50 protein-coding genes (1 of these 50 running past the window's edge) are annotated in these 57671 nt (G+C 69.1%); 26 read left to right on the top strand and 24 right to left on the bottom strand.

The features are described 5' to 3' along the window. Nucleotides 1-243: 243 nt before the first annotated feature. The gene (locus tag GV790_RS20065) at nucleotides 244-3048 is read right to left on the bottom strand and encodes an aconitate hydratase (protein WP_163814852.1); all 2805 of its coding nucleotides are present in this window, start codon (nucleotides 3046-3048) and stop codon (nucleotides 244-246) included. A gap of 297 nt (nucleotides 3049-3345) precedes the next feature. Here GV790_RS20065 and GV790_RS20070 point away from each other — a divergent pair, with 297 nt between their 5' ends. The 8 genes from GV790_RS20070 (at nucleotide 3346) to GV790_RS20105 (ending at nucleotide 12128) form a co-directional block, all read left to right on the top strand. Next, nucleotides 3346-3927, top strand: a complete 582-nt coding sequence (locus GV790_RS20070) for an Rv1476 family membrane protein (protein WP_256673408.1) — start codon at nucleotides 3346-3348, stop codon at nucleotides 3925-3927. Between the two features lie 281 nt (nucleotides 3928-4208). Beyond that, nucleotides 4209-5684: an NlpC/P60 family protein gene (locus tag GV790_RS20075; RefSeq protein WP_163814854.1), complete on the top strand. Its 1476-nt coding sequence runs from the start codon at nucleotides 4209-4211 to the stop codon at nucleotides 5682-5684. A gap of 153 nt (nucleotides 5685-5837) precedes the next feature. Next, nucleotides 5838-7040: a chaperone MoxR1 gene (gene moxR1 / locus GV790_RS20080; protein ID WP_163814855.1), complete on the top strand. Its 1203-nt coding sequence runs from the start codon at nucleotides 5838-5840 to the stop codon at nucleotides 7038-7040. 32 nt (nucleotides 7041-7072) lie between these two features. Continuing rightward, complete coding sequence (locus tag GV790_RS20085) at nucleotides 7073-8023, top strand: DUF58 domain-containing protein (protein WP_138448339.1); 951 nt, start codon at nucleotides 7073-7075, stop codon at nucleotides 8021-8023. Next, nucleotides 8020-9024 carry a VWA domain-containing protein gene (locus GV790_RS20090; RefSeq protein ID WP_163814856.1) on the top strand — a complete coding sequence of 335 codons (1005 nt, stop codon included), beginning with the start codon at nucleotides 8020-8022 and terminating at the stop codon, nucleotides 9022-9024. The genes GV790_RS20085 and GV790_RS20090 overlap by 4 nt, the downstream gene beginning before the upstream one ends. A gap of 311 nt (nucleotides 9025-9335) precedes the next feature. Further along, on the top strand, nucleotides 9336-10094 hold the full coding sequence (gene fabG1 / locus GV790_RS20095) for a 3-oxoacyl-ACP reductase FabG1 (RefSeq protein WP_051016579.1): 759 nt from the start codon (nucleotides 9336-9338) through the stop codon (nucleotides 10092-10094). Between the two features lie 114 nt (nucleotides 10095-10208). After that, complete coding sequence (gene inhA, locus GV790_RS20100; protein ID WP_130916394.1) at nucleotides 10209-11045, top strand: NADH-dependent enoyl-ACP reductase InhA; 837 nt, start codon at nucleotides 10209-10211, stop codon at nucleotides 11043-11045. Nucleotides 11046-11072: 27 nt separating this feature from the next. Continuing rightward, a complete protein-coding gene (locus tag GV790_RS20105; protein ID WP_163814857.1) occupies nucleotides 11073-12128 on the top strand; it encodes a ferrochelatase in 1056 nt (351 codons plus the stop codon). A gap of 182 nt (nucleotides 12129-12310) precedes the next feature. On the opposite strand, the gene GV790_RS20110 is transcribed toward GV790_RS20105, so the two are convergent. The 3 genes from GV790_RS20110 to GV790_RS20120 all read right to left on the bottom strand — a co-directional run bounded on the left by GV790_RS20110 (nucleotide 12311) and on the right by GV790_RS20120 (nucleotide 14337). After that, complete coding sequence (locus GV790_RS20110) at nucleotides 12311-13120, bottom strand: hypothetical protein (RefSeq protein WP_163814858.1); 810 nt, start codon at nucleotides 13118-13120, stop codon at nucleotides 12311-12313. Nucleotides 13121-13216: 96 nt separating this feature from the next. After that, nucleotides 13217-13435 carry a hypothetical protein gene (locus GV790_RS20115; RefSeq protein ID WP_163814859.1) on the bottom strand — a complete coding sequence of 73 codons (219 nt, stop codon included), beginning with the start codon at nucleotides 13433-13435 and terminating at the stop codon, nucleotides 13217-13219. 89 nt (nucleotides 13436-13524) lie between these two features. After that, nucleotides 13525-14337 carry a DUF3097 domain-containing protein gene (locus GV790_RS20120; RefSeq protein WP_163814937.1) on the bottom strand — a complete coding sequence of 271 codons (813 nt, stop codon included), beginning with the start codon at nucleotides 14335-14337 and terminating at the stop codon, nucleotides 13525-13527. A 173-nt stretch (nucleotides 14338-14510) separates the two neighbouring features. On the opposite strand from GV790_RS20120, the gene GV790_RS20125 reads away from it, so the two are divergent. The 4 genes from GV790_RS20125 to GV790_RS20140 all read left to right on the top strand — a co-directional run bounded on the left by GV790_RS20125 (nucleotide 14511) and on the right by GV790_RS20140 (nucleotide 18825). After that, the gene (locus tag GV790_RS20125) at nucleotides 14511-14942 is read left to right on the top strand and encodes an NfeD family protein (protein ID WP_163814860.1); all 432 of its coding nucleotides are present in this window, start codon (nucleotides 14511-14513) and stop codon (nucleotides 14940-14942) included. Beyond that, nucleotides 14942-16189: an SPFH domain-containing protein gene (locus tag GV790_RS20130; protein ID WP_163814861.1), complete on the top strand. Its 1248-nt coding sequence runs from the start codon at nucleotides 14942-14944 to the stop codon at nucleotides 16187-16189. The genes GV790_RS20125 and GV790_RS20130 overlap by 1 nt, the downstream gene beginning before the upstream one ends. 149 nt (nucleotides 16190-16338) lie before the next feature. Continuing rightward, nucleotides 16339-17628 carry an SGNH/GDSL hydrolase family protein gene (locus GV790_RS20135; protein WP_163814862.1) on the top strand — a complete coding sequence of 430 codons (1290 nt, stop codon included), beginning with the start codon at nucleotides 16339-16341 and terminating at the stop codon, nucleotides 17626-17628. Nucleotides 17629-17922: 294 nt separating this feature from the next. Beyond that, nucleotides 17923-18825, top strand: coding sequence for a S1C family serine protease (locus GV790_RS20140; RefSeq protein WP_175585955.1), 903 nt, complete (start codon nucleotides 17923-17925; stop codon nucleotides 18823-18825). Between the two features lie 39 nt (nucleotides 18826-18864). Here the strand turns inward: GV790_RS20140 and GV790_RS20145 are convergent, their stop codons facing one another. Then, nucleotides 18865-19545, bottom strand: a complete 681-nt coding sequence (locus GV790_RS20145) for a TVP38/TMEM64 family protein (protein ID WP_163814863.1) — start codon at nucleotides 19543-19545, stop codon at nucleotides 18865-18867. A gap of 181 nt (nucleotides 19546-19726) precedes the next feature. Between GV790_RS20145 and GV790_RS20150 the strand changes: the two genes are divergently transcribed. From GV790_RS20150 to meaB, 3 genes are read left to right on the top strand one after another with little or no spacing between them, the layout of a single operon-like run. After that, entirely contained in the window at nucleotides 19727-21568 is a 1842-nt protein-coding gene (locus tag GV790_RS20150; RefSeq protein WP_163814864.1) for a methylmalonyl-CoA mutase family protein, read from the top strand. Continuing rightward, nucleotides 21568-23829 (top strand): methylmalonyl-CoA mutase, encoded by a 2262-nt coding sequence (scpA, locus tag GV790_RS20155; RefSeq protein ID WP_163814865.1) that lies wholly within the window; start codon nucleotides 21568-21570, stop codon nucleotides 23827-23829. Before GV790_RS20150 ends, scpA begins: the two co-directional genes overlap by 1 nt. Further along, nucleotides 23826-24878: a methylmalonyl Co-A mutase-associated GTPase MeaB gene (meaB, locus tag GV790_RS20160; protein ID WP_375139409.1), complete on the top strand. Its 1053-nt coding sequence runs from the start codon at nucleotides 23826-23828 to the stop codon at nucleotides 24876-24878. The genes scpA and meaB overlap by 4 nt, the downstream gene beginning before the upstream one ends. A gap of 11 nt (nucleotides 24879-24889) precedes the next feature. On the opposite strand, the gene GV790_RS20165 is transcribed toward meaB, so the two are convergent. From GV790_RS20165 to GV790_RS20200, 8 genes are all read right to left on the bottom strand, one after another. Further along, on the bottom strand, nucleotides 24890-25807 hold the full coding sequence (locus GV790_RS20165; RefSeq protein WP_163814866.1) for an amidohydrolase family protein: 918 nt from the start codon (nucleotides 25805-25807) through the stop codon (nucleotides 24890-24892). Further along, nucleotides 25804-26877, bottom strand: a complete 1074-nt coding sequence (locus GV790_RS20170) for a nucleoside hydrolase (RefSeq protein WP_163814867.1) — start codon at nucleotides 26875-26877, stop codon at nucleotides 25804-25806. The genes GV790_RS20165 and GV790_RS20170 overlap by 4 nt, the downstream gene beginning before the upstream one ends. Nucleotides 26878-26925: 48 nt before the next feature. Beyond that, a complete protein-coding gene (locus GV790_RS20175) occupies nucleotides 26926-28278 on the bottom strand; it encodes a CoA transferase (RefSeq protein ID WP_163814868.1) in 1353 nt (450 codons plus the stop codon). An 86-nt stretch (nucleotides 28279-28364) separates the two neighbouring features. Next, complete coding sequence (locus GV790_RS20180; RefSeq protein WP_163814869.1) at nucleotides 28365-29795, bottom strand: SDR family oxidoreductase; 1431 nt, start codon at nucleotides 29793-29795, stop codon at nucleotides 28365-28367. Nucleotides 29796-29906: 111 nt separating this feature from the next. After that, entirely contained in the window at nucleotides 29907-31331 is a 1425-nt protein-coding gene (locus GV790_RS20185; RefSeq protein ID WP_163814870.1) for a hypothetical protein, read from the bottom strand. Between the two features lie 71 nt (nucleotides 31332-31402). Next, nucleotides 31403-32587, bottom strand: a complete 1185-nt coding sequence (locus tag GV790_RS20190) for a hypothetical protein (protein WP_175585956.1) — start codon at nucleotides 32585-32587, stop codon at nucleotides 31403-31405. Beyond that, entirely contained in the window at nucleotides 32584-32799 is a 216-nt protein-coding gene (locus tag GV790_RS20195) for a hypothetical protein (protein ID WP_163814871.1), read from the bottom strand. Before GV790_RS20195 ends, GV790_RS20190 begins: the two co-directional genes overlap by 4 nt. Before the next feature lie 48 nt (nucleotides 32800-32847). Then, the gene (locus GV790_RS20200) at nucleotides 32848-33942 is read right to left on the bottom strand and encodes an alpha/beta fold hydrolase (protein WP_163814872.1); all 1095 of its coding nucleotides are present in this window, start codon (nucleotides 33940-33942) and stop codon (nucleotides 32848-32850) included. 252 nt (nucleotides 33943-34194) lie between these two features. Here GV790_RS20200 and GV790_RS20205 point away from each other — a divergent pair, with 252 nt between their 5' ends. From GV790_RS20205 to GV790_RS20230, 6 genes are all read left to right on the top strand, one after another. After that, nucleotides 34195-34884 (top strand): TetR/AcrR family transcriptional regulator, encoded by a 690-nt coding sequence (locus tag GV790_RS20205; RefSeq protein ID WP_163814873.1) that lies wholly within the window; start codon nucleotides 34195-34197, stop codon nucleotides 34882-34884. Between the two features lie 118 nt (nucleotides 34885-35002). Then, a complete protein-coding gene (locus tag GV790_RS20210; protein WP_163814874.1) occupies nucleotides 35003-36148 on the top strand; it encodes an acyl-CoA dehydrogenase family protein in 1146 nt (381 codons plus the stop codon). Then, a complete protein-coding gene (locus GV790_RS20215; protein WP_163814875.1) occupies nucleotides 36132-36779 on the top strand; it encodes a TetR/AcrR family transcriptional regulator in 648 nt (215 codons plus the stop codon). Before GV790_RS20210 ends, GV790_RS20215 begins: the two co-directional genes overlap by 17 nt. Before the next feature lie 111 nt (nucleotides 36780-36890). After that, nucleotides 36891-37673, top strand: coding sequence for a hypothetical protein (locus GV790_RS20220; RefSeq protein WP_163814876.1), 783 nt, complete (start codon nucleotides 36891-36893; stop codon nucleotides 37671-37673). A gap of 86 nt (nucleotides 37674-37759) precedes the next feature. Further along, entirely contained in the window at nucleotides 37760-38752 is a 993-nt protein-coding gene (locus GV790_RS31785; RefSeq protein WP_163814877.1) for a GlxA family transcriptional regulator, read from the top strand. 83 nt (nucleotides 38753-38835) lie between these two features. Next, nucleotides 38836-39453 (top strand): cysteine hydrolase family protein, encoded by a 618-nt coding sequence (locus GV790_RS20230; RefSeq protein ID WP_163814878.1) that lies wholly within the window; start codon nucleotides 38836-38838, stop codon nucleotides 39451-39453. A 3-nt stretch (nucleotides 39454-39456) separates the two neighbouring features. Here GV790_RS20230 and ligD read toward each other — a convergent pair whose 3' ends face one another. The 6 genes from ligD to GV790_RS20260 all read right to left on the bottom strand — a co-directional run bounded on the left by ligD (nucleotide 39457) and on the right by GV790_RS20260 (nucleotide 44304). After that, nucleotides 39457-40458 carry a non-homologous end-joining DNA ligase gene (ligD, locus tag GV790_RS20235; protein WP_163814879.1) on the bottom strand — a complete coding sequence of 334 codons (1002 nt, stop codon included), beginning with the start codon at nucleotides 40456-40458 and terminating at the stop codon, nucleotides 39457-39459. Next, complete coding sequence (locus GV790_RS20240; RefSeq protein ID WP_280211481.1) at nucleotides 40455-41540, bottom strand: ATP-dependent DNA ligase; 1086 nt, start codon at nucleotides 41538-41540, stop codon at nucleotides 40455-40457. Before GV790_RS20240 ends, ligD begins: the two co-directional genes overlap by 4 nt. A 169-nt stretch (nucleotides 41541-41709) precedes the next feature. Next, entirely contained in the window at nucleotides 41710-42108 is a 399-nt protein-coding gene (locus tag GV790_RS20245) for a cold shock domain-containing protein (protein ID WP_163814880.1), read from the bottom strand. 34 nt (nucleotides 42109-42142) lie between these two features. After that, the gene (locus tag GV790_RS20250) at nucleotides 42143-43243 is read right to left on the bottom strand and encodes an SPFH domain-containing protein (protein ID WP_163814881.1); all 1101 of its coding nucleotides are present in this window, start codon (nucleotides 43241-43243) and stop codon (nucleotides 42143-42145) included. A 27-nt stretch (nucleotides 43244-43270) separates the two neighbouring features. Further along, a complete protein-coding gene (locus GV790_RS20255) occupies nucleotides 43271-43480 on the bottom strand; it encodes a hypothetical protein (protein WP_309139016.1) in 210 nt (69 codons plus the stop codon). 179 nt (nucleotides 43481-43659) lie between these two features. Continuing rightward, entirely contained in the window at nucleotides 43660-44304 is a 645-nt protein-coding gene (locus tag GV790_RS20260; protein WP_163814883.1) for a TetR/AcrR family transcriptional regulator, read from the bottom strand. 143 nt (nucleotides 44305-44447) lie between these two features. On the opposite strand from GV790_RS20260, the gene GV790_RS20265 reads away from it, so the two are divergent. The 4 genes from GV790_RS20265 to GV790_RS20280 all read left to right on the top strand — a co-directional run bounded on the left by GV790_RS20265 (nucleotide 44448) and on the right by GV790_RS20280 (nucleotide 50970). After that, complete coding sequence (locus GV790_RS20265) at nucleotides 44448-45932, top strand: condensation domain-containing protein (protein ID WP_280211477.1); 1485 nt, start codon at nucleotides 44448-44450, stop codon at nucleotides 45930-45932. A 202-nt stretch (nucleotides 45933-46134) separates the two neighbouring features. Further along, the gene (locus GV790_RS20270; RefSeq protein WP_163814884.1) at nucleotides 46135-48327 is read left to right on the top strand and encodes an MMPL family transporter; all 2193 of its coding nucleotides are present in this window, start codon (nucleotides 46135-46137) and stop codon (nucleotides 48325-48327) included. A 309-nt stretch (nucleotides 48328-48636) separates the two neighbouring features. Continuing rightward, nucleotides 48637-50016, top strand: a complete 1380-nt coding sequence (locus GV790_RS20275) for a bifunctional phosphatase PAP2/diacylglycerol kinase family protein (protein ID WP_178128155.1) — start codon at nucleotides 48637-48639, stop codon at nucleotides 50014-50016. A gap of 147 nt (nucleotides 50017-50163) precedes the next feature. After that, nucleotides 50164-50970: a phosphatase PAP2 family protein gene (locus GV790_RS20280; protein ID WP_163814886.1), complete on the top strand. Its 807-nt coding sequence runs from the start codon at nucleotides 50164-50166 to the stop codon at nucleotides 50968-50970. 11 nt (nucleotides 50971-50981) lie between these two features. Here the strand turns inward: GV790_RS20280 and GV790_RS20285 are convergent, their stop codons facing one another. Beyond that, nucleotides 50982-51869, bottom strand: a complete 888-nt coding sequence (locus tag GV790_RS20285) for a MerR family transcriptional regulator (protein WP_163814887.1) — start codon at nucleotides 51867-51869, stop codon at nucleotides 50982-50984. A 99-nt stretch (nucleotides 51870-51968) separates the two neighbouring features. Here GV790_RS20285 and GV790_RS20290 point away from each other — a divergent pair, with 99 nt between their 5' ends. After that, complete coding sequence (locus tag GV790_RS20290; protein ID WP_163814889.1) at nucleotides 51969-52589, top strand: maleylpyruvate isomerase family mycothiol-dependent enzyme; 621 nt, start codon at nucleotides 51969-51971, stop codon at nucleotides 52587-52589. A gap of 87 nt (nucleotides 52590-52676) precedes the next feature. On the opposite strand, the gene GV790_RS20295 is transcribed toward GV790_RS20290, so the two are convergent. The 4 genes in view from GV790_RS20295 to GV790_RS20310 are tightly spaced (each overlapping or abutting the next) and all read right to left on the bottom strand, a layout consistent with a single transcriptional unit that may run on beyond the window. Continuing rightward, the gene (locus GV790_RS20295; RefSeq protein WP_163814891.1) at nucleotides 52677-53996 is read right to left on the bottom strand and encodes a pyridoxal-phosphate dependent enzyme; all 1320 of its coding nucleotides are present in this window, start codon (nucleotides 53994-53996) and stop codon (nucleotides 52677-52679) included. Beyond that, the gene (locus GV790_RS20300) at nucleotides 53996-55438 is read right to left on the bottom strand and encodes an alanine racemase (protein WP_163814894.1); all 1443 of its coding nucleotides are present in this window, start codon (nucleotides 55436-55438) and stop codon (nucleotides 53996-53998) included. The genes GV790_RS20295 and GV790_RS20300 overlap by 1 nt, the downstream gene beginning before the upstream one ends. Further along, entirely contained in the window at nucleotides 55435-56745 is a 1311-nt protein-coding gene (locus GV790_RS20305; protein WP_163814896.1) for a heavy-metal-associated domain-containing protein, read from the bottom strand. The genes GV790_RS20300 and GV790_RS20305 overlap by 4 nt, the downstream gene beginning before the upstream one ends. Next, on the bottom strand, nucleotides 56742-57671 hold the 3' portion of the coding sequence (locus tag GV790_RS20310; protein ID WP_280211468.1) for an aminotransferase class V-fold PLP-dependent enzyme. Its footprint extends 363 nt past the window's final position; only the last 930 of its 1293 coding nucleotides appear in the window; its start codon lies off the right edge, out of view; its stop codon occupies nucleotides 56742-56744. Before GV790_RS20310 ends, GV790_RS20305 begins: the two co-directional genes overlap by 4 nt.

Genomic DNA, 57671 nt, shown 5'->3' on the forward strand with positions numbered 1-57671 from the left:
GTGCACCGCTTCGGCATAGCGGGCGGCATTGGCCAGCGGGTCGGCCAGCAGGAAGCGCAGCAGTTCGGCGAAGATCAGCGGCGCCGCGTTGCCGAACCTGGCGCCCTCGACGAACGAGAAATGTCGAATCGAAGGAATGCGCGAAGGTCCGCGCACCGCGGGCACGGTGCGCGGACCTCACTCTGCGCGACGACCGGAACCGGTCGCGAGGGTCATTCCCGCGTGCGCGGAGACCTGGCCTGATCAGCCACGAATCATGTTGCGCAGCACGTACTGCAGGATACCGCCGTTGCGGTAGTAGTCCGCCTCACCGGGGGTGTCGATGCGGACCACCGCGTCGAAGACGATCTTCTCGCCGTCTTCCTTGGTGGCGGTGACCTTCAGCGTCCGGGGAGTGACACCCTCGTTGAGCTGGGTGATGCCCTCGATGTCGAAGGTCTCGGTGCCGGTCAGGCCGAGGGTCGCGGCCGACTCGCCCGCCGGGAACTGCAGCGGGATGACGCCCATACCGATCAGGTTCGAGCGGTGGATGCGCTCGAAGGACTCGGTGATGACGGCCTTGACGCCCAGCAGGCGGGTGCCCTTGGCGGCCCAGTCACGCGAGGAGCCCGAACCGTACTCCTTACCACCGAGCACGACCAGCGGGATGCCGGCCTTCTGGTAGTTCTGCGAGGCGTCGTAGATGAACGCCTGCGGGCCACCCTCCTGGGTGAAGTCACGGGTGTAACCACCGGAGACGTCGTCGAGCAGCTGGTTGCGCAGCCGGATGTTGGCGAAGGTGCCGCGGATCATCACCTCGTGGTTACCACGACGCGAGCCGAGGGAGTTGTAATCCTTGCGCTGCACACCGTGCGCGTCCAGGTACTGCGCGGCCGGGGTGCCCGGCTTGATCGGACCGGCAGGGCTGATGTGGTCGGTGGTGACCGAGTCGCCCAGCAGTGCGAGCACGCGCGCACCCTTGATGTCCTCGACCGGCGAGGGCTCGAGCTGCATGCCGTCGAAGTACGGCGCCTTGCGCACGTAGGTCGAGTTCTCGTCCCATGCGAAGGTGTCGCCGGACGGGGTGGACAGGTTCTGCCAGCGCTCGTCGCCCTTGAAGACGTCGGCGTAGGACTTGCGGAACATGTCCTGGCTGATCGCCGACTTGATGGTGTCGTCGATCTCCTGCGGGGAGGGCCAGATGTCGCGCAGGAACACGTCGTTGCCGTCGGTGTCCTGGCCCAGCGGGTCGGTCTCGAAGTCGAAGTCCATGGTGCCCGCGAGCGCGTAGGCGATGACCAGCGGCGGCGAGGCCAGGTAGTTCATCTTCACGTCGGGGGAGATGCGGCCTTCGAAGTTGCGGTTACCCGAGAGCACCGCGGTGACCGACAGGTCGTTGTCGTTGACCGCCTTGGAGATCTCCTCCGGCAGCGGACCGGTGTTACCGATGCAGGTGGTGCAGCCGAAACCACCCAGGTAGAAGCCCAGCTTCTCCAGGTACGGCCACAGGCCGGCCTTCTCGTAGTAGTCGGAGACGACCTGCGAGCCCGGCGCCATGTTGGTCTTCACCCACGGCTTGGACGACAGGCCCTTCTCGACCGCATTGCGGGCCAGCAGCGCGGCGCCGATCATGACCGACGGGTTGGAGGTGTTGGTGCAGGAGGTGATACCGGCGACCACGACCGCGCCGTGGTCGAGCACGAACTCACCGCGCTCCTCGGACTTGACCAGCACCGGCTTGGAGGGGCGCCCCTCGGAGCCGTTGGCCGCCGAGGTGACGTCGATCGCGCCGTCGTCGGCGAAGGACAGCTCGGCCGGATCCGACGCCGGGAAGGACTCCTCGAGCGCCTCGTCCAGCTTGCTGTGCGGGGTGGCGACGGCATCGTCGGTGTAGTTGTAGATGTCCTTGCGGAAGGCGATCTTGCTCTCCGACAGCAGGATTCGGTCCTGCGGGCGCTTCGGGCCTGCGATGGACGGGACCACGGTGTTGAGGTCGAGCTCCAGGTACTCGGAGTAGGCGGGCTCGTGGTCCGGGTCGTGCCACATACCCTGCTCCTTGGCGTACGCCTCGACGAGCGCGAGCTGCTCGTCGCTGCGGCCGGTCAGGCGCAGGTAGTTGATGGTCTCGCCGTCGATCGGGAAGATCGCCGCGGTGGAACCGAACTCGGGGCTCATGTTGCCGAGGGTGGCGCGGTTGGCCAGCGGAACCTCGGCCACACCCTTGCCGTAGAACTCGACGAACTTGCCGACCACACCGTGCTTGCGCAGCATGTCGGTGACGGTGAGCACGACGTCGGTGGCGGTGACGCCCGGCTGGATCTCACCGGTGAGCTTGAAGCCGACGACGCGCGGGATCAGCATGGAGACCGGCTGGCCGAGCATGGCGGCCTCGGCCTCGATGCCGCCGACGCCCCAGCCCAGCACACCGAGGCCGTTGACCATGGTGGTGTGCGAGTCGGTGCCGACGCAGGTGTCGGGGTAGGCCTGGCCGTTGCGGACCATCACGGTCGGGGCCAGGTACTCGATGTTGACCTGGTGCACGATGCCCATGCCCGGCGGGACGACGCGGAAGTCGTCGAAGGCGCCCTGGCCCCAGCGCAGGAACTGGTAGCGCTCGGCGTTGCGCTCGTATTCGAGGTCGACGTTGCGCTCGAGGGCGTCGGCGCGGCCGAAGACGTCCAGGATGACCGAGTGGTCGATGACCATGTCGGCGGGGGAGAGCGGGTTGACCTTGTTCGGGTCGCCGCCGAGGGTGGTGACGGCCTCACGCATGGTGGCGAGGTCGACGACACACGGCACGCCGGTGAAGTCCTGCATGATCACGCGGGCCGGGGTGAACTGGATCTCGACGTTCGGCTCGGCCGACGGGTCCCAGTTGGCGATCGCGCGGATGTGGTCGGCGGTGATGTTGGCGCCGTCCTCGGTGCGCAGCAGGTTCTCCGCGAGGACTTTCAGTGCGTAGGGGAGTTTTTCGGTACCGGGCACGGCCGAGAGCCGGAAGATCTCGTAGGAGTTGCTTCCGACCTCGAGGGTGCCTTTGGCGCCGAAAGTATCGATACTTGTCGTCACGTCAGCTCCACTCATCTGTGAGGGTTGCCGTCGGCGGGGCTGTGCCGACGGCCTACGTCTTCGGAGGGCTGCCCGCACCGCACGGTGCCGGTTCCTCGCGCCTTCGACTCTAACAGTACGCTTGTCCTATGAACGCGGCGGGGCGTCGTTGCGGCGCCGGTCGGCGTGGCGAGTGGCGCCGATGCGACACTGCGTCGCGTACTGTGCCACCGTGAGCTGTCGGGGCGGCCGGTCCGGACGGACGGCCTCTCGGCGTGCTCATCCGCAGTGTAGGAGACCCCGTCGCCTCGCGTGCCGATGCGGCTCGACAAGACCGGATGGAAGATGACCGTCTCGCACACCTGGGCTTTTTCTCTCGTCGCCACCGGGCTGCCGGAGAACACCGACCTCGGCGAGATCCGCGCGGATCTCGCCCACGACGGCGTTGCCGCACCCGAGGGCAAGGATCAGTCCGAGCTGGCCGCCCTCGTGGCTCAGGCGCGCGCCGATGGCATTCCGCTGAGCGTGGTCGTGGTGCAGGGCAATCCGTGGCACGACTCGAGCCTGCGCGATCTGGCCACTGAGGTCGGCAAGTTCCAGCACGGCACCGTCGCGGTCTTCAGTGATGACTGGATGGGCACCTACAGCGATTCGATCAGCCGGGTGCATCTGGAATGGGCCGAGGACGCCGCGAAGTGGAAGGGCGGTAAGTCCGAAGAGGCCGTGCAGATCTTCGCCGACCGGCTGCAGCAGCCGGAATCGGTGCCGTGGACCGGATTCACGAGCGTGCTGCTGGCCGGCACCGTGGCCGCCGTCGGCGGGCTCTACTGGGTCAAGCGGCGTCGTGCGGCGAGCGCTGCGGCCGGTTCCGCCGACGATTCGGCGTCGGCGTCCGCCTGAGCCTTTCACTCGGCTCGCATCTCGATCCGCGCCGCATTTCCTGACGGTCGGTTTGTTTTTCGGGGCCGAAGCCTGTGCCGCATTCGGCTAATTTCGAGCAAAGTGCAAATTACGCACCTGTGATTCCGTCGCTGTAGTTCCGCGCGTGACGCAAGTGTCGTACGGTTCGAATGATCGCTGTTGGGGAAAGAGTGTTGACAGGGCAATATGCCGACCACAGTGCTCCATGGGTCGGCTGGTGCTCGTGATGCCACGCCGCAGTCGGATCGTCTGGAGGTGCGATGCGCAACATGCGAGGGCCCAGCCGTCGTCGTCCGCTCTCGATCGCTCTCGGTTTGCTGGTCGCGGCGGCGATCGTCGTCACCGGCGCCCCGTCGACCGCCGTGCCGCCGCCCCCGCCGAACCCGAGCGACGGTGAACTCGCCGACGCCGGAGCACGCGTCGACGCAGGCATCGGCCAGGTGGGTGTGCTGATCAATCAGGTCGCCGCCGTCGACGAGCAGGTGCGTCAGCTCGACGATGCGGTCGCGCTGCGCCGCGAGCAGGTCAACAAGGCGCTGGTCGATCTGCAGAACGCTCGCGATGCCGCCGACGCCGCGGCCGACCTGGTGGCCACCACCCAGCGCGAACTCTCCGACGCGGGCACGCGAGTGGACCAGGCGCGCACCAACTTCGACGCATTCGCCACCCAGGCCTACACCCGGCCCGGCACCGGCACGATGATGACCTACCTCTCGGCCGCCGACCCCGACGCCGCCCTCGACCGTGCGCAGATCATCGGCCTGGTCACCAAGAATCAGCAGCAGGTGATGGACGGCCTGCGCCGCGCCCAGATCGATCAGGGCAACAAGAACGCCTCGGCCCGGCACGCCAAGACCGCCGCCGACGCCGCGGCCGCCGACGCCGAGCAGAAGAAGACCGCCGCCGAGGCCGCCGTGAGCGCCGCGACCGCCGAGCTGAACCAGCAGACAGCGGTGCGCGATGACCTGCTGCGCCAGCGCGCGGATGCCCAGGCGCGGCTGGACGCGGCGCGGATGAACGTCACCGGGTTGCAGAACCAGCGCGATGCCTATCAGGCCTGGGATCAGCAGCGCCGGGCCGAAGAAGCGGCGGTGCTGGCCGCGGCGGCCGCTGCGGCGGCGCGTGCGGCCGCCGATCAGGCCGCCAAGGACCGCGCGGCCCAGCTCGGCGCGGGGAAACGCCCGCACACCCAGCTCGACGACTCCCCGCGCACGACCAAGCCGACCCCGAGATCCGGGACCGACGACGATGACTCCGAATCCGAGAGCGAATCCGGATCAGAGGACGGCGATGTCCCCTCGGTCACCGGCAGCGAGGCCATCGAGATCGTCGTCGACCGGGCCATGTCCCAGCTCGGGGTCACCTACGCCTGGGGCGGCGGCGACGAGGACGGCCCCACCCTCGGCATCCGCGACGGCGGCGTCGCCGACAGCCACGGCGACTACAACAAGGTCGGGTTCGACTGCTCCGGCTTGATGATCTACGCCTTCGCCGGAATCGGTGTCTCGCTGCCGCATTACAGCGGCTACCAGTACAACGCGGGCACCCGCGTGCCGGTCGACGAGCGCGAACGCGGCGACATGCTGTTCTGGGGGCCCAACGGCAGCCAGCACGTCGCGCTGTATCTGGGCGACGGCAAGATGATCGAGGCCCCACAGTCCGGCGATGTGGTCAAGGTTTCCCCGGTGCGGGAATCGGGCATCATGCCCTACGCGGTCCGCATCGTCACCGCCTGATCGGGCGCGAGTGCACGTACGGTGGACGGCGTAACGTCGCCAGGAGCGCGGATTCCGGCGCCGAATCCCGTCATATCGGGTCCGGTTGCGGCGAATGCGGTCATTACCTGGAATAGTTGTGGCAACACGCACAAGACCAAGGCGAAAGCGGGGATGTTGGTGACTTCGACGGACGGTGTGAGCGGGGCAAGTTTGGCGAAAAAGGCGCCTGCACCCGGGTCGAGCACCCTCGAGCGTGATGTCCAGACTCTCGAGAAGGCGATCTACGAGGTCAAGCGAGTCATCGTCGGACAGGACCGGCTCGTCGAGCGGCTGCTCGTCGGCGTGCTCGCCCGCGGCCACGTGCTGCTCGAAGGTGTTCCCGGTATCGCGAAGACCCTTGCCGTGGAGACCTTCGCCAAGGTCGTCGGCGGATCGTTCTCCCGCGTCCAGTTCACCCCCGACCTGGTGCCCACCGACCTCATCGGTACCCGCATCTACCGGCAGGGCCGCGAGGAATTCGACACCGAGCTCGGCCCGGTGGTGGCGAACTTCGTGCTCGCCGACGAGATCAACCGCGCTCCCGCGAAGGTGCAGTCGGCGCTGCTAGAGGTGATGGCCGAACGGCATGTCTCGATCGGCGGCAAGACCTATCCGATGCCCGATCCGTTCCTGGTGATGGCGACCCAGAACCCGATCGAGAGCGAAGGCGTGTATCCGCTGCCCGAGGCGCAGCGCGACCGCTTCCTGTTCAAGGTCGTCGTCGACTACCCCTCGGTGGAGGAGGAGCGCGAGATCATCTACCGGATGGGCGTCAGCGCGCCGGAGGCCAAACAGATCCTGGAGCCGGCCGAACTCATCCGGTTGCAGCAGCTGGCCGCCAACACCTTCGTCCACCACGCGCTGGTCGATTACGTGGTCCGGGTGATCGCCGCGACCCGCACCCCCGCCGAATTCGGCATGAACGACGTCGCCGGTTGGATCTCCTACGGCGCCTCCCCGCGCGCCAGCCTCGGCATCATCGCCGCGGCGCGTGCGGTGGCGCTGATCCGCGGCCGCGACTATGTGGTGCCGCAGGACGTGGTCGAGGTGATCCCGGACGTGCTGCGGCACCGGCTGGTGCTGTCCTACGACGCACTCGCCGACGAGATCAGCCCCGAAGACGTCATCAAGCGGGTACTGCAGACCGTCGGCCTGCCGCAGGTCGCCCCCCAGGCCGTCGGCCAGGGTGGACCGGCCGCGCCCGCGCCGGTGCCCGCCAACGGCGCCCATCCCGGTAGCCCCGCGCCGCAGCAGCCGCAGCCGGCGCAGCAGCCGCCGGTGCCGCAGCAGGCGGGCCAGGTGCCGCAGGCCGCCGGCAACAGCCCGTCGAAGTGACCTCGACGCCGGAGCCGGTCGACCGAGTACCGATGTCATCGCACGCACCACCGTCGTTCCGATCGGGCGAGCTGACCGACCCGAAACTGTCGGCAGCCCTCAAGACCCTCGAACTCACCGTGCGCCGCCGCCTCGACGGCGTACTGCACGGTGATCACCTCGGTCTCATCCCGGGCCCCGGTTCCGAACCGGGGGAGGCCCGCGCCTACCAGCCGGGTGACGATGTGCGCCAGATGGATTGGTCGGTGACCGCGCGCACCACCCATCCGCATGTGCGGCAGATGATCGCCGACCGCGAGCTGGAGACCTGGATGGTCGTCGACCTGTCGGCCAGCCTGGATTTCGGCACCGCGGCCTGCCAGAAGCGCGATCTCGCCATCGCCGCTGCCGCCGCGATCACCCACCTGACCAGTGGCGGCGGTAACCGCATCGGCGCCGTCGTCGCCACCGGTGAGCACCTCACCCGGATTCCCGCGCGCAGCGGCCGGGTGCACGCGCAGTCGCTGCTGCGCGGCATCGCCACCACCCCGCACGCCCGTGACGGTGTGCGCGGTGATCTGCGCGGCGCCATCGAATCGTTGCGCCGCCCGCAGCGCAAACGCGGACTGGCCGTGATCATCAGCGATTTCCTCGGCGATATCGACTGGCAGCGTTCGCTGCGCGCCATCTCCGCCCGCCACGACCTGCTCGCCGTGCAAGTGCTGGATCCGCGCGATATGTCGCTGCCGGATATGGGTGATGTGGTGCTGCACGATCCGGAGACCGGCCGCACCCGCGAGTTCAGCGTCACCCCCGCACTGCGCGCCGACTACGCGGCTGCGGCCCTGCGCCACCGTCAGCAGGTGGAGCAGGCGCTGCGCAGCTGCGGCGCGCCGGTGCTCACCTTGCAGACCGACCGGGACTGGATCGCCGACGTGGTCCGGTTCGTATCCACCCGGCGCCACAGCCTCGGCGCCCCGACCGGGCGGGTGCCACGTCAGTGAGTATTTCCAACTTCACCGCGCAGATCTGGCTGGGTTTCCTCGCCGTCGTCGCGCTCATCGCCCTCGGCTATGTGCTGGTGCAGCGCCGCAAACACCGGCACATGCTGCGGTTCAGCAACATGGAGCAGCTGGAGCGGGTCGCGCCTTCGCGGCCGAGCCCGCTGCGGCATGTGCCGGTGGCCTTGATCCTGGTCGGCTTGGTCTTCTTGACCATCGCCGCGGCCGGACCCACCAAGGCGCAGAAGGAACCGCGTAACCGCGCCACGGTCGTGCTGGTCATGGATGTGTCGCTGTCGATGGAAGCGACAGATGTCGAACCGAACCGGCTCGAGGTGGCGCAGAAGGCGGCCAAGAAGTTCGCCGAGGGTCTCACCCCTGGCATCAACCTGGGGCTGGTGGCCTTCTCCGGCACCGCCTCGGTGCTGGTGTCGCCGACGACCAACCGCGAAGCCGTCAAGGCCGCGATCGACAACATCAAGCTCAGTGAGCGCACCGCGACCGGCGAGGGCATTTTCGCGGCGTTGCAGTCGATCGAGACGCTGGCCTCGGTGCTCGGTGGCGCCGAAACACCGCCGCCTGCGCGCATCGTGCTGATGTCGGACGGTAAACAGACCGTGCCCGACGATCAGGACGTCGACAATCCGCGCCACGCCTTCACCGCGGCCCGGCTGGCCGAGACCAAGAACATCCCGGTGTCGACCATTTCCTTCGGCACCGAATGGGGTGTGGTCGAGATTCCGGACGAGGACGGCGGGCGCCCGCAGCGTGTTCCCGTGCCGGTGGACGACGATTCGCTGCGTGAAATCGCCAAATTGTCCGGCGGCGATTTCTATACGGCGTCCAGCCTGGCCGAACTGACCGCTGTTTACGACACTCTCGAAGAGCAGATCGGCTACGAGATGACGATGGGCGACGCCAGCAGACCGTGGTTGCTGTTCGGCCTGGTGTTCATCTCCGCCGGTGTGGTCACCGGTCTGGTGACGCGGCAGCGGCTGCCGTAGTCGCAGGCTGTGCCGGGGACCGTGCGGTTCCCGGCACGCCGCGGGTGCGTCGGCTGCTGCCACCGCGGTGGTTTCGCCGATTCTCGTTGCGCCCGAAATGGCATCCCGCCGGCGGTCTATCGCAGCGGCTCCCGTCATGTGCGATTGGTGGGTTTCCACGGCCGGTCGATGCTCATTCTGTGAATCGCGACAGTGGCCTGTGCGATCGAACTGTGACACCGGCACCCGCCGGTTCACGAGCACAATTGTGATCGACTCCGCCGACCCGGACGTGTTTTTCGGTGGCAGGAACCATCGGCTAGATTGTCCGCATGTCGAACTCTGTCGAGGACAGTCGTAAGTCGGAATCGCAGAATGCGGAGCGGGCCTCCCGGTCGGTACTGGTGACCGGTGGTAACCGTGGCATCGGTCTCGCGGTCGCGCAGCGGCTCCTCGCCGATGGACACAAGGTCGCCGTCACCCACCGCGGCTCGGGTGTGCCGGACGGATTGTTCGGTGTGAAATGCGATGTGACCGACAGTGAATCGGTCGATCGGGCGTTCTCCGAGGTGGAGGCGCACCAGGGCCCGGTCGAGGTGCTGGTGGCCAATGCCGGTATCACCGACGACACGCTGCTGATGCGGATGACCGAGGAGCAGTTCACCCGGGTCATCGACGCCAACCTCACCGGCGCGTTCCGTTGCGCCAAGCGTGCCAACCGCGCCATGCTGCGGGCTCGCTGGGGGCGGATGATCTTCCTCGGCTCGGTGGTCGGCCTGGGCGGCGGGCCCGGCCAGATCAACTACGCCTCCTCGAAAGCCGGTGTCATCGGTCTGGCTCGCTCGGTCACCCGTGAGCTCGGTTCGCGCAATATCACCGCCAACGTGGTCGCCCCCGGTTTCATCGAAACCGATATGACCGCCGAGTTGCCGGAGGAGATGCGCGAGACCGCCAAGAAGTTCATTCCGTTGCAGCGTCTCGGCGCGCCCGAGGAGGTCGCCGCGGTGATCAGCTTCCTGGCCTCCGAGGACTCCCGCTACGTCTCCGGCGCCGTGATCCCCGTCGACGGCGGTATGGGCATGGGGCACTGACCCGACCGCTCGCCCACCGAGAATTCGAAAGCCGCGCTAACGAAATACGGCGTGCAGCCGACAGTCCTCGCGGACCGCGGCCCACATCCACACTGCAGGGAGAACCCAGAACTCATGAGCGGACTGCTCGACGGTAAGACCATCCTGGTCACCGGCATCATCACCGACGCCTCCATCGCGTTCCACGCGGCGGCCATCGCGCAGGAACAGGGCGCGAAGGTGATCATCACCGGAATCCCGGAGCGCCTGCGACTGATCGACCGGATCGCCAAGCGCCTGCCCAAGGAGGTGCCGCCGGCGATCGGCCTCGACGTCACCAATGAAGAGGACTTGGCCGCGCTGGCCGGCAAGATCGGCGAGCTCGCCCCGGAGGGTCTCGACGGTGTGCTGCACTCCATCGCGTTCGCGCCGCGCACCCTGATGGGGCCGGAAGCCAAGCCGTTCCTCGAGGGCCCGGGCCCGGATGCGGCCAAGGCGTTCGAGATCTCGGCATGGAGCTACGCCTCGCTGGCGCGGGCGGTACTGCCGGTCATGAACGAGGGCGGCTCCATCGTCGGCATGGATTTCGATCCGCGCACCGCGATGCCGTACTACAACTGGATGGGCGTGGCGAAGGCAGCGCTGGAATCGGTGAACCGCTACGTCGCGCGTGAGGTCGGCGAGGCGAAGAAGATCCGCTCCAACCTCATCGCCGCCGGTCCGATCAAGACCCTGGCCGCCAAGGCCATCGCGGGCACCGCCACCGACGACGCCGCCAAGCTGAACCAGCTCAACACCTATTGGGACGGCGCCTCGCCGATCGGCTGGGACGTCGACGATCCGACCGTGGTCGGCAAGTCCGTGGTCGCGCTGCTCTCGGATTGGCTGCCCGGCACCACCGGCTCGATCATCTACGTCGACGGCGGCGCCAGCCACAACACCTGGTTCCCGGAGAACATGCCGGTCAACTGACCCTGCACCCGCGACAGAGGAGACACTGTGGGCCGCTCGGCCGATGCGTTGCTACTGCTGTCGTTCGGCGGCCCCGAACGCCCCGAGGACGTGATGCCGTTCCTGGAGAACGTCACTCGGGGCCGGGGCGTGCCGCGGGAACGGCTCGCCGAAGTCGCCGAGCACTATATGCACTTCGGCGGGGTGTCGCCGATCAACGAACTCAACCGCCGCATCATCGCCGATGTGGAAGCCGAATTGCGCACTGCCGGAAAAGATCTGCCGGTCTATTTCGGTAATCGCAACTGGCATCCGATGGCCGAGGACACCCTCGCCCGGATGGCTGCCGACGGTGTGCGTTCGGCGCTGGTCTTCCCCACCTCGGCGTGGGGTGGCTATTCGGGGTGCTTGCAGTATCAGGAAGACATCGTCCGGTCCCGCGCTGCCGTCGGCGCGGAAGCCCCCGAGCTGATCAAGTTGCGTCAGTACTTCGATCACCCGCTGCTGATCGAATCCTTCGCCGATGCCATTCGCGCTGCCGCGCAACAGATCCCGGCCGATCGGCGCGACCGGATCCGGCTGGTGTTCACCGCGCACTCGATTCCCGTCTCGGCCGATCGCACCGCCGGACCGCCGGGCGACGGCGGCGGGCTCTACAGCCGCCAGGTCGCCGAAGCCGCCCGCTTGTGCGCGGCGGCAACGGGTTTCGGAGACTTCGACGTGGTATGGCAGTCGCGTTCGGGTCCACCGCAGGTGCCGTGGCTCGAGCCCGACATCGTCGATCACCTGGAGGAGCTGTCCGGCAAGGGCGTCGACGCCGTGGTGGTGTGCCCGGTCGGTTTCGTCTCCGACCACCTCGAGGTGATCTGGGACCTGGACAACGAGGCCGCCCAGAAGGCCGCCGAGCTCGGCATGGCCTTCGCCCGCGCGGGCACACCGGGTGCCGATCCGCGGTTCGCGCGCATGGTCGTCGAGCTGATCGGTGAGCACCTCGACGATGTGCCGCCGCGGCGGCTCGGGGCGGTGCCGGGATACGGGTGCACCGTCGATGGCGCGCCGTGTGCCGTCGATTGCTGTAAGCCGGCTACGCGGCCCGGGCGCTGACCACAGCCGGAACCGGCGCAGGTCAACCGGGCGGCGATGCCAAGGTCGCGGTAGTAGCCGGCAGCCTGGCGGTGCTGCCACGATCGACTCGGTGCCGGCGAATAATGGATCGACACGGCGTCCAGTGGGTCCGGTCGGCACGCCGCTATCAGGCGGTTGCCGCCCTGCCGGGCCGGCGGGAATCAGGCTCGGCGAGCCGAGGCGTGCACGGCGACCAGCCGCGCCGCCCGAATGGCATCCCACAGCGGCCGCAGCAGCGATTCGTGCTCGATGACGGCGCTCGCGGAGGTGGGGGAGGAGGCCGGTTCACGCTGGGCCACGGTGAGGATGGCGGCCACGTGATCGGCGCTGTCGAGGATGCGGCGCGCGCGCAGCGGAATGGATTCCGGGTAGTCGTGGCGGGAATAGTCGGCCAATTCGGCTTCGATCAGCTCACGCGGATCAGCGTCACCGGATCCGAGGCCGGTCGTGTGCAGACGCATGAGCGCGTCGGCGGCGTCGCGGACCGCCTCGCGCATGGCGAATTCGGCTTCGCCCAGCGACATGTCGACGCCAGTGGTGGCCGGGATGGGGGCGCTGTACACGGTCCATTGCAGCGTGTCCTCGCCCTCCCACTGCGGGATCAAACCGGTGCCGTCCGCGCCGGGCACACCGATCAGGATCCCCTCGCCTGCCTCGATGGCGTCGGCGGCGAACGCGGTACCGACCGGCAGCCCGCGCACATCACCGGGCACCGGAAGCACCAGCCGCAGATGCGCGCCCGGCTCGGCGAGAGCTTCCCGAATCACCTTGAGCAGCGGCATGACTCCGGTACCCGTCGTCCCACGCGAGGACCACGGCAGATCGGTGCGTGCGCCGCTGAACGGATCCCCGGCGGCGATGGTGTGCCGCGGAGCCCACGCGTGTAGCGCCTCCAGTACGTCGTCGGGCGCACTGGAACCGGCCAGCCAGGAGCCGGCCCACACCGTCAGCGTGGCACTCGGGGAGCACATAATCTTCGAGCATAAAGGTTCACCGCGACACGTGGACATCGGTGCGCCCGCTCGATCCCGGCGCCGCCGTGATCGGGCCGCCGTCGTGATCACCGATCAGGTGTTGCACCCCTGCGACGGATCGCCGGAAGCCGACGGGGGCAGCTGGATGAGGCAGACGATCAGGTCGAGCAGCGCCGGCGCCAGATCGGCCGAACCGGTCGCGACGGCGTGGCGGTGCTCGGTGCCGGGCGCGGCGCTCGCAGCCGGAGCAGCCAAGGCCGGCAGAGTCAGGGCGGCGGCTACCAGAAACGCCGACAGCGGCTTCACGGACATGTTCACCTCCGAATCCGGGCCGGCCGGGCGTTCCGGCCGGGCCGGGCGACCGCCGGTGCGCGGTCGGCGAACTCCTCGAACGCCGGACGCTACCCGGGTTCGGTGACGAAGTCGATGAGCCGCTCGACCGCGCCGATCAGCGGCGCCTCGAGATCGCGGAACGAATCGACGGCGTTGTAGACCCGGCGCCACCCTTCCTGCGGTGTGCCCCAGCCGAGGCGGCGGCACACACCCGTTTTCCAGTCTTCCCCACGCGGCACCTGCGGCCACTGCTGGATCCCGACCGCAGCCGGGCGCACCGCCTGCCAGACATCGATGAAGGGATGGCCGGTGACCAGCACATGGGGGCCGAGACCGGTGGTGAGCTGGGTTTCCTTCGAGCCGGTGACGAGATGGTCGACCAGCACCCCGACCCTCCGGCCCGGTCCCGGACCGAATTCGGCGAGTCGCGCCGCCAGATTATCCAGGCCCTCGAGATGCTCGACCACCACGCCCTCGACCCGCAGATCGTGGCCCCATACGCGCTCGACCAGCGCAGCGTCGTGCACGCCCTCGACCCAGATCCGGCTCGCCGCCGCTACCCGGGCGCGCAGGCCTTCGACTCGGGTGGAGCCCGATGCGGAGCGTGTCTCGCGCTTGGGTGCGGCGCGCGCGGGCCGCACCAGGGTCACCGGCTGTCCGTCGATCAGGAACGCGGCCTCGCGCATCGCGAACAGCCGCACCGCGCCGCGAGCGTCCTCGAGTTTGACGAACTCGCCGTCGTAGCTGCGGTCGAATCCGACGACGGCGCCGCAGAATCCGCTCGCCGCGTCCTCGACGACGAGGTCACGCTCGGCGTCCACTCGCGGGACCGCGCGCTTGGTGGCGCGGGTGTGGCCGGAAAAGATGTCACCGCCGTACATGTCACGCGAACTCACCTGCCCGAAGCTACTGCACCGGAATCGCTTCGAGGGTGCGGCGCACCGGGGCCGCGCCGTGGCGGGCCGCACAGCGGACGCGCCGGGTGCGTGCGGGTGAACGGGATGATCTTGCGCTGTAGGGCACCGGAATCGGCTCCGGCCACTACAGTGGAGACGTGGCCGCAGTTATCTGGCTGGTCGTGGGCATCCTGCTCGTGGCGGCCGAGATGTTCGTCGGTGAGCTGACCTTGCTGATGCTCGGTGGTGGGGCACTCATCACCGCCGGTATCAGTTTCGCCGCCGACACCAGTGTCGTGGCCGATGCGATCATCTTCGCGATCGTGTCCGTCGCGCTGATGCTCGGTGTGCGCCCGATGTTGTTGCGGCGCTTCGCGACTCCGCCGCCGACACTCACCAATGTCGATGCGCTGCCCGGTAAGACGGCGCTGGTGATCGATGACGTCGGTGCGCACAGCGGCCGGGTGAAACTCGGTGGTGAAGAGTGGACGGCGCGGCCGTTCGATCCGGCCGAGGAGTATCCGAAGGGAACCACGGTGTACGTGATGAAGATCGACGGCGCGACCGCCGTCGTCTGGAAAGGGCCGTAATGGCTGTATTGATCGTGGCCGCCGTCCTCGTGCTGCTGGTCGTGGTGGTGGTGTTCAAATCGATCGCGCTGGTGCCGCAGGCCGAGGCGGCGGTGATCGAGCGACTCGGCCGGTACTCGCGCACGGTGTCGGGCCAGCTGACCTTCCTCGTGCCCTTCGCCGACCGGATCCGGGCCAAGGTCGACCTGCGTGAGCGGGTGGTCTCGTTCCCGCCGCAGCCGGTGATCACCCAGGACAACCTCACCCTGCAGATCGACTCGGTGGTGTATTTCCAGGTCACCAGCCCGCAGGCGGCGGTGTACGAGATCAGCAACTACATCGCCGCGGTCGAGCAGCTCACCGTCACCACACTGCGCAACGTGGTCGGCGGTATGACCCTGGAGGACACGCTGACCTCCCGCGATCAGATCAACAGCCAGCTGCGCGGTGTACTCGACGAAGCCACCGGACGCTGGGGTCTGCGGGTGGCGCGGGTGGAGCTCAAGGCGATCGATCCGCCGCCGTCGATCCAGGAGTCGATGGAAAAGCAGATGAAGGCCGACCGCGAGAAGCGCGCCATGATCCTCACCGCCGAGGGCCAGCGCGAATCGCAGATCAAGACCGCGGAGGGCGCCAAGCAGGCCCAGATCCTGTCCGCCGAGGGCGCCAAGCAGTCGGCCATCCTGTCGGCCGAGGGTGAACGTCAGAGCCGCATTCTGCGCGCACAGGGTGAACGTGCCGCCTCCTATCTGCAAGCCCAGGGCCAGGCCAAGGCGATCGAAAAGGTCTTCGCCGCCATCAAATCCGGTAAGCCGACGCCGGAACTGCTGGCCTACCAGTACATGCAGACGCTGCCGATGGTCGCGCGCGGCGACGCCAACAAGGTGTGGCTGGTGCCGAGCGATTTCGGTAAGGCCCTGGAAGGTTTCGCCAAGAACTTCGCCACCAAGGGCGAGGACGGCGTTTTCCGCTACGAGCCGCCGGAATCCGACGGCAGCGAGAGCAAACCCGAAGACGATTCCGAGGACGTCGCCGATTGGTTCGACACCGCACCGGATCCGGCCATCGAACGCGCCGTGCGCGCGGCCGAGGCCACGGCCCGCACCCCGGTCGAAGGTTTGGTGCCCGGTGTCGACCCCTCGCCCGCGAACCTGAACAAAGCCGCACCGACGGCGCCGCAATCGCCCGCGCGGCCGGAGCCGCCACAACCGCCGAGCGCCGGGGACATCCACGGCCGGCCGTGGCAGCCGCCGGGGGCGCAGCAGTAGCTCTCCGAACGCGCTGCGGCGGCGCAGCGTTATTCCCGGCGTCGATGTCGGATTGTGCACAGCCGAGGCGGAATTGCCTCGGGCCCGCGCGAGGTTGCTCTGCTGCGACAGGTTCGCGGACAGCGGATCGCGCGAGTGAGGGAACGCAGATGATCGCGTGGAGAAAGCGGCGCACGACCGCGCAGACGAGCACGATCGGCAGGCGGCGCGGCACCGTGGTGGCCGCGCTGCTGGCCACGGCGGCACTGGTACTCGCCGGCTGCTCCGACGACGCGGATGCCGAAGCCGCGGCCTGGTCCGACAGTTGGGTGAGCGCGCAACAGCCGGCGGTCGATCTGTGGGAACCCAATTGGTCCACCGGCGGATTCGACAACCACACCGTCCGTCAGGTGATCCGCCCGACCCTCGGCGGTGACGAGGTACGGATCAAGTTCTCCAATCTCTACGGTGAGCGTCCGCTGCGCATCACGTCGGCGACCATCGCCGAGCCGGGGCAGGGTGCGCAGGTCCGGGCCGACACCGTGCGTCCGCTGCTGTTCGGCGGGGTGGCGTCCACCGAGATTCCGGTCGGCGCGGAATCGACCACCGACGCGGTCGATTTCGCCATCACCGCGCTGCGGCCGGTGACGGTGACGATCTATCTGGCCGAGGCCACCGGGCCGGCCACCTTCCATCAGACCGCCAACGCCACCAGCTATCGGGCCGGCGGTGATCACGCTGCCGACCCGACCGCCACGGCGTTCACCGAAACCACCCGATCCTGGTACTACCTCGCCGATCTCGAGGTGAACAGCACGGCCGCCGAGGGTGCGGTGGTGACCTTCGGCGATTCGATCACCGACGGCGCAGAAGCCACCGCCGACGCCGACAACCGCTACCCGGACGTGCTGGCCACCCGGCTGGCCGCCGACGGATCCGGCCGCGCGGTGCTCAACACCGGTATCAGCGGCAACCGGGTGCTCACCGACTCCGAATTCACCGGCGACAGCGCCAGGACCCGGTTCCGCCGCGACGTGCTCGACCGGGACGGGGCGAGCACCGTCATCCTGCTGGAGGGCATCAACGACATCGGCGCCAGTGAACTCGACGAGCCGTGGGTGTACCCCAACCCGGAGGTCAGCGCCGAGCAGCTCATCGCCGGATACCGCGAACTGATCGCGCTGGCGCGCGCGGACGGCCTGCGGGTGGTGGGTGCGACGCTGATTCCGTACAAGGGGGCGCCGTACTACAGCGAACGCGGTGAAGCCGTGCGCGATGCGGTGAACGCGTGGATCCGGTCCTCGGGCGAGTTCGACGCGGTCATCGATTTCGAACGCGCGGTGGTCGCCCCGGACGATCCGGACGCGATCGCTGCGGCCTTCGACAGCGGCGATCACCTGCATCCGAGCCCGGCCGGATACGCCACGATGGCGCAGGCCATCGATCTGGCCCGGCTCTGAGCCGAGGTTCGGCGCCCACCTCAGCAGACGCGGGGGTGGGGCGCCGGGTGGGAGGGTCGATCGGCGGTGCCGGACCGTGTGACGCGGCCTCGGAGGAACCGCTCAGTGGCCGCGCGCCGAGACACGGGACCGAGCGAGCTTTCCGCCGCGCACAGCGCGGTCCTGGCAATTCGAGTGTGCCCGCCGACATGACGATTGCGCTTCTGGTGAACACGCTGCGTGCGCCCACACAGCTCGGCATCCTGGAGATATCGGGGTGCGAAGCAGGCGGTGATCAACGTGGACGATGCGGCGATGGATGCGTACTCGCGCACGGTGATCGCGGTGGCGGCGTCGGTGACACCGCATGTGGCCAGTGTTCGGGCGCGGCGGGGGAGCGGATCGGCGGTGGTGGTGTCCGGGGACGGATATCTGTTGACCAACGCGCACGTCGTCGGGTCCTCGCGCGGGGGTGAGCTGGTGTTCGCCGATGGCGCCGACACCCGGTACGACGTGGTCGGGACCGATCCGCTGTCCGATCTCGCGGTGCTGCGCGCGCGGGGCGCGGCCCCCGGCGCCGTCACCCTCGGCGACGCCGACGCTCTCGTCGTCGGGCAGTTGGTGGTCGCCGTCGGCAGCCCGCTGGGGTTGGCGGGTTCGGTGACGGCCGGGGTGGTCAGCGCCCTCGGCCGGGCGGTGCCGGTGTCCTCGCGCCGCGCCGGACGGGTCATCGAAGACGTCATCCAGACCGACGCGGCGCTGAATCCGGGCAATTCCGGTGGTGCGCTCGCCGATTCGGCCGGGCGGGTGGTCGGGATCAATACCGCCGTCGCCGGCATCGGCCTCGGCCTGGCGATCCCGATCAACGCGACCACCCGCATGATCGTGCGGACCTTGCGCGCCGAGGGCCGGGTCCGCCGCGCGTATCTCGGACTGGTGGGTGTTCCGGCGCCGCTACCCGACGACGTCGCCGAACGCACCGGGCAGGACGGTGGCGTCCGCATCGTCGAAGTCATCGGCGGCGGCCCCGCCGATCGCGCGGGCCTGCGTCGTGGCGATCTGGTGCTCAGTGTCGCCCGCGCCGAGGTCAGGGACGCCCAAGGGATCCAGCGGCAGCTCTTCGCCGAGGCGATCGGGTCGCAGCTGCCGGTCACCGTGTTGCGCAACGGCGCCATGGTCGACGTGATCGCGGTGCCGATCGAACTGACCGTCGACTGATCGCCGGTGCCGCGTCAGCTGCACACCACGAGCAGCCGGTCAGTCGGTGACGGGGACCGGCTCGGCGGCGTTCTCGCGCGGCGCGGGGGTCCACCGGGCATCGAGGACCAACCCGATCACACCGATCGCCAGGCAGATTCCGGAGATGACGACCATCGCCGGATGACTGCCTCCGGTCAGCGCATCCGCGAGCACCACCGTGGCGACCGTGCCCGGCAGCGACCCGAGGACGGTAGCGATCAGGTACGGCCAGAACCGGATCGAGGACAGGCCACAGCAGTAGTTGACCACCGAGAACGGGGCGAACGCGATCAAGCGCAGCGAACCGACCGCCAGCCAGCCGCGGCGCTCGAGCCGCTCGTCGATGGCGCGCACCGACGGATGGGTCAGCCGGGACGCTACTCGATCCCGGTCGAGGGCGCGTACCAGCAGCAGGGCCAGCGCGGCGGCGACCGCCGTGGCCGTGAGCGCCACCGCGCTGCCGAGGCCGGCGCCGAACAGCACCCCGCTGCTCACAGTGAGCACCGTCCGCGGCACCGGTGCGACAGCGACCAGCGCGTATCCGAGGAGGAACAGCAGTGGGAAGATCGGGCCCACGCCCTCGGCCCAGTCCTGGATCTGCTCCGGACTCGGCAGCTCGATCAGCAACGCGACGGCGAAAAGCGCGCCGACCCCGAGGATCAGCGCGACGACGCGTCGATCACGAATCAGTCGAGTCACCCGGCAAGGTTACCGGTTGGTAGTGGTGGCCTCGCTCGAGCGCGTATTGGCGTCGGGCTAGCATCGGAGGAAACGAGTCGAATACTCGTTAACCAAAGTGTCCGCTGAGCTGGGCGGATGCACAGGTGCGGGCGTGCAGGAGTGGTGCGCCCGTACTCGAATGGAAGAGGGAAAGCAGCGTATGCCGATAGCTTCAGAGCCGGTGCCCGAGTACGCCGCCTGGCGTCAGGGCGTAGCGGGTGTGCTGGCCAAGACCCGCAGGGTCGATGCCGCGGAGCTTCCGGACGAACCCGAGAAGCTGCTCGAGGTCACCACCTATGACGGCCTCACCATCGCCCCGCTCTATACCCGTCGCGACGAGCTGCCCGAGCAGCCGTTGCCGGGGCAGTTCCCGTTCGTGCGCGGCCGCGACGCTACCCGCGATGTCCACCGCGGCTGGTTCGTCGGCGATCGGTTCACCGGAACCGATGGTGCGAGCGTCAACCAGGAGATCCTGGCGCGCCTGGAGAACGGCATCAGCGCCGTCTGGCTCAGCGCCGGCGAGCGCGGCGTGCCGGTCGCCGAGCTGCCCGCGGCGCTGTCGGGACTGCTGTTCGAGCTCGCCCCGCTGACCCTGGACGCCGGTGCCGCGGCGACCCAGGCCGCGCAGCAGGTGTTCGACGTGCTCGACGGCTACGACACTTCCGCCCGCGCCGATATCCGCGTCGGCCTCGGTTGCGCCCCGCTGACCAGCCGCTTCGCCGGGACCGATGATCTGGACCTGGCCGAGGCCGTGGCGCTGGCCGGGCAGGCGAACGGCCGGACGGAAACCGTGCGGGCTATCACCGTCGACGGCCGCGTCTTCCACGACGCCGGTGCCGCCGACGCCCAGGAGCTCGGGGCCGCGGTCGCCGCAGGTCTGGAATATCTGCGCGCACTGACCGGTGAACTCGATGTGGTCGCCGCGCTCGGCCAGCTGGAATTCCGCTTCGCCGCCACCGACGACCAGTTCGCCACCATCGCGAAATTCCGTGCCGCCCGCACGCTCTGGGCCCGCGTCGCGCACGTGTGCGGCGCGCCGGATGCCGGTGGCGCACCGCAGCACGCGGTGACCTCGGCGGCGATGATGAGCCGCCGCGATCCGTGGGTGAACATGCTGCGCACCACCCTCGCCGCGTTCGGTGCCGGTGTGGGTGGTGCCGATACGGTGACGGTCCTGCCGTTCGACGTCGCGTTGCCGCCGGGGGAGCTGGGCGTCTCACGTTCCTTCGCCGATCGGATGGCGCGCAATACCCAGCTGCTGCTGCTCGAGGAATCACATCTGGGCCATGTCCAGGATCCGGGCGCCGGCTCCTGGTACGTCGAGGATCTCACGGCGGAGCTCGCCGCCAAGGCGTGGGAGTTCATGCAGGAGATCGAGGCCGCGGGTGGTTACCTCGCGGCTCTGGAATCGGGTCTGCTGGCCGAGCGCATCGCCGCCACCAAGGCCACCCGCGACGCGGATATCGCCCATCGCAAGACCGCGGTCACCGGCGTCAACGAGTTCCCGAATCTGGCCGAGCAGCCGCTGTCGGAGGCGGCCAGGCGGATCGAGTCGACGAGCTACGGCGCGGCATTCGAGGCGCTGCGTGATCGCTCCGACGCGTACCTGGCCGCGCACGGCAAGCGCCCGACGGCGCTGCTGGTGCCGCTGGGCACGGTGGCCGAACACAATGTGCGGGTCACCTTCATCGCGAACCTGCTGGCCTCCGGCGGGATCGCATCGATCAACCCCGGCCCCCTCGATATCGACGCGATCGAGGCCGCGGCCACCGAATCCGGCGCCCCGATCGCGGTGCTGTGTGGTTCGGACGCCCGGTACGGCACCGACGCGGGCCCGGCGACCGAGCGGCTGCGGGCGGCCGGTATCGAGACAGTGCTGCTGGCGGGCCCGGACAAGGCCGTCGCCGAAGTGGACGGCGCGCAGCGCCCGGACGGATTCCTGACCGCGCGCATCGACGCCGTCGCCGCGCTGTCGGGTCTGCTGGAGAAGGTGGGAGCCTGATGACATCGCGTATCGAGCATCTGATCGGCAGTTTCGCCGACGTACCGCTCGCCGAGCGGGCGCCCGAGCCCGCCGCCGTCGACGCCGCGCAGGTCGAGCTATTCGTCCGCACGGCCGCCGCGGCCAACAACTACACCCCCGAACAGCTGGTGTGGGCCACCCCCGAGGGCATCGACGTGCCGCCGGTGTTCACCAAGGCCGATCGGGATGCGATTGCCGCGGCGGGCTTCCCGCTCGACAGCGTGCCCGGTATCGCGCCGTTCGTGCGCGGGCCGTACCCGACCATGTACGTCAACCAGCCGTGGACCATCCGCCAGTACGCGGGTTTTTCCACCGCGGCCGATTCCAACGCCTTCTACCGCCGCAACCTCCAGGCCGGTCAGAAGGGCCTGTCGGTGGCCTTCGACCTGGCCACCCACCGCGGCTACGACTCCGATCACCCGCGCGTGCAGGGCGATGTCGGTATGGCGGGTGTGGCCATCGACTCGATTCTCGACATGCGTCAGCTCTTCGATCACATTCCGCTGGACCAGGTCAGCGTCTCGATGACGATGAACGGTGCGGTGCTGCCGATCCTGGCGCTGTACGTGGTCGCCGCCGAAGAGCAGGGTGTCACCCCCGAACAGCTGGCCGGAACCATTCAGAACGACATTCTGAAGGAGTTCATGGTCCGCAATACCTACATCTATCCGCCGAAGCCGTCTATGCGGATCATCTCCGATATCTTCGCCTACACCAGCGCGAAGATGCCGAAGTTCAATTCGATCTCCATCTCCGGCTACCACATCCAGGAGGCCGGTGCGACGGCCGATCTGGAGCTGGCCTACACCCTCGCCGACGGTGTGGAGTACATCCGCGCGGGCATCGACGCGGGTATGGAGGTCGACAAGTTCGCCCCGCGGCTGTCGTTCTTCTGGGCGATCGGCATGAACTTCTTCATGGAGGTCGCCAAGCTGCGCGCGGGCAGGCTGCTGTGGAGCGAGCTGGTGGCGAAGTTCAACCCGAAGAGCGCGAAATCGCTGTCACTGCGCACTCATTCGCAGACCTCGGGCTGGTCGCTGACCGCGCAGGACGCCTACAACAACGTCGCGCGCACCTGCATCGAGGCGATGGCCGCCACCCAGGGCCACACCCAGTCGCTGCACACAAACGCCCTCGACGAGGCCCTGGCGCTGCCCACCGACTTCTCCGCCCGCATCGCCCGCAACACCCAGCTGCTGATCCAGCAGGAGTCCAACACCACTCGTCCGATCGACCCGTGGGGTGGTTCGTACTACGTGGAGTGGCTGACCCATCAGCTGGCCGAGCGCGCCCGCGCCCACATCGCCGAGGTGGAAGCGCACGGCGGTATGGCGCAGGCGATTTCGGAGGGGATACCGAAGCTGCGCATCGAGGAGGCGGCCGCACGCACCCAGGCGCGCATCGATACCGGCCAGCAGCCGGTGATCGGTGTCAACAAGTACCAGGTGGAAGAAGACCACGAGGTCGAGGTCCTCAAGGTCGAGAACTCCCGGGTGCGCGCCGAGCAGATCGAGAAGCTGCGGCAGCTGCGTGCCGAACGCGATTCCGCCGAGGTGGAGCGGGCGCTGAACGAATTGACCCGCGCCGCAGCGTCTTCCGAAGGAGGGATGGAGAACAACCTGCTGGCGCTGGCCATCAATGCCGCCCGCGCCAAAGCCACCGTCGGTGAGATCTCCGATGCGCTGGAGAAGGTGTACGGCCGCCATCAGGCCGAGATCCGTACCCTGTCGGGTGTGTACCGCGACGAGGCAGGCAAGGTCACCAACATCACCACCGCCGGTGCGCTGGTTGAGGAGTTCGCCGAGGCCGAGGGCAGGCGTCCGCGCATCCTGGTGGCCAAGATGGGCCAGGACGGCCACGACCGCGGCCAGAAGGTGATCGCCACCGCCTTCGCCGACCTCGGCTTCGACGTCGACGTGGGCCCGTTGTTCCAGACCCCCGAAGAGGTGGCGCGCCAGGCCGCCGACAACGACGTGCACGTTGTCGGTGTGTCCTCGCTGGCGGCGGGCCACCTCACGCTGGTGCCGGCCCTGCGGCAGGCACTGGCCGATGTCGGTCGCCCCGACATCATGGTCATCGTCGGCGGTGTCATCCCGCCCGGTGACTTCGAGGAGCTCTACGCCGCGGGTGCGGCGGCGATCTTCCCGCCGGGCACCGTGATCGCTGACGCCGCGATCGATCTGCTGAAGAAGCTGGCAGCCGAACTCGGGCACGAGATCGGGGGCGGCGGCGCCGAATGAGCGGTCAGCCTGGCCGCGGTCGTGCTCAGACCAGTGGTCCCCGCGTACGCGGGGGTGATCCGCGCGTCATCGATATCGATGCACTAGCCCAGGCTGTCCGCTCTAACGAGCGGGCCGCCTTGGCGCGGGCGATCACCCTGGTCGAATCGACCCGCGCCGATCATCGGGAACTGGCGCAGCAGCTGCTGTTGCGTGTGACGCCGTCGACCGGTGCGGTGACCTCGAACCGGGTCGGCATCACCGGTGTGCCCGGCGTCGGCAAATCGACCTTCATCGACACGCTCGGCATGTATCTGATCGAGCAGGGGCATCGGGTCGCGGTGCTGGCCGTCGACCCGTCCTCGACCCGGACCGGCGGCTCCATCCTCGGCGACAAGACCAGGATGGCGCGGCTGTCGGTGCGGGAGGAGGCCTTCATCCGGCCTTCGCCGACGGCGGGCACGCTCGGCGGCGTCGCCAAGGCCACCCGCGAGACGATCGTGCTGCTCGAGGCCGCGGGCTACGACGTGATCCTGGTGGAGACCGTCGGCGTCGGCCAGTCCGAGGTGACGGTCGCGAACATGGTCGACGTGTTCTGCTTCCTCACCCTGGCCCGTACCGGCGATCAGTTGCAGGGCATCAAGAAGGGCGTGCTCGAACTGGCCGATCTGGTCGCGGTCAACAAGGCCGACGGCAAACACGAGATCGAGGCGAAGAAGGCCGCCAGGGAACTGACCGGCGCTATGCGGCTGATCCATCCGCACGACGCGCTCTGGCGCCCGCCCGTACTCACCATGAGCGGGCTCGAGGGCATCGGACTGGAGAAGTTCTGGTCCACGGTGCTCGAACACCGCCGGGTGCTCACCGACGCCGGTGAGTTCGACGAGAAGCGCCGCCGCCAGCAGGTGGACTGGACCTGGACCATGGTGCACGACCACCTGTTGCGCCGCCTCGCCGACAACCCACGGGTGAAGGCGATCCGCGACGACGTGGAAAAGCAGGTCCGCGAAGGCGCCCTCACCGCCGCCCTGGCCGCCGAGGAACTGCTGCGCGCCTTCGACGAAGGCTGATCGCCGACGGGCTAGACAGCGCCGCTGTCCTTGCCGCCGGCCACGACGTCCGGCAGCTCGAATACCCGCACCGCGTTGTCGTGGCAGACGGCCCGCAACCAGTCGTCGCCCAGCTCGAGCCGTTCCAGAGCGATGATCGCCTGGTGGTACGGGTAGGGAATGTTCGGGAAATCGCTGCCGAAAAGGATGCGGTCGCCGAGATCGCGCAACCGGGGGCGGTCGGCGGCGGGGAACGGGGCCTCTTCCTCGGTGAAGTCGGTGAAGGCCATGGTGGTATCGAGGCAGACGCCGGGGTAACGGTCGGCCAGATCCATGAACTCGGCGTACTCGGGCATGCCCATGTGCGCGACGATCAGCCGCAGGGCGGGATGGCGGCGCAGCAACTCCGCGATGGGCCCGGGACCGGTGAATTCGCCGGGCGCCGGGCCGGAACCGCAGTGGATGACGATCGGGGTGCCGGATTCGGCGAGCACGCCCCACACCGGGTCGAGCAACGGATCGAGCGGCGAGTAGGCGCCGACCTGGATATGCGACTTGAATACCCGCGCCCCCTGCTCCAGCGCGGTGGTCACATAGTCGGCCGCGCCGGGCTCGGGGTAGAAGGTGGCGGTATGCAGGCAGTCGGGAACCTCGGCGGCGAACTCCGCGGTCCAGGAGTTGAGCCACGCCGCCATCAGCGGCTTGTGCGGATAGACCAGCGCCGTGAACGCGCGTACACCGAAGCCGCGCAACGTCTTCAACCGCACCGCCTGATCGTCACGGTAGGCGATCGGCCATTCACGTCCGGTGAGCGGGCCGACCGCATCGAAATAGGCCCACACCTTGCGCATCACCTGATCCGGCATGAAATGGGTGTGCACGTCGACGATGCCGGGCAGCCCGAGCCTGCCGCGGAATTCGGTGAGATAGCCGACGGTGTCATCGGTCATGGCGCCTCCTGTGCATGTGCGGGGATCAGACCGGTCCGCGCTGGGTACACCGCGGCCGCGAAGTCGCCGACGCGGCTGATCAGCCGGTCGAAGAACAGCTCGGGATCGGTGCCGACGACGATGTCGGCGTTGGGTTCACGCCCCCACATGCCCGCCCAGTCGGCCACCGTGGTGGCGCGGGTGAGGGTGCCGGTCAGCTCGACGTCGACCGTCGCGGGCCTGGTGCGCGCCAGCGCCGGGTCGAGCGCGACGGCGGCGGCGAACGGATCGTGCATATGCGCCAGGTACCCGAGGTCGTAGGAGTGGTGGAAATCGAAGTAGAAGCGCACCGCGTCGGTCAGGTGCCGGATGATCGGGTTGCTGGTGGCCGAGCGCGCACCCGGCGGGTCGCTGGGTGAAACCCGTTCGGCGGGCATACTTCCCGCGCGTTCGGCCAGCCGCGTCAGATGCTCGGGCCGCATCTCGATGGTTTCGGTGATATCGAGGGCGCAGATCAGCGGACGCCGGTCGGGTGGTGCGGCGGAGAAGGCGTCGAAGACCTCTTTGGCGGCCTCGGGATCGACATGGATGTTCCACTCGTTGGTCGGCGTGGTGTTGCCCGGATGGTTGAACGCGCCGCCCATCACGACCAGCCGGCGCAGCAGCCGCGGCAGCGCTGGTTCACGGCGCAGCGCCAGCGCCAGATTGGTCAGCGGACCCGTGCACAGCCCGATGATCTCCCCTGGATGTTCGCGGGCCGATTCCACCCACAGATCGGGGGCATTGCGGTCGGAGACCTTCCGGCTCGGCGCCGGCAGCTCCGCATAGCCGACACCCTGCGGGCCGTGCGTGTCCTCGGTCGTGCGTAAGGCGATGACCAGCGGTTCGGCGGATCCGAGCGCGACCTCGATCTCGGGCGCGCGGCACAGCTCGAGCCAGGCCAGATTATTGACCGCGACCTGTGCGGCGCCGACATTGCCGGCGGTGGACACGATGCCGAGGATCTCCGCCTCGGGACTGGCCAGCAGATATAGCAGCGCCAGCGAATCGTCCACCCCGGTATCGACGTCAACGATGATCTTCTGCCGCACGGTTCGAGCCTATCGAGCGGGGCCGGGCCGGTGCCCGCCCGGACCCGTTCACACCCGCCGCAGCGGCGCCGGATGCGACCAGGTCGGCCGGTCGCATCCGTAGCGGCGGGCGGGCGCCGGATAATCCGGATACTCGGCGAGGGCGGGGATGGCGGTGGTGACATTGCCGTGAGTGAGGGCGCAGTGCGGATCCGGTTCAGTGGCCGCGGGGTGCCGGGGCGTGCGTTCGGGCGCGGCGAGCAGCCAGGACGCGGTGCGCGCCAACGACACCCGCACATCGCGGCCGATGCCGTCGTCAGCGCGGGCGACGAGCGCGTCGATCACCCCGGCGGCGAGCAGATACCCCGAGGCGTGATCGAGTGCCTGGGCCGGCAGCGCGCTCGGCACCGACGGCGCGCCTTCGATGATGGCGATGCCGGTCGCGGCCTGCACGATGCTGTCGAATCCGCGGCGCCCGCCCCAGGGACCGAGTTCGCCCCAGGCGCTGACCCGTGCGTGCACCAGGCCCGGCCGGATCGTCAGCCCGGCGTGTTCGAGCGCACCGGGCCGGTAACCGGTCACCAGCACATCGGCGGTGTCGAGCAGGGCGTCGACTCGCGCGCGATCGTGGCGCAGATCGAGCACGGTGGTGCGTTTGCCCTGGCAGGTGTCGCGGAACTGCCACGCAATCTCGGGCAGTCCGGGCGGGTCGATCCGCAGCACGTCGGCGCCGAGTAGCGCGAGGGTGCGAGTGGCGACCGGACCGGCGATCACCCTGGTCATATCGAGGACGCGGATGCCGCGCAGCGGTTGGAACGGCGTCGCGCCGTCGGGCAGGCCGAGGCCGCGCGCGTCGGCGCGGGCGGTCGTGGCGACCAGCGGGCCGGCCGCTGCGGCCCGCGCCTGCGGGGTGGCCGCCCATTCCCGTTCGGTGCGCACCCGCACCGCGATGGCGCCGGTGGCGGCGGCCGCGTCCTCGATATCGGCGGCGCGGCTCATCGCGATCTGCGCGACGGCGAGGTCGACCGGGGCGTCGGCGGGCAGGTGCAGCGCGGCGAGCAGACGCGCGCGGTGATGGGGATAGTTGGCGTGGGTGCGGACCCAGCCGTCGAAGGTCGGGAAGAAGCCCGACAGATCGGCGAACATCGCCACCGGCGCATTGTCGATGCGCAGCAGCCGCTCGCTGGCGAAGGCGGCCGCCACCCGGCGCGGTTCGATGCGATGGTGCACCGGATCGAGTCCGCGAGCGCGCCGCAGCCGATTCGCCGCACCGATGACCGCGCCGATCGCGCCCGAGGCGAGCCCCGCCACGGGCAGCGCCGCCGCCAGCGTGGCACCGAAGTCCGGTGCGGGTGGCACGTACCGATCGTCGATCCCGATGCCATCCTGATAATCACGGACCAGCCGCTCGTGCACGCTCACCGCACCCAGCGTAATGGCCGGCGAGACGAACGGATTCCGACGTGAGCACCCCCACCGGGCCGATGCCGCGGTGGCGCGTGGCGGGTTCACCAGGGGGAGGGCCGGTAATCCTTCAGGAAGCAGCCGAACAGGTCGTTGCCCTGCTCGCCCTGCACGATCGGGTCGTAGACCCGCGCGGCACCGTCCACCAGATCCAGCGGCGCGCGGAAGCCCTCATCGGCCAGCCGCATCTTGGTGTAGTGCGGCCGTTCGTCGGTGATCCAGCCGGTGTCGACGGCGGTCATCAGAATCGAGTCGGTCTCGAACATTTCCCGGGCACTGGTGCGGGTCAACATGTTCAACGCCGCCTTGGCCATATTCGTGTGCGGATGTCCCGCACCCTTGTAGGCCCGGCTGAACTGCCCCTCCATCGCCGAGACGTTGACGATGTACTTGCGCCGCGCCTGCGCCGCCGCCATGGCCGGCCGCAGTCGCGAGACCAGGATGAACGGCGCGACCGAATTGCACAGCTGCACCTCGAGCAGCTCGGTCGGATCGACCTCGCCGACGGTTTGCACCCAGCTGTTGGTGTGCGCGAGGTCGGGCACCAGGCCACCGGCATCGATGGCGACCCCGCGGGAAATGCGTTCGGGGGTGGCCGAACCCGCCACCAGCGCCAGCTCGGCCACATCCGCGGCCGACAGCGTCGGGGTCAGCGAGGCCGTCAGCGCGCTGGGGTGGGCCTGCATCGTCTTGCCGAAGGTCACCACATCGGGCAGTTCACCGGCGGGCAGCGGCATGGATTCGGCCTCGACCAGTGCGCTGTAGGCCCCGGCCGAGCGCCGCACCGTCTGCGCGGCGTTGTTGATCAGGATGTCGAGCGGACCCTGCGCGGCGACGTCGTCGGCCAGCGCCACCACTTGCGCCGGATCACGCAGATCGATGCCGACGATGCGGACCCGGTGCAGCCAGTCGGCGCTGTCGGGCTGGGCGGCGAAACGCCGGATCGCGTCATTCGGGAAGCGGGTGGTGATGGTGGTGTGCGCGCCGTCGCGCAGCAGTCGCAGCGCGATGTACATGCCGATCTTGGCGCGTCCACCGGTGAGCAGCGCCCGCCGGCCGGTGAGGTCGGTGCGGGCATCGCGACGGGCGTGGCTTTCGGCGGCGCAGTCCGGGCACAACTGGTGGTAGAACGCGTCGACCTTGGTGTAGCGCTCCTTGCAGATGTAGCACGGGCGCGGCCGGATCAGAGTGCCCGCGGTGGCACCGGTGGCGCTGGAGCTGATCGGGATGCCTGCGGTCTCGTCGTCGATGCGCTGCGGCGAACCGGTCGCCGTGGCGGCGACCACCGCGCGATCGGCGGAGGAGACCGCCTGCCTGGCCTCGGCGCGCCTGCGCTGCTTGAGCTTTTTGAACATATGCCCGACAGCGCGCTGCACCGCGACCGAATCCGGATGATCCTTGTCGAGCTGTCCGGCCTGCTCCAGGACCCGCAAACAGGTGGCGAGCGCGTCCGGATCGATCGTGGTTTCGGCCATCGGAGCTGGGATCATCCTTCATGAGCTGGGCGAGTATCGCGCCCATTGTCGCAAATGGCCTCCGGTGACCGGCCCCTCACCTCTGCTCGGAACCGGTCTCGCGCGCCCGGTTCAGTCGCGCAGCGCGGCCATCGTGGACTTCGCGGCGTCGGTGAGTTTGTCGATGACCTCCGATTCCGGCAGTACCTTCGCTTTACTCGTCGACGAGGATGAGGTGGACACATACTGCGACCAGGTGAAGTATCCGATCACCCACCCGTCACGGACGCGGATGGTGACCGTGGGGGAGGGATCTCCGGCCTTGCTGGGCTCGACGGCCACCCACGCCTCATCACCCAGGCCCGAGATCTTCTCCTTGCGGCCGTCGCCGCTGTCATCCGACCGTGAGTTCTCCCAGGTGTCGAAGCCCGCGGTGAATTCCGGACCCGGATCGCTCTTCTTGTGGATCGTGACGCCGGAATACATGTACGCGTCTTCGTAATCGTCGTCGTCGACACCCTGCGGAAGGAACCGTTGCGCACAGAACATGGAGTCGCGTGCGGCGTGTTCGGAGCCTTCGAAGTTCGGGTAATCGTTCTTGCCGGAGGAGGACCTCGTGGAGACCGTGTAGCCGGCCTCGGTGAATGGTGCGGTGTCGGCGAGGTCGCAGAAATCGGCGGAATAGGTGTAGCCGCGCAGGTCGGGCACGCCCGGCGGGACACCGGCGGCGCTGCTGCCACCGAAGCCGCCGAATGCCAGCACCGCGCCGCCCCACACCGCCGAGGCGAGGACGATGCCCCCGAGCCCCCACAACCAGCCTTTGCCCGCGAGCCCCGAGGATGCGGGGGCGGCGGGTCCGGTCGAGGCGTAAGCGGAGGCGGACTGAGCGAAACCGGGACCGCCCGGCCCGAACCCCGCGGGGACGTTCTGGCCCTGCGGCGCGAAACCCTGGCCCTGGCCCAAGTTCTGGCCTTGCGGTGCGAACCCGTGGCCCTGGGGTGCCGAGGCGTGGCCTTCGGGTGCGAAGCTCTGGCCCTGGGCAAAGCCATGCCCCTGCTGCGCGAAACCCTGGCCCTGTGGCGCGAAACCCTGGCCCTGTGGCGGGAGGCCCTGGCCCTGGGGCCCGAATCCCTGGCCTGGCGCCGCAAAACCTTGGCCCTGCTGTCCGAAGCTCTGATCCTGCGGTGGGAAGCCCTGTCCCGGGGCGGCGAAGCCCTGGCCCGGGGCGAAACTCGGGTCGGCGGTGAAACCTTGATCGGAGGTGCCGCCGGGCTGCGCCGCGGCGGGCGAGGCATAACCCGGCCCCGACTGCTGCGACGGCGGGAAACCCGGCTGCCCGAAACCCTGCGCGGGCGGCGGTGCGGCGGGTGCGAACCCACCCTGAGGCTGATCGAAGGAGCGCAGTTGAGTGGGATCCTGCTGCGGGTCCGGCGAATTCGGCTGCCGCAGAATCGTCGGATCCGAAGGCGCTACGTGCTGCTGCCCGGCATCGCCTGCCGTCTGCGGCTGATCACCTTGCGCGCCCGGCTGATTCGAAGAGTCCCCCGATGTCGTCATGGCGGGGAACGTACCACCGCAGCCAGGTGAGCGGCCATTCGACAGTGTCCGCGGCCGGACTCGGCAGTCGGCTAGTCGACTCGCAGTGCCTCGGCGAGCCGGTCACGCCCGGAGGCCGACCCGTCCCCGGCGGAGGCGGGCCGGGGCGCGCTCGCTGCGTCGTCGGGCTCGGTCATCACCGGCAGCGCGGCCAGCCGGCGGCGATCCTCGTCCGGCAGCGCGGTGGCGAGGGGGATCACGGCCTCCCACTGGCCCGCGGCCCCGGCGCGGCGCAGCAGATCATCGAGCCGGTCCTCGGGTTCGGCGGCGATCCGGCCGGCGACGAAGGCCAACGGTTGCGGGGGCAGATAGCCGGTCAGCGGAAGCAGATCCAGCCACAGTTCCTCGCGCAGGGCGATGTCGACGCACGCGGCGAGGAACTGCTCGTCGTGCACGGCGGGCCGGGACGCCAGCGCCGCGAGCGCCGTGGCGCTCATGGCACGGGTGACCGGAAGCAGCGTCGATAGCGCATCGAGTTCGTAGGCAGCGCGGACGAGTCCGTCGAGGACCTCGTCACCGAGCCCGGCGACGATATCGCCGAGCCGGGCCTTGTTCGCGTCGTTCACGGTGGCGAGCAGATCCAGGCCCTGCGCCCACAACCGCTCGGTGTGCGCGGCGCGGATGATGGCGGGCAGCCGGTCGGCCACGATATCGATCAAGGTATTGATCGAACTCTTGTCCTCCATCAGGAAGCCGATCCGCAGCAGGTCGGCGTCGTCGGTGACGGCGGCGGCCGCGCGCAGCGAGGGCTCGGGCACCACGCCGACGAACCGGCCCATGGTGACGTGCTCGTCGCGGCCCAGCAGTTCGGTCGCGACCGCGGCGACCTGCCGCGGCGGAACCTGGGCGATCACCGCGGCGGTGCGCCGCGGATCCAGGGCAATGGCCGCTTCGGCCAGGAACGGCGCGGGCAGGGCGGCCGCGATGTCCACGGCGCGCCGCGGCTCGACCGAGGCGGCCACCGCGGCGCACAGCACGGGCCCGAACGCGCGGGTGGCGATCTTCGCACTGATCGCCACCGGTACGAGATTGGCCGCCGCGGCCACCATCGCGAGTTTTGCGCGGTCGCGGTCGAAGAGCATGTCGGTGCTGCGATCGCGGAACTCACGGATCGCCGCGGGCGGCAGGTCTACCAGGAAGTCGAGCCGCTCGGTCTCCACGCCGAGCAGCCGGGCAAGTTTGGTCGTCTCGGCGAGCGCGAGCAGATGGTTGCTCACAGGCCGAGCGCCTTCTTCACCGCGGGACGCAGCAGTCGCGGGATCATCTGCAATCCGGATTCGAAGGCCGCGTGCATCTGCGCGGCCCGGCGCTCCGACGCCGCGCTCAGCACATGATCGAGCTCGGTGAGTTGTGCTTCGGACAGACGGGAGAACGCCTCGGGCAGGGGAGCGCCCAGCCTCTCGGACAAGGTGTCGGCTGCGGTGGTCATGATGCCTTTCGTCGGTGAATGGCTCGTCGCCGGTGGATGCCGGTCGTTTCAGTGCGTGGTGCGGAAGACGGGGTCGCTGTCGGCGCGCAGATCGCTGACGAAATTGGCGATGGCCTCGCCGACCAGCAGCGGTTCGGTCACCGGAAGCCAATGGTCCGCCGGCAGCGTGTAGCACCACAGCCGATCCACTCGTTCCTGTACGGCGGCCCGCACGCCCGGCCGCGCGGCCGGGTCGGCGGCGTCGAGGAGCAGCTGCACGGGCACCGCGGTGTGCTGATCGCGGGGATGACGGAGGTGGTGGCCGAGATTGGCGCGGACGATCCGCGCGCCCGCGAGGAGATCAGCGCGCCAGGTGGGCGCGATCGGCGCCACCGTATGGGCGGAGCGGTGCGTGAGCTGCCGTAGGCCGGCGTGGACCCGCGGCTGGTAGAGCGCCCGGCGCAGCATCGACGGTGAGCTGTGCAGCGTCAGCAGCGCCTCGTCCAGTGCGGACGCCATCGGCGCGCGCCGGCGCGGGCGTCGCGCCCGGGAGTCGGGTGCGGGTGCGGTGTCGCGTGGTGGGGCGGCGCCGTCGATCCCGGCCGCGGTGCGGCGCTCGAGCGGCGGGACGGCCGCGAACCGGCGCACTGCGCGGGATTGCACCCGATGCGCGGTGCGCCTGGTGCGACGACGCAGCTGATGCAACCACAGTCCGAGGTGGTCCAGATGGGGCGCCGACAGGGCCGTGAACGATGCGATGCGGGTGTTCGCGCGCGGATCGAGCACCGCTTCCCAGCCCTGCACCGCACCCCAGCCGTGACCGGCCAGATGAACCGGCTGGTGCGGGGACGCGGTGTCGATGACGGCGTAGAGGTCCTCGGCGAGCCGGTCGAGCCGGTAGGCGGCGAGCTCATGGGGCGCGCCGGACCGGCCGTGCCCGCGCACGTCATAGGTGATCACCCGGAATTCGTCGGCGAGGATCACCGCCACCTGTTCCCAGACACGGTGGGTGTCGGAGGCGCCGTGTACGAGTACCAGGGGCTGCGCCGCCGGGTCTCCCCATTCGAAGCCGGCGAGCTCGACGCCGTCGATCGTGATCCGCCAGCGGCGGTCGGGTGCGGGCCCGTCCTGCGGGTGGCGGGCGGGATCGCGCGGTTCGGTCATCACGTCACCTCGTTCGGGCGTACTGGCGGTACGGTCGACGATACTGCCAGTACGTCGGCCGGAGAAGTCGGATACACCAGGTAGACGTCGATGTGTGATGGATCACGTGAATCGCGGGTTTACTAGGCGAGCGGCCGAGCTCGACTCGCGCGTACCAGGAGTACGTGTATGCTCTCGCACCAGGGTCGGTGGTGTTGCTCGAGGGGTGAATGCCGCCGCACTCGCCAACATCGACGTCGCCGGCACCCGGAGATGACCAGCGTGAACCGCTCCACCGTGCGCGCCGCCCCGCGATCCATCGGCCGCGACGAGATCGTCGACGCCGCCATCAGAGTGATCGATCGCGACGGCCCGCGGCCGAGCATGGACGACATCGCGCGCGAGGCAGGCATCACCAAACCGCGCCTGTACCGGCGTTTCGCGGACAAGGCCGATCTGTTCACCGAGATCGGCGGCCGGATGGCGAAATCGGCGTTCGCCGCCGCGGGCAGCGACTTGACCCTCGTGCTGCAGCCGCCGCGGCAGGCGCTGCGGACGGTCCTGCGTGCCTACGCCGACAGCATCCTCGAACACCCGAACGTCTTCCGTTTCCTCGGCCAGGCCCCGACCGGACACGACCGCGACGGCTCGGTGGTGCAGGTGGACCTCGGCCGTCAGGTCGCCGGGCGCCTGGCGCGGCGGGCCGGCGCGGTGGCCGAAGCGGTGCCCATCGACGACAGCGGCGTCGACTATCTGGCGCGCGCCATCACCGGTGTGGTCGTCTCGATCACCGACCTGTGGCTCGGCGGCGATGATCCGGCCGACGACGCGAACGAATTCGTCGATCAGACCACCGAATACGTGTGGGGGCTCATCGACAGCTTCCTGCGTCGCCGTGGGATCGAGGCCGATCCGGCCACGCCCATCTTCACCACCCTCGCCGCGGTCGAACCCGACCGCTGAGTTCCCGTGCGCGCACTCGCGGCACCGCTGCGCGCGGCTTGTTGACAGAACGCCAATAGTGGGTGAATCTGAGTGCACGAGCCCCGGCGCGGCCGGGCGGGAGAGCGGAGGATACGAGATGGCACGCGCGATGTGGAGTGATGACGAGGTCGAAGCGGTGCGGGATCTGGCCCGCAATTTCTTCGAGCGCGAGGTCGTTCCGCACGAGGAGAAATTCGTCGAGCAGGGTCACCCCGACCGCGAGCTCTACCGGACCGCGGGCAAGCTCGGCCTGCTCTGCGCGGCGCTGCCCGAGGCATTCGGCGGTGGTGGCGGCACCTTCGCCCACGAGGCCGCGATCATCGAGGAGCAGGTCCGCGCCGGTGACGGCGCCATGGGCATGCCGGTGCACAGCGCGATCATCGCCCCCTATCTGGCCGAATTCGGTTCCGACGACCTCAAGCAGCGGGTGCTGCCGCGGGCCGCGAGCGGCGATATGGTGCTCTCGATCGGCATGACCGAACCCGGTACCGGCTCGGACCTGCAGAACATCAAGACCCGCGCGGTGCGCGACGGCGACGACTACGTCATCACCGGATCGAAGATCTTCATCACCAACGGCTGGCTCTGCGACGGCATCATCATCGCCGCCAAAACCGATCCCGAGCAGGGCGCTGCGGGCGTCTCCCTGCTGTTCGCCGAGGTGGGCGAGGACACTCCGGGTTTCACCAGGGGCCGCATCTTGTCCAAGATCGGCGGCAAGGGGCAGGACACCGCGGAGCTGTTCTTCGACGGTCTCCGGGTGCCGGCGGCGAACCTGCTCGGCGGCGTCGAGGGCCAGGGCTTTTACCAGATGATGCAGATGCTGGCCCAGGAACGACTCGTCACCGCGATCATGGCGGTCGCGATGATGGAACGCGCGGTCGAGCTGACCGTCGAATACACCAAGGGCCGTGCGGCGTTCGGCAAACCACTGTTCGCCATGCAGAACACCAAGTTCGAACTCGCCGAATGCGCGACGCTGGCCACGGTGAGCCGCACCTTCCTCGACGACTGCATCACCAAGCACCTGCGCGGTGAACTCGATATTCCCACCGCTGCGATGTCGAAGTACTGGTTGACCGACCAACTGGGTATCGTGGTTGACCGCTGCCTGCAACTGTTCGGCGGCTACGGCTACATGACGGAGTACCCGATTTCCCAGCTCTACACCGGCGCTCGTGTGCTGCGCATCCTCGCCGGGAGCAACGAGGTGATGAAGGATCTCATTGCGCGATCTCTCTGATACCCCAGTCTCGGCCACCGACGGGCAACCGCGCCGCCGGCGGCTCGAGCCCGACGAACGCCGGGCCCAGATCCTGGCCCAGGCGATCGAGATGTTCGGCGAGCGGCCCTATGCCGCGGTGTCGACGGCGGAGCTGGCGCAGCGCGCGGGCGTCGCGCGCGGGCTGATCAATCACTACTTCGGCAACAAGCGCGATCTGTATCTCGCGGTGGTGCGCCGGATGGTGACCCTGCCGCGCATCGACGACATGATCGTGCCCACCGGCACCGAACGCGAACGGGTCGAGGCCAGCGTGCGCTGGCTGCTCGACACCATCTCCGAACACGGCAGCACCTGGGTCAAGGTCACCAGTCATGAGGGCGTCGGCGACGATCCGGACGTGCAGCAGATCCTGGATCAGGCCGATGACGCCGCCGCGGAACGGCTGCTGCTGATGATCGGGCTCGCCGATTCGGCACACAGCGCGTCCATGCGCGCGATGGTGCGCGCCTACGGCGGATTGGTGAAAGTGGCCGGACGGGAATGGATCACCCGCGGCACGCTGTCCCGCGACCAGGTGCACGGACTGCTGGTGGACATGCTGCTCACCCTGGTCACCGAATCGCTGCCGAAGGTCGAACGCGGCCGCTGAGCTACCCGCGTTCGCGGGACGGTTCAGCGGTGGGCCTCTATCCTTCTCATGTCGGGGCGGGTCCGGATCTGGCGGGGTTTCGCGCGACGGTGAGTGTGAGAGGTACCTCGGATGGCAGATTCGCAGCGCTGGGCAGATGAGCGCTGGCCGGAAGTTCGCGACGACACCACCGCGGCCTCCCGCCGTGGCCGAGGCGTCGCCGTCGACGAACCCGACGACGACTACGACTGGCCCCGCGGCTACGACGAACCCGCCACCCGCCGAATCGTCAACCCCTACGCGGTCATCGCGCTGGTCGCGGCCCTGCTGCTGTTGATCCCGGTCGCGATCGTGTTCGGGCTCATCGCCTTCAGCCACCCGCGCGGCCGGGTGATGGCGTTGTTCGCGCTGCTGCTCGGGCTGGCCGAGGCCGCGGTGATCGCGGCCTTGCTGGTACTGCCCGGCGACCTGCTCTCGGACGTGGTCTCCCGGACCGAGGACCTCGCCTCCACCCAGACCTCCCAGACCGCCTGGGCGACAGCGGCATCGGCGACCGGACGGGCCGCCGGTGGCCCGCCGGAGCACGCGGGTGCGCCGGAGGCGACCACCGGCGCCCCCGCCTCCGGTGCCGAGCCCGCCGGGCCCGCGGCGCCGACGGCCGTCCTGCGCACCGCCTGCCCGGAGGCCGGACTCATCGGCACCGCCGCCGACGGATCGACGCTGCTGTGCCTGACCGCCGCCACCTCCACCACCGGATTCCAGTGGAAGGGGCCCTACACGATCTCCGAGGTGGTCGGCGAAGGCGGCACCAGCTGCAATCCGGGGGTCGCGGCGACCGCGCGCACCGCCGACGGGCGCGCCTTGGTCTGCGAAGGCCAGGGCCGAAGCGCGACCTGGGTGCTCTGGACCGCCTGAGCGCGCCGGATCGCCGACGGTGCGATGTCCGAATGTGACAGACAATCGTCATTGCCGTCATCGGTGCCGCGGGTGAGGATGGGTTCGTGCCCAGTTCCCATCAGGTCGTCATCGCGGTCTTCCCCGAGGTCGATCTCCTCGACGTCACCGGCCCCGCGGAAGTCTTCGCCCTGGCCAACCGCGAGACGGCAGGCCGCGCGGGCTACCGGGTCCGCCTCGCTGCTCCGGCGCTCGGCCCGGTCACCACGTCGGCCGGCGTGCGGGTACTGCCGGACCTGACCTTCGACGAAGTCGACGGCCGCGTCGACACCCTGTTGGTGCCCGGTGCCGTCGAGATGACCGAGGGCGGGCCACTGGCGCGCATCGATACCGACGTGGTGCAGTGGCTGGCAGCGACCGCCCCGAGCGCCGGGCGGGTGGCCTCGGTCTGCGTCGGCGCGCACCTGCTCGCCGCGGCCGGGCTGCTCGACGGCAAGACGGCCACCACGCACTGGTCGACCGCCGCCCAGCTCGCGGCCCGCCATCCCGAGGTCACCGTCGATCCGGATCCGATCTTCGTACGCACCGACCGGGGCAGGCTGTGGACCGGCGCGGGCATCAGCGCCTGCCTGGACCTCGCGCTGGCCCTGGTCGCCGAGGACCTCGGCGAGCAGACGGCGCTGGCCGTGGCGCGTCAGCTGGTGATGTATCTGAAACGACAGGGCGGGCAGAGCCAGTTCTCGGTGCCGCTGAGCCGTCCCGCACCGGCCCGCCGCGATATCGACGAGCTCCGGCTGTGGATCGCCGAGCATTTCGACGAGGAACTGTCCACCGAGGTCCTCGCCGCGCGGATGCGGTTGAGCGAACGCCATTTCGTCCGGGTCTTCACCGCCGAGATGGGGGTCGGGCCCAGCGCCTACGTCGAAGCGACCAGGGTCGAAGTCGCCCGACGACTGCTCGAAACCACCGACCACAGCCTCGACCAGATCGCCGCGAGCTCGGGACTCGGCTCGGTGGAGACCCTGCACCGGGCCGTCAAACGTCAGCTCGGTACCACACCGGCGGCCTACCGCCGCCGCTTCCGCACCCGGACGGCCTGAGCCTCCGCCCCCACAGACCTCCCTCGGCCACCGCGCCGGGGAGGAACTTCGCCATGCCCACATCACTGTCGAAAGGCTGTCTCATGACCACACCCCGGCCCTCGGATACCCTGCGCACCGTCGTCGGACTGAACGATTCGGCGCCACGGCTGCGCGATAGCGCCCTGATCATGATCGATTTCCAGAACACCTACCGGACCGGCGTGATGGCATTGGAAGGCGCCGAGCCGGCGTTGGCGGCCGGTGCCCGCTTGCTGGAACGTGCACGCGGTGCGGGGATTCCCATCGTGCACATCGTCAACGACGGCGGCGAAGGCACCCCGTACGACATCCGCGCCGAGATCGGCGCGATCAGCGCCGAAGTCGCGCCCATCGACGGTGAGCCGGTGGTGGTCAAGCAGTTCCCCGATTCCTTCCACCGCACCGAACTGGAACAGACGCTGCGGGATTCGGGTGTCGAGCCGGGCGGCGATCTGGTGCTGGCCGGGTTCATGACGCACATGTGCCTCGGCCACACCGCGCAGGGCGCGTTCAACCTCGGCTACCGCCCGACCGTCGTCGCCGAAGCCAGCGCCACCCGCGCCCTGACCGGCCCGGACGGTGCGGTCGTGCCCGCGGCCGCACTGCACACCGCGGCCCTGACCACCGTCACCGATCTGTTCGGCGTCGTCGTCCCGACCGTGGACGCGCTGCCGGACTGAGCCTCAGTCGGCCTTCTTGGCGCGGCTGGGCTGGACGCGCGGTGGCTCGTTGGGCATCTTCGGATACTGCGGCGGCCACGGCGCGTCCATCAGACCCGAGGCCATATCCCGCTCCGACATCTCCAGCAGCGGTTCGATCGACTGCGGCGGCCGGTCGGCCCACGGGTCGCCGCGTTCGGCCAGCCGGGCCGGGACGGTGGCGATGGTCAGCTCCTCCGGCACCACCGTCGCCAGATCATCCCAGGAGATCGGCGTCGACACCTGGGCGCCGACTTTGGGCCGCACACACCACGCCCCGAAAACCGTTTTGTGCGGGGCGTTCTGGTTGTAGTCGACGAAGACGCGGCGGCCGCGCTCTTCCTTCCACCAGTGCGCGGTGATCTCCTCGGGATGGCGACGTTCCAGCTCACGGGCCAGCGCGACCGCCGCCGCACGCACCTGGTAGCCGTCCCAGCGCGGCTCCAGTGCCACATAGAGGTGCAGCCCGCGTGATCCGGAGGTCTTGACCCGAGCGTCGATACCGAGTTCGGCGCACAGTTCCCGGGTGCGCACGGCAGCCGCGCGTAGGTCGTCGAAGCCGATACCGGGGGAGGGGTCGAGATCCACGCGCAATTCGTCGGCGATGCGGAGATCGTCGACGTGATTGGGCCACACGTGGAACCCGAGACAGCCCTGATTCACCGCCCACAGAATGTGGGCCAGATCGTGGGCGACGAGCGCGTCGCTGGTGGTGCCGTTGGGGGTGGACACCTCGACCGTGTGCAACCAGTCGGGCGCGGATTTCGGCACCCGCTTCTGGAACCAGGATTTGCCCGACGCACCGTCGGGATAGCGCTCCAGCAGCAGTGGCCGGTGGCCGATGACGCCGAGCAGTGGTTCGGCCACGGCCTGGTAGTAGTGCACCAGATCGAGTTTCGTCTCCCCGCGCTTGCTGAAATACACCTTGTCGGGGTTGGAGATGGTGAGATTGCGGCCGTCGACCTCGATTTCGACCGAGCTGCTCATCGCGCCACCTCGGAACCGAAGATGGCGGCCAGTTCGGCCGGGGCGACCTCGTCGAGCTGGCCGTAGGTGCACGATTCGGGCGTGCGGTCGGTGCGGAACCGCACCAGCCTGCCGCCGTGGCGGAACCGCCCCGACTGCACATGCTCGTAGCGGACCTCGGCGACGAGCTCGGGCCGCAGCGCCTCCCAGGACAGATCCTTGCCCGCACTCCAGCGGCTCATCCCGCCCGGCATCTTGCCTTCGGCCGACGCCTGAGCAGCCGCGTCGGCCCAGTTGCGCCACGGATGGTTGTCCAGCGCGCCCTCGCGCCACGGCGCGAGCTCGTCGATCAACTGCTTGCGTTTGGCCGCGGTGAAGCTGCTCGCCACCCCGACATGATGCAGGTTGCCCTCGTCGTCGTAGAGCCCGAGCAGCAGCGAACCAACCCCCTCGCCGTCTTTGTGCCAGCGGAATCCGGCGACCACGCAATCGGCGGTGCGTTCGTGTTTGACCTTGAGCATCACCCGTTTGTCCTGCTGATACCGCTGATCGTCGGCCTTGACCATCACTCCGTCGAAGCCGGCGCCCTCGAAGCGGGTGAACCAGTCCTCGGCGATATCGGGATCGGAGGTGATCGGCGTCAGGTGCACCCGGGCGAGTTCGGTATCGAGGATGGTCTCGAGCAGGCGCCTGCGTTCCCGGAACGGCTCGCCGGTCAAATCGTCGTCGCCGAGCGCGAGCAGATCGAAGGCGACGAAACTCGCCGGGGTTTCCGCGGCGAGTTTGGCCACCCGCGAGGCGGCTGGGTGCAGCCGCAGCTGCAGGGTGTCGAAATCGAGGCCGGCCTCGGTGACGATGACGATCTCGCCGTCGACCACGCAGCGCGGCGGCAACGCGTCCTTCAACAGCTCGGCGACCTCGGGGAAATACCTGGTCAGCGGGCGATCGTTGCGGGAGCCGAGTTCGATCTCGGCGCCGTCGCGGAACACGATGCACCGGAATCCATCCCATTTGGGTTCATAACTCAGCCCGGGTTCCCGCGGTACCGCTGGGGCGGATTTGGCGAGCATCGGCCGCACGGGTGGCATCACCGGTAGGTCCACGCGATCCTCCTCGGAGTCGGTCCTCACCGATGTCGACGTCGCGACCGACGATGATTCATCGGTGGGGCCGATGGATTCATCGGTGTGGCGATCGTATGTGGCGGCACCGACAGCGTGCGGGATCCCGGGCAGAACGGCGGGCGTGCCGGACCGGCGCGAGTGGCCGGGGTCAGTCGTCGAGCCAGCCGTGTTCGGCGGCGAAGGCGGTGAGTCGTTCGCGGATGGTGATGATCTCACCGGCGGTGAGGGCCGGGCTCGCATCCAGGAGCAGTTCGGTGACCAGCCGGGTGTGCTCGGCGGGGCTCAACACCACCACCCCCGCCCGGTCTTTGATGCGGACGCGAGGAGCGGGGCCGAGCGCGCCGCCGGCGGCGGCCAGATTGATCGCCTTCGGCCCGCGGTCGCCCTCGGTGATCTCGAACTCGAACACCCTGCCCTGGCGCAGTTCGTCCTCGTCGAGACCGATGTCGTTGACGTGCACGAAAACATCCGGGCCACCGTCTTCGGGGCGAATGAAACCGAATCCGCGCGAGCTGTCGAACGACACCAATTTCCCGATGGCCACCACACCCGCTCCTCGTCGCCGACGCTACCGGGCCACTTTAGCCCGCATTTTCTCCATCGTTGGAGGAAAGCGCCTTTTGCAGCGATGAGAACACCGTCAGGCCCTGACCGACCATCCCGTTGACCAATTCGCTGACCCCATCGGGTCCGTTGAGCACGGTGAGGTTGGCGTTGGACAGACCGTGCGAGGCCTGGCGCACGATCTCGGGCAATTGCTCGATGAGCAACTGGTCCAGCGCGATCCGGTTGTTGGAGGCCGCGGCCTCGGCCTGGATCCTGGTCCGGTCCGCCTCGGCCTCGGCGAGAATGCGCACCCGCTCGGCCTCGGCAGCGGCCGGTTTCACCACCTCGGCCTGCAACTGCTGTTCACGCAGTTCGGCTTCCTTGCGTGCCTGTTCGGCCTTGGCGATGAGCACCTCTTGCTGGGCCAGCGCCTGCGCCAGCGGGCCGGCCGCGGCCGCCTCGGCTTCGGCCTTGTCGATATCGCGCTGATACTGGGCCTTCAGGATCGAGGTCTCGCGCTGGTATTCGGCCTGCCGGCGCAGCGATTCCTGCTCGGCTTCGGCCGCCCGCTGCGCGGCCTGCGAGCGCGCGATCTGCGCGTCGCGCTGCACGGCGGCATTGTGCGGTGCGGCGAGGGCGTTGATGTAGCCGAGGTCGCCGTCGTCGATGGACATGATCTGGAACGAGTCGACCCACAGGCCGATATTGCCCATCTCGACCTTCGACGCCACCAGCACCTCGTCGGCCAGCTTCTGCCGTTCCCGGATGATTTCCTCCACGGTCATCGAACCGACGATGGAACGCAGATGGCCGGAGAAGATCCGCCCGGTCAGCATCGACATCTCGCGTTCCTGTTCGGACAGGAACCGTTGCGCGGCATTGACGATCGAGGCGGTGTCGTTGGCGACCTTGAACGCGACGACCGCGCGCACATCGAGCTGGATCGCCTGTTTGGTCTCGCAACGCTCCTTGATCTCGGCCTCGAACATGGCCAGCGACAGGTACCGCACCTTACGGAAGAACGGCACCACCCAGGCGCCGCGTCCGATGATCACCTTGAACGGCGCGTTGTCCTTGCTCTTGGCGCCGCTGACCAGCATTGCCTCGTCCGGATCCGGAACGTGGTAGCCCAGCACTGTGTCTCCCTTGCTGTTTCGAACACCTCATTGCGGCGGATCCGGGAGCGGGATCCACGGCACCACCTCGGCGATGCGGCCGGAGTCGACAGCGATGATCAGCACGGTCGCCCCGGCCGCGATCGGCTCGGTGGCGCGCGCGATGTAGAGCTCGGTTCCCCCTCGGACGGCGACCAGGACCTCACCCAGCATCCCGGCCCCCCGGATCGGCGACATCAGCGTACCCGTAGAACCCACTACCGCATCGGTCAACGTTCGAACCTCCTGCGGTGAGCTTACTTTTCGCGGGGCCGGCCGAGCCGGTCCGTCATGGATGATGACAGCGGCCCCGAGAAGTCCGATGCCGGAAACGATCTGGGCGGCCGACGCCAACGCCGGGCGGGGCAACTCGATGGTGAGCGGTGCCACGGCCGCGATCAGTGCCGGTACAGCCCGCGGTAGGCGGTGATCATCGCGACGAGATGATCGACGATCTCATCGCGATCGGCCCGCAGGGATCCGTTGAGCCAGGCCGAGAACATGCCGGCATTGCCGCTGGCCATGGTGACCGCCGCCAGGCGCCGCCGCACCGGGTCGTCGATATGGGAGAACAGGTGGTCCTGGATGAGCCGGGTGAACGCGGGCATCACCGCGATGGTGGTCTGCCCGAGGCCGGTACTGGAATACGGCTCCACCAGGAACAGGCGTGACTTGCGCGGATCCTCCAGCACCTTGTCGACCAGGACTTCCGACAGGGCGCGGTCCCTCGACGGATCGTCGGCCACGGCGAAGGCCGTCATCGGTTCCAGGAATTCCTCGGCGACCTGCCGGTAGAGCACGTCGAGCAGTTCGTCGCGGCTGGCGAAGCTCTCGTAGAAGTAGCGGTCGGTGAGAGTGGCCCGGCGGCATACCGCCCGCATGGTGACTCCGGCTGCTCCGGATTCGCCGATCAGATCCAGCGCCGCCTCCAGTAGCGCCGCCCGCCGCACCTGCTTGCGCTCGGTGAGGGTGGTTCCGCCCCAGATCCGGGGTCCGGCGAGTGGATCCGCGTGCGGGTGGTCTGATTCCTGGCCTGTCTGCACCGTTCCACCCTAGTGCCGACCGTCGCGCCGCTCGGCCACCCCGCCGGATCTCCGACTCGGCGCCTTCACGCATCGGTAACTGTCGGTTAACTCGACCCGGCTACCTTTCCCGCGAGATCGAGCGTGTTGGTGAGGTGCAGGTGGTGGACTCCGCTACGAGGGCCGGGTCGAGGAGTTCGGGTGACCGGCGCGGTACGGGTCCGATACCGGTGCTGCGCTCCGGGTACGCGCTGCCGGCGGCGGCGCGCCCGCCGGTGTTGATGCGCCGTCCCCGTCCGGCGCATCTGCCGCTGGCACCGGCGCAGGAGCGGATGTGGCATGCGGCGCGGGCGGGCCGCTCGGCGGACTGGAACGTGGCGCGCGCGGTCCGCATCCGCGGTGCCTCGATCGACGTCGACGCGCTGGTCGTCGCGCTCACCGATGTGGTTGCCAGGCATGAGCCGTTGCGTACCTGCTACCCGGCCACCGAACACGGGCCCGAGCAGGTGGTGGTCCCGATCGCCGAGGCCGATCTGGACATCCGGGTATGCCCGGTATCGGAGGCCGATCTGCCCACCCGGCTCGCCGAATTCGCCGGCCGAGAGTTCGACCTGGCCGCGCAGCTGCCGCTGCGGGCGCGGGTGTACGTGCTGAGCGAGGACGACGTGGTGCTGCTGCTGGTGGCCCATCACATCAGCATCGACGGCCGCTCGGTGGCCCCACTGATGCGCGACCTGGGCGCCGCCTATACCGCCCGCGCGTGCGGCCGGGCGCCGGTTCTGCCGCCGCTTCCGGTCGAGTACGCCGATTACACGGTGTGGAAGCACGCCAAGCTCGGTGAGTACGCCGACGAGTGGAGCCGCGCCACCCAGCAGCTGCGCTACTGGGCCAACACCCTCGCCGGACGGCCCGCGATGCTGCGGTTCCCCTACGATCGGCCCCGTGCCGCGGTGCCGTCCGCCGACGGCGCGACCATCGCGGTGGCTTTCGCGCCATCGGTGCACGCCGCCCTGCTCGCACGCGCCCAGCGGGGGCGGGCCAGCCTGTTCATGGTCGTGCAGGCGGCGTTCGCGGTGTGTGTCGGCTGGTTCGGCCGCAGCGACGACGTCACCGTGGCGACCGCGGTGAGCGGACGCGACCACCGGCTGCTCGACGATCTGGTCGGCAACTTCGCCGACGACGTGTTGCTGCGAATCCGCTTGGACCGTGCCGCGGATATGGACGAGCTCATCGAGCAGGTCCGCAGGGTGGCGCTGGCCGCGTTCGCGCATCCGGACACACCGAACCCGCGACTGAAGCGCTGCCTGCTCGAGGACGCGCGGACCCCACTGTTCCAGGCCACCCTGATCCTCGAACGCGCGGCCGCGGCGCCACCGTCGGCCGGCGCGCGGACGCCCACCGTCACCGAGGTGCCGGTCGGGGCCCCGCGGGCCAAACATGATCTGGAGTTCGGGCTGGTTGAACGCTACGACGACGCCGGAGCCCCGGCCGGCGTCGACGGCGTGTTCCTCTATCCCACCGCGCTGTTCGATCCACCGACCGCGGAATCGTTCGTTGCCCGCTTCGAGTCCGTGGTACACGCTCTGGCGGCCGGCTACCGCGGGCCCATCCGAGCCGTCGTCGATCATTCATCGACCGCAGTGGCGTAACCGCACGGAACCTGTTGGCCGTTAGGAGAATTCACAACCGTAACGTCCAGTCGCTTCCGGCCGGTACGTTGGATGACGTCCAACAGTGCTGGTATGAGCGGAAAGGACCCGGCCCCTTGGCAATCGGCGTGCTGGTCCGATCGGATCGACGAGATCGTCGCGGGCGCGCCGGAGTGTGCGCCGCCGTACCCGGGATCGGGTGATGTTCACTCGCTGGGGGCAGCTGGTGTACCGGTGGCGGTTCGCCGTCATCGTGGTGGTGGGCGCGGCGATGCTCGGCCTCGGCGCGATCGGCACCGGCCTCGATGATCACCTGACCTCGGGTGGTTTGGACGATCCCACCTCGGAATCCGCCGTAGCCGCACGCTTGTCCGACCGGGCCTTCGGCCGCAACCATGACGTCGACGTGGTGGTCCTCTACACCGCGCCCGACGGCGGCACCGTCGACGACCCGCAATTCCGCGATCGCGTCGTGGACAACCTCAACCGCCTGCCCCGCGAGCACCCCGACGAGATCCTCGGCATCAATGCCGCCTATTGGCCGACCGAGACCGGCAAACTGAGCGGGCCGCAGGCGGCGACCGACGATCGCACCCACGCCGTCGCCGCGATCGCCATTCGCGGCGAGACCGACACCGAGATGGTGCAGAACTATCGCAAGGTCAAGGACGCCTTCGCGATTCCGGGGATCGAGGTGCAGGTCGGCGGCCTGCAAGCGGTCGCGGGAACCTTGAACGACACCGTCGCCCACGACACCAGGCGCTTGGAGATGCTGGCCATCCCGGCGGTCGCGGTGCTGCTGTTCTTCATCTTCGGCGGCGTGGTGGCGGCGGCGCTGCCGTTGATCGTCGGCGGGCTCACCGTGTTCGGCGCCTACGGCATTCTGCGGTTGCTCACCATGGCCACCGACGTGAATACCTTCGTCTCCCCGGTGGTCTCGATGATCGGGATCGGGCTGGCGATCGACTACGGCCTGTTCGTGGTGAGCCGGTTCCGCGAAGAACTGGCCGCGGGCCATGACACGCCGACCGCGGTGCGCCGCTCGGTGCTGACGGCCGGGCGCACGGTGGTGTTCTCGGCGACGATGATCATCGCCAGCCTCGGCGGCATGCTGCTGTTCCCGCAGGGTTTCCTGAAATCGATGGCCTACGGCGCCATCGCGACCGTCTCACTGGCGGCGCTGGCCTCGATCACCCTGCTGCCCGCGATGCTCGCGGTGCTCGGGCCCCGGGTGGATCTGCTCGGCTTCGAGCGGTTCCGTCGCACCAGGTCCGCCGACGAGATCGAGCACGGATTCTGGGCGCGCAGCACCGCCTGGGTGATGCGGCATCCGCGGAAGATCAGCATCGCCCTGTGCCTCGGGCTGCTGCTGTTGATCCTGCCCATGCGCAACCTCGTCTTCGGCGGTTTCAGCGAACGCTATCTGCCGCCGGACGATCCGACCCGAGTCGCCCAGGAGCGGATCGACGGGCTGTTCCCGGTCCGGAAATCGGATCCGCTGGAATTGATCTTCGTCTCCGACAACAGCACCGCGGTGGGTGATCTGTGGGATGCGGCGAATACCGCCCCCGGCCTGGCGGGCGATTTCGAGATTCCGTCGCGCTCGACGGTGCAGGGCGACGTGTACCGCACCAAGGCCACCCTCGTCGACTCGGCCGAAGCGGGCGAGACCATCGAGTACCTGCGCGATCTGGAACGGCCCGACGGGGTGACCATGCTGGTCGGCGGGGTCCCCGCGATTCAGAAAGACAGCATCGACGCGTTGCTGGTGCGTATCCCGTTCATGATCGCGCTGGTGCTGCTGGTGACCACGATGCTGATGTTCTTGACCTTCGGTTCGCTCGTGCTGCCGATCAAGGCGGCGTTGATGAGCGCGCTCGGGCTCGGCTCCACGCTCGGCATCCTGACCTGGATCTTCCTCGACGGGCACGGCGCCGACCTGCTGAACTTCACCCCGCAACCCATCCAGGCCAACATCCTGGTGCTCATCATCGCCATCATCTACGGGCTGTCCACCGATTACGAGGTCTTCCTGCTCTCGCGCATGGTGGAGGCCCGCGCCAAGGGCGCCTCCACCGAGGAGGCGGTGCGCACCGGCACCGCGCACACCGGGCGCATCATCACCGCCGCCGCGCTGATCCTGCTGGTGGTGACCGGCGCCTTCGCCTTCTCCGATCTGGTGATGATGCAGTACATCGCCTTCGGCATGATCGCCGCGCTGATCATCGACGCCACCGTGTTACGCATGATGCTGGTTCCGGCCACGATGACCCTGCTCGGCGACAGATGCTGGTGGGCGCCGGAATGGATGACACGGCTGCAGCGGCGCATCGGATTGGGCGAGCCCGTGCTCGCCGATGAACCACCGCAACCGACACCCATCGGCAAGGGGTGAGCGCCCGTCGGCCTCGCCGGGCTCTGGGCGAGATCGGCCGCCGCGGGTTCACGACGGCGTGAGCCGGCCATGCACAGCGCCGAATACAGTGGCGCGCAGCGGAACTCGACGTCTGCACCGCCGGTTGTCCAGCCCGGATTCGGGCGTGGCGCGCGGCGGGTCGCTAGACTCCGACAGTGCCGTGGCCGGTGCCCGGTGGCCCGGCGAGAAGCGAGGTAAGTAGTGAGTGCGGTGGATCGGTGGCTGATAGCGCGTAGTGCCGACTTACGACCCACACCGGCGGACCGGGTGCTGCGCAAACTGAGCCGGATGGCCGACCGCAACCTGCTGTGGGTGGCCATCGCCGCGGTCATGTACCTGGTGGGGGACCGGGCGCAACGCCGGGCCGCGGTACGCGGAGTGCTGTCGGTCGGGCTGGCCAGCGGTATCGCCAACGGTATCGCCAAGCCGATGTTTCCGCGCCGGAGGCCACCGGACGCCTCCGTGCCGTTCGTGCGCAGGCCGGTCAAACCGCCCTACTCGTCGTCGTTCCCGTCCGGGCATTCGGCGTCGGCGGCCGCGTTCGTCACCGGCGTCGCGCTCGAAGACCGCCGCGCCGCCGTCGCGGTGGCACCGGTCGCGGTCGCGGTCGGCTACTCCCGCGTGCACATCGGGGTGCACTGGCCCTCCGATGTGGTCGCGGGCGCGATGCTCGGCTCGGCGCTGGCACTGGCCACCCGGCGCTGGTGGGCGGTGCGCGCCGGTGAACCGGCCACCATGGGGCCCACCGAATCCACCACACCGTTGCCCGACGGCAAAGGGCTGCTGCTGGTGGTCAACCGGTCCTCCGGGCTGGGCAACGGCGACCAGCTCGACCCCCTCCGCGACAGGCTCCCCGCGGCGCAGATCCTCGAACTGGATCCGCGCGCCGATCTCGGCGCACAGATCGCCGAGCAGGTCCGCGCGGGAGGAGTGGTCGCACTCGGTGCACTCGGCGGCGACGGCACCGTCTCCGGTGTGGCCGAAGCCGCGCTCCGCCACGACCTGCCACTCGCGGTCTTCGCCGGCGGAACCCTCAACCATTTCGCGCGCGACCTCGGCGTCGACGACCCGGCCGCGACGGTGGCAGCGCTGGAATCGGGCGAGGTGATGCGCACCGATATCGCCCGCGTGCGCTTCGGCGGCGACGGTGAACGCACCTTCATCAACACCGCCAGCCTCGGCGGCTACCCGGATTTCGTGCGTCTGCGCGAGAAGCTGCAATCGCGACTCGGGAAATGGCCGGCCGCGGCGGTCGCGATGCTGCGGGTGCTGTCGCGGGCGCAGCCGTTGCACGCGATCATCGACGGGGAACGGGTCGAGATCTGGATGCTGTTCGTCGGCAACGGCACCTATCTGCCCGGCCACCAGATCCCGACTTCGCGCCCGCGCCTGCACGGCGGCACCCTCGACGTCCGCTACCTGCGCGCGGATCTGCCGCTGTCACGAACCCGGCTGATCTGGTCGACCATCACCGGCAGCCTGGAGCATTCGCACACCTACGTGCACCGTCGGGTGGCGCAGATGCGAGTACAGGTGGTCGGCTCGGATGTCTCCCTCGCCACCGACGGCGAGGTCAACCATCGGGTCAGCGACCTCACCATCAGCAGCGAGCCCGGCGGACTCGGCGTCTTCCGGTCCGCCGCCGTCGAGAGCACCACGCCACGCTGACTCCCGACGAGGGACGACCGCCTCCGGCGTCGGTGTCGGCTCCCCGGTGGGCTGCCGCACGGCGACAGTCACCTGTCGTCAGCCGGTCGGCGGCACGCCGAGGGTGGGCTTTCGCGGGCCGGCGCGGGCAACGCCTAGGCTGATTCGATGGTGTGGTTGGCGATCGTGCTCGCGGTGTCGGCGGTGAGCCTGACCTGGTTCGTCCTGCACGGCGGCGCCGTGGCGGCGGTGGATGTGCCGATCATGGACTGGGTGGTCGCGCACCGGGTCGACGCGCTGACCCCGGTCGTGAAGGTGATCACCCACTCCGGCGGCACCATCGCCATGTGGTCGGCGGCGATACTCGCGTGCGCGGTGCTGGCCACCCGCCGCCAGTGGCCCGAACTGACGCTGGTCGCGGTGACCGGAGCAGGTTCGGCGCTGCTGATTCCGCTGCTCAAATCCGTGATCGATCGCGAACGCCCGCCGATGGCGGACCGGCTGGTCGTGGTCACCAGCCACTCCTATCCGTCCGGGCACAGCCTCGGGTCGGCGGTCGTGGTCGGCGTCATCGCCGCCGTGGTCATCGCCGGCCTGCGCCGGCCCGGCCCCAAACGTGCCGTGGCCGTCGCCGCCGCGACGTTCCTCGCGCTGGTCGGCCTGTCCCGCGTCTACCTCGGCGTGCACTGGCCCACCGACGTCCTGGCCGGCTGGAGCATCGGCCTGCTCTGGTTGACCATCATGCTCACCGGCTACGCCCGCTACCGCCGCACCCTGCCGCCGGTCCGAGAGGATCTACCGGTCTCAGCGGCGGCTGCCGGCAGCGAACGCAGCACCAGCACACAGCGGGGCGCTCCCGTCCGGCGAGCTGCCGAGACCGGCCGCCGCGCCCACGACCATCGAAACGTCCGATCCGACAGCGGTGCCTACACCGAGCAGGACAGCGCAGGCACGCAGCGAAACCTTCCCCGCTAGCCCGATCTCGCTCAGGCGACGGATGCGCTGAGCGCGCTGTGCAGCCAGCGTTGCGCGGTACCGGTGGTGTGCTCGGTCCCCAGTATCGCGCTGGTCAGCGTCCAATACCGGCTGGTCGCCGGGTGAGTATCGGGGATGCCGAAGGCCAACTCGCGCCGGAAGGCCGTGGTGTCGGCGCGGCCGCGCACCTCGGCGTGCACAGCGACGAAACGGTCGAGTTCGGGGCCCGCGCACGGTGGGTCGCCGTCCAGCACTCGCTGCGCTACCGCGGCGTAGGCGTCGGCGACCCCGAGCAGCAGGGCCCGCCTGTCCTGGATCCGTTCGGTGTCGGTGCGCCAGAGCTGGCGTGCGATGACCCGATCCAGCTCCGGTGTGCCGACCAACCGCACGAGTTCGGCGAAGGCGACCACGTGATCCGGCGTCGGATGCGCCGGTACCCGCGGCACGTCCATCTCGACGAAGTCATCGAACAACTCGGTCGGCATGGCCGCGAGTACCCGTCGCCAGAACGAGATGATCGCGCTCCGGGCGGCGGCTCGATCCGGTACCTGCGCAAGCAGTTCGAGCCGGGCGGCACGTTCGCCGGGTGCGGCTCGTTCGATGGCGAGCAGCGAGGCGTGCCGCCACGACAGCGCGTCGAGTCGGCCGCTCACCTCGTGGCGGGCATCGGCGATCGCGTCCTCGATCGTCACGTCACCCGAGAGGATTCCGGCGATCTCGGCCAACCCGAGCCCGAGCGCGCGCAGCCGACGCATCGATAGCACCTGGTCGACGACGGCGGGTTCGAACACCCGGTGTCCGCCCGCGGTGCGGCGCGGTGCGAGAAGTCCTTCGTCGCAATAGAACCGGAGGGTGCGCACCGCGACACCGGTGCGGCGGGACAGCTCACCAATGCTCACCAGATCACGAGGATGTGTGTCGTGCGTCACTTTCGCTGGAACCTCCACCCGGCTGGAGTTCCTACCGTACCGGTAGTCGAGCAACCAGGAGGAACACCGATGACGCAGGTATCGACCCCATCCGAGGAGCAGATCTGGCGGGCGGTCGCCGCCGAGCGCGAACGTTTGGCCGATCTGCTCGCGAGCTTGCCCGGCCATGCCTGGGATCAGGACTCGCTGTGCGCGGGCTGGCGGGTCCGTGAGGTCGTCGCGCACGTCGTGATCAGCTCTGATGCATCCCTCGGCCGACTGCTATGGGAGCTGGTGCGGGCGCACGGCAGTATCGACCGCCTCAACCGCGACACCGCGATTCGGCTCGCCACGCAGCTCGACAGCGCCGGCTTGCTGCGGCGGCTGCGCGCATCCGCCGACCGCCGTATCACCCCGATCGGCACCACACCCACCGATCGGCTGATGGATCTGCTGGTCCACGGCCAGGACATCGCCGTCCCGCTGGGCCTGCGGTACGAGATACCGGAGGAACCGGCTCGCTGGTCGCTGCAACGGATCTGGACGATGGGCTGGCCGTTCCATGCGGCGCGCAACTTCGCGGGCTATCGGCTGCGCGCCACCGACGCCGACTGGTCGGCGGGTGACGGCGTCCTGATTGCCGCACCCGCATCGAGGCTGTTGCTGCTGCTGACCGGGCGGATCGCGCCGACGAGCCTGATCGCCGACTGAATCGCGCGGCCTGTCCGGTAGGTTCGGCGGCACCCGAGCAGCACGGTCGCCCGCGGAGCCCGCGCGCCGACCGGCACGCGCCCACCCTCAGCTGCCGCGTTCCAGCGGCAGCCCCGCATCCCGCCAGGCGATCAGGCCGCCGTCGAGGCTGTAGGCCCGATGTCCGGTGCGCTGGATGGTGGCGGCGAAGTGACGGGACATGTCGCCGGTGGGGCAGATGAACACCACGGGACGGGTCACGGAGAAGGGGGTGGCGTGGGTGAGCAGATCGGCCAGGTGATCGTCGGGGATATTGAGCGAACCGGGAACGTGGCCGATCCGGTAGGCCATGGCGCCTCTGGTGTCCACCAGCACCGGGTGCTCGGTGCGGTTCAGCTCGGCGAGTTCGGTGGGCGTGAGGACCGGTACGGCGGCCAGCTCCTGCGGTGTCGGTGTGTAGCGCCGCTTCGTCCCGCCGAACAGGTCGGGCCTGCGCTTCTTGATATAGGACAGATACGGTTCGATCCGATCGCAGACGACGACCACCGCCACGATCGGTTCGGTGCCCGAACGCTCGACGTCGGCGAGGCTGTCCACCGCCGCCGCGTATGCCGCGCCGCTCGTCGGGCCCGCGAGCACGCCGTAGCCGTGTGCCAGCGTCAGCGTCGCCTCGATCGCGCGGGCCGAATCCACGGTGACGATGCGATCGTAGAAATCGGGCTGGAACAGCCCCACATCCCACATCTCGTGTTCGGAACGAATCCCCGGGATGAAATCCGACCGCTCCGACACCACGGCGATAGTGCGCAGCTCCGGATGATGTTTGCGCAGGTAGGTGGCGGTGCCGCGGGTCGAACCGGTGGTGCCGAGCCCACCGACGAGGTAGTCGACGCGGTCGATGCCCACGGCGGCGAGGTCCTCATGGATCTCGCGTCCGGTGCCGTCGTGGTGGGCCTGCAGGTTCTTCTCGTTGGTGTACTGCGACGGATGATGGAATGCGCCCGGCCGCTCCGCCATCGTCGCTTCGATCACCGAGTAGACGTCGTTGGGTGTGGTCGGATCCGGGCATTCGGACAGACCGGGCAGTTCCACGATCTCGGTGCCGAGCAGGCGAAGCAGATCGCGCACCTCGTCGACCTTGATCCGGTTCGTCACCGCCCGCAGCCCGACGCCGTGCACCGCGCCCAGCATCCGCAACGCCTTGGCGGTATTGCCGCTCGACGCTTCGATGAGCGTGCGCTGCTCGTCGGCGAGACCGGGGAGCTCGTCGCGAATCATGGCCCAGGCGACCCGGTCCTTGACCGAACCGAACGGGTTGTGCGACTCCAGTTTCGCGTACAGCTGCACGCCGTCGAGCCCGTGCACCGCGGGATCCAGGCGCAGCAGCGGAGTGTTGCCGATGAGTTCGGCGACGTGGTCGTAGAGCATCACCGCACCTCCGACAGTCCGGCCGCCGACTCGGCCCCGAACGCCGCGTCGGCATATACCCGGAACCCGCCGCTGTCACCGATGACGGCGACCTTGGCGGCGGGCGGATGCATCGACGCCGTCGCCGCCGACAAATCCATGTGGTAGGCGGCGGTATTCGGGAAGACCACCCGATCTCCGGGGCGAGGCAGCCAGGGGAGGGCGACGACCCGGTTGGTGATCAGATCTCGCTCCAAACACAGCCGCCCGGCGAAGAACACCCGCACCGCGCCCGGATCCGGCGTCTCGCGCGCGTCACCGGGCAGCACCAGCGGATCGACCATGACCTCCTGATCGGCCGGGGTCACCGCGTCCCGGCTGATATCGAGATCCACCAGTACCGAACCGTTCGCGGCCTCCTTCACCACCTCGACCGTCGCCACTGTGATACCGGCGTGGTCGACGAGCGCCTTACCCGGTTCCAGCCACAGTTCGAGCAGATTGTCGGCCGCCACCTGCGCGACGGTCCGGTCACCGTGCCGCTCCAAGGGCGCATCCAGCAACTCGGCGAGCATGTGCTCGGCGGCAACGGTATTGGCGTACTTGTGGAACACCGGCACCCCGCGCACCGTGCCGCCGTCCACCTGATAGCCGAAGGTGGTGTTGCCCCAGCTCATCGGCTCGCACAGACCGGCGAGCGAGGCGCGCAGTGCGCGCACGTACTGGTCGAAATCCGTGGCGTCGGCGGTGAATACCTGGCGCAGACCGCCGCCGATATCGAGCACCGACGGGGTGAGGTCGTGCTCGTAGGCGCGTTCGATCAGCGCCAGGCAGGCATCGAACGCGCGTACCCGCTCGCCGACATCACCGGAATCGAGATGGAACGCGAAGCCACGCAGGTCGATCCGACCCCGATGCGCCGCCAGCGTCCGCAGGGCCGGATCCATCCGCGCCAGCGCGATGCCGAACCGGCTCACCCGCGCCGGATCGAACCCGGACACCCGCACCAGCACCGGAACCGGCGCGCGCCCTTCCGCCAGTTCGGCGATCGTCTCCAGCTCCCACTGGTTGTCCACGTTCACCGTGACGCCCGCCTCGATCAGCTGCCGGAGAAATCCGGCGCCCTTGGGTCCGGTGGCCTCGATTCGCTCCGGCCCGAACCCACCGCGTCGCGCGCTGGCCAGCTCTCCGGCCGAGGCCACGTCGATGCCGATGCCCGCTCCGGCCGCTGTCCGGACGAAGGCCCGCGCCTGGTTCACCTTGTGCGCGTAGCAGATTCGGTACGCGATGCCACGCTGGTCGAGCACGCCGCGGAGTCGGCCCAGGTTGTGCTCGAAGACCTGGGGAAACACGATGTTCAGCGGGGAGCCGTACTCGGCCAGCGCGGTCTCGAGGCTCGCGCGTTCGGCGAGGAACGCCCGCACGATCGGAGCGATCAGTCCGGGCAATGCGGGTGCGGTCATCGACCGGATTCCGCCGCCGCGGCCGGCTCACCCGCACCGGACTCGGACTGTGCGGGCACCGCCGACGGGTTGTACCCGCCGTCGCGCAGCGCCTCGAACGCGCGCGCCCGATTGCGGGGACTGCGGAAATCCGCCACCACCCGCTTGCTGACCAGATCGATCTCCGACACCCGGATACCCATGGACTCCAGCACGCCTCCGATGGTCCGCACACAGTGCTTGCAGGTCATATCGGGCACGTAGAAGACCTGGTCGTCGGCGGCGAGCGGACCGTCACCGTCGAGCCCGTCCCTCTCATGCGGCAGCTCGCCGATGGTGAGATCGGAATGGATCCGGACGAAGGTGGCGACGAACTGCTCGGCCACCACCGGCAGAATGCTGTAGTGCTCGTCGCCGATCCGGTGCGGCATGGCGGCCAGACAGGCCGGTCGCGCACCCGAGGGCAGCAGCGCGTACTGGCGGGAGATGAGATCGAGGTCGTCGTGGTATTTCTCGATCGCCTCGGCCACGGTCAGACCCTCCGGCCCGGTGGCGCGCCGCATCACCGTGTGCGCGTCGGCGATCGTGGCGTCCTTCATCGCCCGCAGTACCGCGACCGTCTCGGCCGAATACCGCACCGTCGCATCCGGTTGCGCCCGCAACCTCACCGGGATCATGCCGCGCCGATACGTGGAGGCCTGGAGCTCCCAGTACCAGCGAGTCGCGACCGCGGCGAAAATGCCGGATCCGAGCAAGCCGTGGGCGAACTCGGCGCCGTCGCGGTAAGGGGTCTGCCGGGCCAGTAGCGCGTGCTGGGCCAGCGCTCGGCCGGTGGCCTCGATACCGACCCGGAAGATCTCGATCGGATCGTGATCGGTGGTCGTCGCCTCGAGCAGACCCTGCGCCGCGCCACCCAACCGCGAGATGCGTTCGGCCAGCTCATGGTTGGCCGCGAGCCGATCCCAGAGCTCCAACACGGCCTCGCGGGCGGCGATCGGCATGATCGGGCCGAGGCCGTCATCGCGGTAGTGGCCGGTATTGGGGATGCCGTGGCTGTCGGTCCAGGTGATTCGATGGGTGGCGGTGGTGACCTGATCCGGGCGGCACGGCCGCATGAACCGCTCCAGATACATCCGCTGCGAGATCGTGAGCTGGTGGCCGGGCTCGGGGGTCAGCGCTGTGCTGGTGTAGTCGATGTGCCGCGGCCGTGCCGGCGGTGCGGCGGCGAACAGGCCCGGCTGGGCGAGTTCGGCGAGGACCCGGGAGGCGCCCCTGCGGTCGTAGTGGAGCGGGGGGACGGCACCGGTCCCCGTCGATGCTTCCGTCATAGGACCTCCTCGGCGATCTGGCGGACGCAGTCGGTGAAACGATCGATCTCCGTGCGGGTGTTGTAGATCTGGGTGCTGACCCGCACCGATTCCGCTTCGCCCGGCGCATACCCCGGATCGGCGGGCACACAGTGGGCGCCGGTGCGGACCATGAACCCGGCTTCGGCCAGCACGAAACCGAGGTCACTCGCCGAGATCGCGTCGAGGGTGAACGCGGCGATCCCGTAGCCGTTCGCGCAGGGGGCGTGCGCGGGGCCGGGCAGCAAGCGCACACCCGGCACCGTGCGCAGGCCGTCGACGAGCCGCAGGGTGAGACCGCGATTGTGCTCGGCGATCGCCTGCATCCCGAACGACTCGAGCACCTCGAGCGCGGCACCCAGCGCCAGTAGCGCTGCGATATCGGGGGTTCCACCCTCGAGCAGGCCCGGCATCCGCGCCGACGCCGAGCCGCCGGGCCCGGAGCCACCGCCCGGCAGGAACGCCGTCAACTGATCGTGGACCCGGCGGTGGCAGTACAGGACGCCGGCGCCGGGTGCGCCGAACATCTTGTGGGCGGCGAACACCGCGAAGTCGGCCCCGAGTTCGACGACGTCGACCGGCAGGTGCCCGCCGCTCTGGCTGCAGTCGAAACACAGCAGCACTCGCTCCGGAATCCGGTCGCGCACCTCCTCGAGCGTGCTGACCGCCCCGTAGACGTGATGCAGGTGGCTGGTGGTGATCAACCGTGTGCGCGGGCCGATCTTGGCGGCGATATCGGCGACGTCGGCCTCGCCGAGCTCGGTCGTCCGATAGGGCACCAGCTCGATTCGCCGGCCGAACCTGGCCATGATCTCGCGCAGGCGCTGCCAGGGCAGCACGTTGGCGGCGTGATCGCGCGGACTGAACAGGATCTGGTCGCCGTCGTCGAGGTTCGCCAGACCCCACGA

Origin of the sequence: Nocardia cyriacigeorgica, assembly GCF_010858045.1 — a bacterium.
GTDB lineage: Bacteria > Actinomycetota > Actinomycetes > Mycobacteriales > Mycobacteriaceae > Nocardia > Nocardia cyriacigeorgica_E.

Bases quoted from the DNA above. Each gene is read 5' to 3' on its own strand.
- GV790_RS20165 (WP_163814866.1), bottom strand. From the start codon at position 25,807: ATGACCGATGACACCGTCGGCTATCTCACCGAATTCCGCGGCAGGCTC.
- GV790_RS20150 (WP_163814864.1), top strand. From the start codon at position 19,727: ATGCCGATAGCTTCAGAGCCGGTGCCCGAGTACGCCGCCTGGCGTCAG.
- GV790_RS20110 (WP_163814858.1), bottom strand. From the start codon at position 13,120: ATGTGCTCCCCGAGTGCCACGCTGACGGTGTGGGCCGGCTCCTGGCTG.
- GV790_RS20085 (WP_138448339.1), top strand. From the start codon at position 7,073: ATGTCATCGCACGCACCACCGTCGTTCCGATCGGGCGAGCTGACCGAC.
- inhA (WP_130916394.1), top strand. From the start codon at position 10,209: ATGAGCGGACTGCTCGACGGTAAGACCATCCTGGTCACCGGCATCATC.
- GV790_RS20075 (WP_163814854.1), top strand. From the start codon at position 4,209: ATGCGCAACATGCGAGGGCCCAGCCGTCGTCGTCCGCTCTCGATCGCT.
- moxR1 (WP_163814855.1), top strand. From the start codon at position 5,838: ATGTTGGTGACTTCGACGGACGGTGTGAGCGGGGCAAGTTTGGCGAAA.
- GV790_RS20220 (WP_163814876.1), top strand. From the start codon at position 36,891: ATGGCAGATTCGCAGCGCTGGGCAGATGAGCGCTGGCCGGAAGTTCGC.
- GV790_RS20290 (WP_163814889.1), top strand. From the start codon at position 51,969: ATGACGCAGGTATCGACCCCATCCGAGGAGCAGATCTGGCGGGCGGTC.
- scpA (WP_163814865.1), top strand. From the start codon at position 21,568: ATGACATCGCGTATCGAGCATCTGATCGGCAGTTTCGCCGACGTACCG.
- GV790_RS20180 (WP_163814869.1), bottom strand. From the start codon at position 29,795: ATGGCCGAAACCACGATCGATCCGGACGCGCTCGCCACCTGTTTGCGG.
- meaB (WP_375139409.1), top strand. From the start codon at position 23,826: ATGAGCGGTCAGCCTGGCCGCGGTCGTGCTCAGACCAGTGGTCCCCGC.
- GV790_RS20270 (WP_163814884.1), top strand. From the start codon at position 46,135: ATGTTCACTCGCTGGGGGCAGCTGGTGTACCGGTGGCGGTTCGCCGTC.
- fabG1 (WP_051016579.1), top strand. From the start codon at position 9,336: ATGTCGAACTCTGTCGAGGACAGTCGTAAGTCGGAATCGCAGAATGCG.
- GV790_RS20135 (WP_163814862.1), top strand. From the start codon at position 16,339: ATGATCGCGTGGAGAAAGCGGCGCACGACCGCGCAGACGAGCACGATC.
- GV790_RS20295 (WP_163814891.1), bottom strand. From the start codon at position 53,996: ATGCTCTACGACCACGTCGCCGAACTCATCGGCAACACTCCGCTGCTG.
- GV790_RS20185 (WP_163814870.1), bottom strand. From the start codon at position 31,331: ATGACGACATCGGGGGACTCTTCGAATCAGCCGGGCGCGCAAGGTGAT.
- GV790_RS20070 (WP_256673408.1), top strand. From the start codon at position 3,346: ATGCGGCTCGACAAGACCGGATGGAAGATGACCGTCTCGCACACCTGG.
- ligD (WP_163814879.1), bottom strand. From the start codon at position 40,458: ATGAGCAGCTCGGTCGAAATCGAGGTCGACGGCCGCAATCTCACCATC.
- GV790_RS20205 (WP_163814873.1), top strand. From the start codon at position 34,195: ATGACCAGCGTGAACCGCTCCACCGTGCGCGCCGCCCCGCGATCCATC.
- GV790_RS20305 (WP_163814896.1), bottom strand. From the start codon at position 56,745: ATGACGGAAGCATCGACGGGGACCGGTGCCGTCCCCCCGCTCCACTAC.
- GV790_RS20280 (WP_163814886.1), top strand. From the start codon at position 50,164: ATGGTGTGGTTGGCGATCGTGCTCGCGGTGTCGGCGGTGAGCCTGACC.
- GV790_RS20195 (WP_163814871.1), bottom strand. From the start codon at position 32,799: ATGACCACCGCAGCCGACACCTTGTCCGAGAGGCTGGGCGCTCCCCTG.
- GV790_RS20275 (WP_178128155.1), top strand. From the start codon at position 48,637: ATGGCCGACCGCAACCTGCTGTGGGTGGCCATCGCCGCGGTCATGTAC.
- GV790_RS20130 (WP_163814861.1), top strand. From the start codon at position 14,942: ATGGCTGTATTGATCGTGGCCGCCGTCCTCGTGCTGCTGGTCGTGGTG.
- GV790_RS20230 (WP_163814878.1), top strand. From the start codon at position 38,836: ATGACCACACCCCGGCCCTCGGATACCCTGCGCACCGTCGTCGGACTG.
- GV790_RS20140 (WP_175585955.1), top strand. From the start codon at position 17,923: ATGGATGCGTACTCGCGCACGGTGATCGCGGTGGCGGCGTCGGTGACA.
- GV790_RS20115 (WP_163814859.1), bottom strand. From the start codon at position 13,435: ATGTCCGTGAAGCCGCTGTCGGCGTTTCTGGTAGCCGCCGCCCTGACT.
- GV790_RS20120 (WP_163814937.1), bottom strand. From the start codon at position 14,337: ATGTACGGCGGTGACATCTTTTCCGGCCACACCCGCGCCACCAAGCGC.
- GV790_RS20200 (WP_163814872.1), bottom strand. From the start codon at position 33,942: ATGACCGAACCGCGCGATCCCGCCCGCCACCCGCAGGACGGGCCCGCA.
- GV790_RS20210 (WP_163814874.1), top strand. From the start codon at position 35,003: ATGGCACGCGCGATGTGGAGTGATGACGAGGTCGAAGCGGTGCGGGAT.
- GV790_RS20300 (WP_163814894.1), bottom strand. From the start codon at position 55,438: ATGACCGCACCCGCATTGCCCGGACTGATCGCTCCGATCGTGCGGGCG.